The sequence below is a fragment of the Caballeronia sp. EK genome (assembly GCF_014384845.1).
Taxonomy (GTDB): Bacteria; Pseudomonadota; Gammaproteobacteria; order Burkholderiales; family Burkholderiaceae; genus Caballeronia; species Caballeronia jiangsuensis.
Genome location: NZ_JACSUE010000031.1, coordinates 1 through 41615 on the forward strand (window position 1 = coordinate 1; position 41615 = coordinate 41615).

Here is a 41615-nt window from a genome sequence, read left to right on the forward strand (position 1 = left end):
CACCAGCTTTCTTTCGGGCTGCGAGCCCATGTAACACAAACGGGCTACCGCTTCGGGTGAGGGGAAGAGATCAGTTTCCGCCCACCTGGAATCAATATACAAGTAACCAAAGAAAGCAGCTCGCTTAAGCCCGCGGTCACACGCACGTTGGTCATGCTTGCCAGCCCACGGTGGCCCTCGCCTAAGTGTCGCCCTCGAAGGCCCAATCGGGCTTGGCTCGCGCACGGTCTGCCACCTCGCTTCGCTTGCGTCACTGGTTCAGCACGAAATGGCCCCGGCCCGCTTCGCGGCCGATGGGTCAACCGGGTCCGCGTGCGCTTCTTCCTCGACGGTTTCCCTTGCATACCCAACGGCAGCGCGTAGCGCTGTGCCGGAACTCTTTCGTGCTGAACCAGCGCGCTGAATCGTCTCGGGCGGCAGACCGTGCGCGAGCCAAGCCCTTGTCTGCTTGCGAGGGCACTCTCTAGTGCCGGGCCATTCAGCCAATCGCCTGTGCCGCGGCCGGTGTGAAGTGCTTAGGCTGGGGATAGCTGCTTTCTTTGGTTACTTTCTTTGCAGCAGCAAAGAAAGTGACTGCCGCCCCGCACAGGGGCAGTGCTAATAGACCGACACGAACACAAGTTTCCCGAAAACGCCCCGTTAACCCAACAAAGCCCCCCAAGTCGAAAGACAAAAGCAATCAGATGGAATAACCCCAAATCCCCCCTCTGTTCGACCCATCGCTTTACACGGCGATAGCCAACAATTCACCCTATCGAAAGAGGCACGCATTCATGGCTACCACGACCGCAAACCAGCAACCCATCGTTCCCGCGAAGAGCGGCAAGCTCAAAAAGATCCTGATCATCGCCGTCGGCGCGATCGTGCTCCTCGGCGCGGGAGCCGGCGGCGCTTACTTTTTCCTCGGCAAGAATCACGGCCCGGCCAAGCCCGCACCGGAACCGCCGCCCGTGTTCTTCCCGCTCGAATCGCTCACGGTGAACCTCCAGTCCGACGACGGCACCATGCACTATCTGCGCGCCGGCCTCACGCTCAAGCTCAAGGACGAAAAGGTCCAGTTGCTCGTCACCGAGCACATGCCCGAAGTCCGCAGCCGCGTGCTGCTCCTGCTCTCCGGCAAACGCCCCGACGATCTCGCGACCGTCGACGGCAAGAAACAGCTCGCGGGCGAGCTGCGCGCAGCGGTCGAAACCGCGGCGAGCTCGGCCGAGAAGCCAGTGCGGGTCGAAGAGGTGCTGTTCACCGAATTCGTCGTCCAGTAACGCCGCATCAGCGAGTAAAGAGTCATGGGCCACGAAGAGTTCATGTCGCAGGAGGAGGTCGATGCCCTCCTCAAGGGCGTCACCGGCGAAATCGATCAGGAAGCTGACGAGAAAAAGCCAGTCGGTGTACGTCCGTACAACATCGCGACGCAGGAACGCATCGTCCGGGGCCGGATGCCCGGCCTCGAAATCATCAACGACCGCTTCGCGCGCCTGATGCGCGTGGGCATCTTCAACTTCATGCGGCGCTCGGCGGAAATTTCCGTCGGTCCGGTGAAGGTGCAGAAGTACAGCGAATTCACGCGCAACCTGCCGATCCCGACCAATCTCAACCTGGTCCATGTGAAGCCCCTGCGCGGTACGTCGCTGTTCGTGTTCGACCCGAACCTCGTGTTCTTCGTGGTCGACAACCTGTTCGGCGGCGACGGGCGCTTTCACACGCGCGTCGAAGGCCGCGAGTTCACGCAGACCGAGCAGCGCATCATCAGCAAGCTGCTGAATCTGGTGTTCGAGCACTACGCGACGTCGTGGCGCAGCGTGAAGCCGCTGCAGTTCGAATACATGCGCTCGGAGATGCACACGCAGTTCGCCAACGTGGCGACGCCGAACGAGATCGTCATCGTGACGCAGTTCACGATCGAATTCGGTTCGACGGGCGGCACGCTGCACATCTGCATGCCGTACTCGATGATCGAGCCGATCCGCGACGTGCTCTCCTCGCCGATTCAGGGCGAAGCGCTCGAAGTGGACCGCCGCTGGGTGCGCGTGCTGTCGCAGCAGGTGCAATCGGCCGAAGTGGAGTTGACGGTGGATCTCGCCGAGATCCGCTCGTCGTTCGAACAGATTCTCAACATGCGCGCAGGCGACGTGCTGCCGATCGATATACCGGAACAGGTCGTCGCGAAAGTGGATGGCGTGCCGGTCATGGAATGCGGCTACGGAATGTTCAATGGTCAATACGCGCTGCGCGTGCAAAAGATGATCAGCGCAAGCGACACGATGAAGGAAGGTGGATATGAGTGATCTGATGCAGAACGATGCGCCCGGCGCGCAGGAAAAAGGCGACGAGCTCCTGTTGGACGACTGGGCGAGCGCGCTCGCCGAGCAGAACGGCAACGATGCGCCGGTGGCAGCGAGCGCGGGCGTGTTTCAGCCGCTGTCGAAGGCGGCGGCTCCGTCGACACGCAACGACATCGACATGATTCTCGACATCCCCGTGCAGATGACGGTGGAGCTCGGGCGCACGAAGATCGCGATCCGCAACCTGCTGCAACTCGCGCAGGGTTCGGTCGTGGAGCTCGACGGCCTCGCCGGCGAGCCGATGGACGTGCTTGTGAACGGCTGTCTCATCGCGCAGGGCGAAGTGGTCGTGGTGAATGACAAGTTCGGCATCCGCCTGACCGATATCATCACGCCGTCCGAACGTATCCGGAAGCTGAATCGATGAAACGCCTGGCCGTCGCGCTGCTTTGCTCGGCGCCTCTCCTTTCCGTCGCCGCCGACATGAACGCGGTGAACCACGCCGCGCAGATCGCCTCGGGCGTCGGCGCGGGCACGGCGGTGCCGTCGCTCGGTTTCGGCGCGGTGCTGCAGACGCTCGTGGGGCTCGTCGTCGTGATCGGCTTCGTATTCGGCTGCGCGTGGCTCGCGCGCAAGTTCGGCGTTCACGGCGGCAAGCGCGGCGGTCTCGTGAAGGTGGTGGGCGGTGCATCGCTCGGCAACAAGGAGCGCGTCGCGGTCGTCGAAGTGGGCGATACGTGGCTCGTGCTCGGCGCGGGTCCCGGCAATGTGCGTCTCCTGCACACGATGCCCGCCGGATCGGCGGAAGTGGAAGGCGTGGGCGTTACGGCGCCGTCGTCGGCCGGCAGCTTCGGCGCGAAGTTCCGCGACGCCCTCGCAGGCGAAGCCAACAAGCGGCTCCAGAAGTTCGTCAAGTAAGTCCGTTCGGTTTGACCGATGCATCGGGCGTGGTCCGCAAGGATCGAACGCCCGATGTTCGTTTACGGCGGGCGCTTCGCAATAGAACGAGTTGGCGCGGGTTTTCCCCTCTGTTCGCGCCATCGTTCGACAACCGCCTGGCCGACAATCCAGCCTATCGAAAGAGTTCGTAGGCGGGAGCAAGTAATGCAGGTCAGTCGCAATATCGTGCGTGGCGTGAAGATCGCGCTGCCGGTTTTCCTCGGCTTGATGCCGTATCTCGCGTTCGCGCAGAGCACGGCGGGCCTGCCGGCCTTCAACACGAGCCCCGGCCCGAACGGTGGCACCACGTATTCGCTCAGCGTGCAGACGATGCTGCTGCTGACGATGCTCTCGTTCCTCCCCGCGATGGTCCTGATGATGACGAGCTTCACGCGCATCATCATCGTGCTGTCGCTGTTGCGCCAGGCGCTCGGCACGACGAGCACGCCGCCGAATCAGGTGCTCGTCGGCCTCGCGCTGTTTCTCTCGTTCTTCGTGATGTCACCCGTGCTCGATCGCGCGTACACCGACGCGTACAAGCCCTTCTCCGATGGCCAGATCGCGATGGATCAGGCGATGACGCGCGGCGTCGCGCCGTTCAAGCAATTCATGCTGAAGCAGACGCGTGAAACGGATCTCGCGCTCTTCGCACGCATTTCGAAGGCCGCGCCGATGAACGGTCCGGAGGACGTACCGCTGTCGCTGCTCGTGCCGTCGTTCATCACGAGCGAGTTGAAGACGGGCTTCCAGATCGGCTTCACGATCTTCATTCCGTTTCTCATCATCGACATGGTGGTGGCGAGCGTGCTGATGTCGATGGGCATGATGATGGTGTCGCCTACGACTATCGCGCTGCCGTTCAAACTGATGTTGTTCGTGCTCGTCGATGGCTGGCAGTTGCTGATCGGCTCGCTGGCTCAAAGCTTCGTATCCTGAGGAGACGCGCATGACACCCGAATCCGTCATGACGATGGCGCATCAGGCGATGTACGTCGCCTTGTTGCTCGCCGCGCCGTTGTTGCTGGTCGCGCTCGTAGTCGGTCTGGTCGTGAGCCTGTTCCAGGCGGCGACGCAGATCAACGAATCGACGCTGTCGTTCATTCCGAAGCTGATCGCGGTCGCCGTGACGTTGGTGATCGCGGGTCCGTGGATGCTGTCGACATTGCTCGACTACATGCGTCATGTTTTCACGATCACGCCCGCGATCACGGGCTGAGTTTCGTTCGATGTTCTCCGTCACCTATGCGCAACTGAACGGCTGGCTCACGGCGTTTCTATGGCCGTTCGTGCGCATCCTCGCGCTGATCGCCACGGCGCCCGTGCTGAGCCACATGGCGATTCCGATGCGCGTGAAGATTGCGGTCGCCGCGTTCATTTCGCTGATCGTCGCGCCGACGCTTCCTGCCATGCCGCAGGCGACGGTGTTTTCCGCGGCGGGCGTGTGGATCATCGTCAATCAGTTTCTGATCGGCGCGGCCATCGGCATGGTGATGCAGATCGCGTTCGCCGCCGTCGATGCGGCCGGCGAGTTCATCGGCCAGCAGATGGGCCTTGGTTTCGCGATGCTTTACGATCCGCGCGCGGGCGGCAATGCGGTGGTCGTTTCGCGCTATTTGAACACGCTCGCGATGCTCGCGTTTCTCGTGTTTGATGGGCATTTGCAGTTGATCAGTGCGCTTATCGCTACGTTTCACAGTGTGCCGATCGAGGCGAACGTCGTTGCGGCGGCGTCGCATGCGCAAGGGTGGCGCGTTCTTGTGGGATATGGCGGCAGTGTCTTTTCGACGGGACTGCTGCTCGCGTTGCCGATCGTGGCGGCGCTGTTGATCGCCAATCTCGCGCTCGGGATTCTCAATCGCGCTGCGCCGCAGATCGGGATTTTTCAGGTCGGATTTCCGGTGACGATGCTCGTCGGGTTGCTTTTGTTGCAGCTTATGGTGCCTAATTTGATGCCGTTTTTTCAGCGGATTTTCGATGTGGGGATTGTGGAGGTGGGGCGGGTGGTGGGGGGGTTTTAGGGGGGCTTTTGCTTTCGCCAGATCCCGTGTTCGTGATGGTTTATTAGCACTGCCCCTGTGCGGGGCGGCAGTCACTTTCTTTGCTGCTGCAAAGAAAGTAACCAAAGAAACAGCTATCCCCAGCCTAAGCACTTCATGCCGGCCGCGGCACAGGCGATTGGCCTAATGGCCCGGCAGTAGCGAGTGCCCCCACAAGCAGATAAGGGCTTGGACCGCGCACGGTCCGACACATCGCACCACGCAACAGACTGGTTCAGCACGAAATGGCTCCGGCCCGCTTCGCGGCCGACGGGTCAACCGGGTTGGCGTGCGCCTCTTCTTCGACGGTTTCCCTTGCATACCCAACGGCAGCGCGTAGCGCTGTGCCGAAGCTATCTGGTGCTGGACCAGCGCGCTGAAACCTCTCGGGCGGCAGACCGTGCGCGATCCAAGCCCGATTGGGCCTTTAGGGGCGACACTTAGGCGAGTGCCATCGACGGCTGGCAAGCATGGCCAACGTGCGTGTGACCGCGGGCGGTGAGAAGCTGCTTTCTTTGGTTACTTTCTTTGCAGCAGCAAAGAAAGTAACCCCCGCCCCGGGGAGGGGCAGTGCTAGTAGACCACCACGAATACGGGATCCGGCGAAAAAAAAGAGCACCGCGGTTCCCCGCCGATGCTCCCTCGATACCAAAGGGCAAAAAACCCCAAATCAACTTCCGATGTAATCAAACAACGACATCTTCTGAATCTGCGAAAAAGCCATCTGCGCGGCCTGCAACGAATTCTGCGTCAACTCATACTGGCTGATCGACGACACCAGATCGATGCTCGTCAGATTCGCGATGTCGCTCGCCGTCTGCGTCTGGCTCGTCTGCATCGCGGTCTGCGTCGATTGCACTTGCTGCTCGCGTCCGCCCACCACCGTCTGCGCCGACAGCACGTTGTTGAACGTGTTGTTGATCTTCGTGCCCGCCGTCGTCAACGCATTCGTCAATGCTGCCCCGGCGCTCGGCGATCCCGTCGTTTGCTTGAGCGCGTTCACGAGCGTGTCGAGCGTCGCGAAGATGTCGTTGTTTTCGCTCGCCGCCGGCTGCACGGTGAACGAGTCCTTGTCCGCGGGCGTGCCGTCGAGCGTCACCTTCTGGCCGCCGAGCGTGATGTCCGTCTTGCCCGTGTAGGCCACGTTCGTCGGCAGCGTGTTGTCCGCCGGATCCGACGTGATCGAATAGGTCGTCGATCCATCCGTCTGCGAAACCGAGAACGAGATCGTGTACTTGCTCGCGTTGCCCGGATTGCTCGTGTCGCTCACGCTCACCGCGCTGATCGTCGCCGTGCCCGTGTTCGTATCGGCCGCGCGCGACACCGGATCGCTTTCCATCGGCGATACGCTCTGGAAGATCGACTGGCCCGTGTCGCCGACAGGAATCGAACGCCCCTCGCTGATCTGCACGGTGCGCTGTCCCTGGTCGCCGGAATAGCTCGCACCGGTGCCCGACGCATTGTTCGAGAACGGCGCCGTGCCGCCCTTTAGCCCCGAGAAGATGTAGTTGCCGTCGCTGTCCGTGGTGTTCGCAAGACCGAAGAGCTGATCGCGCAAACCCTGGATCGCGGTCGCGACCGCCGAGCGGTCCGAATCGGTGAGCGAACCGTCGCCCGCATGCACGATCTGCGTCTGGATGCTCTGGATCACGTTGCTCACGTTGCTCAACGTGGAGTCTTCCTGCTGCAGCGACGACAGCGCGGTCGTCTGGTTCGTGCTGTATTGCGCGAGCGCGCCGCTCTTCAACGTAAGCTGCACCGCCTGCGCCGCGCCGAGCGGATCGTCGGACGCGGTGAGAATGCGCTTGCCCGATGAGATCTGCTGATACATCGACGCGAGCGTGCTCTGCTGGTCGCTCATCGAAGCGACGTTCATGTTGAAGTACTGGGAACTGGAAATCCGCATCGCGTTTAACCTCAGTTGAACATGCCGAGCAGCGACTGGAACAGCGTCGCGGCGGTCTGAATCACCTTGCTGTTCGCTTGATAGAGCTGCTGATACTGAATCAGGTTGGCCGCTTCTTCGTTCAGGTTCACGCCCTGCACCGATTGCTGCGCCGAAGTTGCTTGAGTCAGGAGCGCGGTCTGCGCCGTGCTCGTCGCCTTGAGCTGGTTGGTCGTGTTGCCGATCGTGTTGATGTAGCCCGCGTACGAGCTCGTCAGCGTCTCGGTGCCGCCGTTGAGCGACTTCGACGACACCAGGTTCGCCATCGCGAGCGCATTGCTGCCGTCGCTCGTGCCGCCCTTGTTCTGCGCGATCTTGAACGCGTCGCCGTCCTTCGGCGTGCCGCTGATGGTCGCGGAAACGCCGTTCGCCGAGACCGTCAGGCCCTTCGTCGCATCGTAGGGAATCGTCTGGCCGACGGCGTAACTGGTCCCGCCGACTGTCACCGCCACGTCCGACGTGAAGCCGTTCGCCGTCGCGCTGTACTTCAGGTTGATGTCCGACGACATCGCGTTGCTCGTCACCGTCGCCGACGAGATCGACGCCGTGCCCGTGTTCGTGCTTGCCGCCGACGTCACCGCGGGCGATGCCGCTGCGATCGCTGCGCCGTTGCTCGTCGTGAGCTTGAAGTTGTCGAGCGAAGCGCGTGTCGGCTGAATCGTGAACGAGTCGCCCTTCTGCACGCCGGTCAGCGAAGACACGTCGATGTTCAGGCCGTTGATCGTCTTCTGCGTCTCCGTCGCCGGATCGATCGAGCCGAGTTGCTGGCCGGTCGCCGGGTCGGTCACCGTGTACTTGCTGCCGTCGTAGGTGACGGTGAAATCGTTGGCGGGCGGCTGCGTGCCATCGACGATCGTCGCCGTCGGCGTGCCGGTACCCTGGTTGCGCGCGTTGGCGATGATGTTCGGTTCGCCGGTCGCGAACAGCTTGCCGCCGGGCTGGCCGTTCAGGTCGAGGCCGAGCGCGTTCTGGCCGTTCAACTGGCTGGCGAAGCTCGTCGCGATGGCGCCGAGTTGCGCCTGCGCCGGATCGAGCGTCTGCGTGCGAAAGTCGATGAGCCCGCCGACCACGCCGCCCGTGAGCGCCGAGTTGTCGACGTATTGCGTGTTTGCGGCGGTTTGCGTGGTGCCGTCGCGGCTCTTGAACGCGACCGCGAGTTCGCTCGGATCGGAAGCCGACGGCACCGCTTGCAGCCCGTATTGCGTATTGCCGACGACGAGCGGCTGCCCGTTGCCGATGAACACGTTGTAGTTGCCGTCCTGCTGCACGACCTGCACGCCGATCATCGAGCTCAGATTCGTGACGAGCTGATCGCGCTGATCGAGCAACTGGTTCGGCTGCTGGCCGCCCGCGCTGGCGATGTTGATCTGCTTGTTGAGATCGGCGATCTGTTGCGAGTAGCTGTTGATCTGCGAGACGGCGCTCGTCAGTTGCGTGTTGACGCTCTGACGCAACTGGTCGTATTGCTGGCCGGCCGAGTTGATCTGATCCGCGAGCGTCTGCGCGCTGCTCATCAGCGACTGGCGCGCGGCAGTGCTGCTCGCGGAGTTCGCGACCGACTGCAGGCCGGAAAAGTAATTCGTGATGCCTTGCGCGATGCCCTTGGTCGGATCGCCGACGAGGTTGTTCAGCTGCGAGATCAGCGAATAGTACGTGCTCGCCGCGCTGCTCGACGCCTGCGTGTTGTTCACTTGCGTCGTCAGGTACTGGCTGTACTGACGCGTGACGGTGATGGCCTGAACGCCGTTGCCGAGATAACCCGAGCCGGTGAACTGACCGGACGACTCCTGATACGAGACCTTCTCGAGCGTATAGCCCGGCGTCGCGGCGTTGCTGATGTTCTGTCCCGTGGTCGTCAGGCCCCACTGGGCCGCATTCAGACCGGAAAGACCAATGCTGAAGATGTTATTGGACATGCGTGAATCCTGGTGAGGCGGCGATTGAGCGTGCGCTGCCGCATGGCTGTTTTGTATATCGGCCGATTGCCGGGGAAGTTGAGCGTTTGCGCGCTTTGTGGACGGTTGTCGCGATGGGGCCATTATCGGAGGGGGGCTGCAATGGCTATTGCTGGAAGAGCGGGAGTTTTATGGCTTATTTCTTTGGTTTTGGTTTTTTTGCCGGATCCCGGTTTCGCGGTGGTCTATTAGCACTGCCCCTGTGCGGGGCGGCAGTCACTTTCTTTGCTGCTGCAAAGAAAGTAACCAAAGAAAGCAGCTCGAGACGCCCGCGGTCACACGCACGTTGGCCATGCTTGCCAGCCCGCAGTGGCACTCGCCTAAGTGTCGCCCCCAAAGGACTTACCGGGCTTGGCTCGCGCACGGTCTGCCGAGCCATAACATTAAGCGCGCTGGTTCAGCACGAGATAGCATCGGCACAGCGCTACGCGCTGCCGTTGGGTATGCAAGGGAAACCAGTGGGATGCGAATGCAGTGAGATGGAAACGTAGCAAGTACGCGTGCGCACGCAAACCCGATTGACCCGTCGGCCGCGAAGCGGGCCGGAGCCATTTGGTGCTGAACCAGTGACGCAAGCGATGCGATGCGGCAGACCGTGCGCGAGCCAAGCCCGAATGGACCTTTGGGGGCGACACTTAGGCGAGGGCCACCGCGGGCTGGCAAGCATGGCCAAACTGCGTGTGACCGCGGGCTTAAACGAGCTGCTTTCTTTGGTTACTTTCTTTGCAGCAGCAAAGAAAGTGACCCCCGCCCCGGGGAGGGGCAGTGCCAATAGACCGACACGAATCCGGGATCCAGCGACGAGCCAGCGAAAAAAACTACTTCGCCAACGACCGCCGCTTCATCTCCAGCTGAGTAATAAGCCGCTGCAGCGTATTCTCCGCCGACCCCGGCATCGAAACAAACTTGAACCCGATGGTATATCGGCAATCACCCTTCGCCGTAGTCGATTCCCGATGCGAAACAAGCTTCATATCCAGCGTAACCTTTCCATTAGCGCTGAAATGCAGCTCGGCATCCTGAATCACGATGCCCATCTCGAGATTCGCAACGCGCTCATCCGTCGTGCGCAAAGCAACGCCGCCCAGCGACAAATCATGCACCTCGAAGCGAAACCGGTCCCCTTCCGGCAGCGAGCCCGTGCAGATATAAGGATCGAGCACCGGCGCCTCGACGCGGAAATACTCGCGCCGCTGCATGTAATACAGCACCGGCGGAAACTCGACCTCAAACGCCGAGCGTCCGTCGAACACCGTCTCACGCGGCGTCGGCGTCGTGAATTCCACCCGCACGCCTTCCGGCGCCGCGTTGAAAACGAGCTTCTGCGAGGCGAGCACGCCGCGGTTCTGCTCCGCCACGCCGCCCCAGTCGAAAGTGAATCGATGCGCGGTCACATCGACGTCAAGCAAACGCGTGACGATTTGCCCGTCGCCATATTGCGCCGTCAGAAAGTCGCCGCGATTGGCGAGATTGCGCAGCGCCACGCCGATTTCCAGCGGATTGCGCCGGCCGAAATCCACGTTCGGCGCGATGTCGTCGTCGGCAACGTCATGCTTGAGATAGGTGTTCATGGTGCTAGCCGTGTTCATTGTGCTCGCGCCGCCCGATTCGTCGAACGTCGCGCGTCGATCCGAACCAGAATCGGTCCAGCACTTCGATTATTCAGGTTAGCGGCATACTTCTTCGAAAGTTTAGGGTTGGCCACCGAAAAATGTATGTGGTGCGCCGTCCCTACGAACGTAAAACGTTTGCTGCCGTAAAAGATCCGAACAATCGCGCTGTCCGCGCACTGGAATTCGCGCATGCGACGCCTTCTACAGCAAGAAGACGGCCGCAAACATCGGCTGATTGCGTCAGACGATCTGACGCATGATCGAGATGAGCTTCTTCGCGTACTGCGGGTCAGTCGCGTAGCCCGCCTTCTGCATGCCGTGCGCGAAGCCCGCGACATCGCGCGATGCCTGAATCACCGGCGCATAGCGCGGATTGTTCTTGATGACGCTCGCGTAATCGGTCAGCGCTTCCTCGTACGAGTCGTACGCGCGGAACTTCTCGACCACCTTTTGCGGCCGGCCGTTGACATATTCGGTCGTGACCGAATCGACGGTCTTGCCGGTCCAGTTGCTCGACGCCTTGATGCCAAAGATATTGTGGCTCGTCGAACCGTTCGCGTTCTTGATCTCGCGCTTGCCCCAGCCCGATTCGAGCGCCGCCTGGCCGATGATGAAGCGCGCCGGAATGCCCGTCGCCGCGCTCGCGGCCTGCGCCGGCACCGCAAGGCGGTCGACGAACGCGTTGACCTTGTCCGAACCGTTGCCGCGCGCCGGCGCTTCGAGCGAATCCGCTGCCGTATAGCCCTTGCCCGCGAGCGACCCGCTTGTCTTGTTGGCCTGCGCCGCCGCGTATGCCTTCGCCATCGCGTTCATCGCGGCGATGTTGCCCGCGTTCGCTTCGAGGTCGCCGCTGCCGCCCGACATGCCGCCGAGCGCCTGCATCGCGTTCATCGCGCCTGCGCCGCCCTTGCCGCTCGCGTCGGGCTGGCCACCCGCGTTGCGCATGAGTTGCTTGAGCATCATGTCCGCCACGCCGATGCCCTTCGACGACATCTGCTGCGAGAGCTGCTGATCGAGCATCGACGTGAACGACTTCGTATCGTTCGATTCGAACGGGCTGTCCGAAGGCGTCGCGTCGCGCATGCTCTTGAGCATCATCTGCGTGAAGACCGCGTCGAATTGCTTCGCCGCTTCCTTGAGTCCCTGTTGCGGATTCGCGCCGGCCTGCGCACGCAGCGCGTCGAAGCCCTGCGTGTCGAGCGCGAAACGGTTCGACAGGCTCGAAAAGCCGCTCGTTGTATCGGTCGATGCCAACGCGGTGCTGGCGATGCCGGTCGTGTTCGAGTTCATGCGCTTTCGTTCCTTAGATGATTTCGAGGTCTGCGCGCAGCGCGCCCGCGGCCTTCATCGACTGAAGGATCGAGATGAGATCCGCCGGCGTCGCGCCGAGCGCGTTGAGCGCCTTCACGACATCCGCGAGATTCGCGCCCGCGTTCAGCATCTTGAGCGCGCCGCTGTCCTGCTTCAGTTGAATCGACGATTCCTTCGCCGCCACCGTCTGCCCGTTCGAGAACGCGCCCGGCTGGCTCACCGCCGTCTTCGTGTTGATGACCACCGAAAGGTTGCCGTGCGCGACCGCGCAGTTCTGCAGCGTGACCATCTGGTTCATCACGATCGAGCCGGTGCGCGCGTTCAGGATCACCTTCGCGGCGGCCTGCGCCGGACGCACGTCGATGTTCTGCAACTGCGCCATGAACGACACCTGCTCGCTCGCATCCTGCGGCGCGCGCAACTGAATCGTGCGGCCGTCGAGCGCGAGCGCCGTGCCCATGCCGAACTGATTGTTCACCGCCGCGACGATGCGCTGCGTCGTGTCGAAGTCCATCTCGCGCAGTTCCATCTGCATGACGCCGCCCTGCTGCTGCAACGCCGACGGCACCGCGCGCTCGACGATCGCGCCCGCCGAGATGCGCCCGACCGCGAGCTGGTTCACCTGCACCTTGCTGCCGTTCGCGCTCGCGCCCGCGCCGCCGACGACGAGGTTGCCCTGCGCCATCGCATACACCTGGCCGTCCGCGCCCTTCAGCGGCGACATCAGCAGCGTGCCGCCGCGCAGGCTTTTCGCATTGCCGAGCGAGGACACGGTCACGTCGATCGCTTCGCCGGGGCGCGCGAACGGCGGCAGCGTCGCGGTCACCATCACGGCGGCGACGTTCTTCAACTGCATGTTCTGCGTGGTCGCCGAGTTCACCGTGATGCCGAGATTGCCGAGCATATTGGTGAGCGACTGCGTCGTGAACGGCGTCTGCATCGTCTGGTCGCCGGTGCCGTCGAGACCGACGACGAGACCGTAACCGATCAGCGGATTGTCACGCACGCCCTGGAACGAAACGAGGTCTTTCAGACGCTCGGCGTGTGCATGCGGCGCGGAGCCGATCGCGACGAGCGCGGCCGCGAGCGAGAACGAAACGAAACGGAGAAACGGATTCATGATCAGAACGGCGCGACGTTGAGGAAGAAGCGCTGGAGCCAGCCCATGTTCTGCGCTTCGTCGATGTAACCCTTCGCCGAGTATTCGATCTTCGCGTCGGCGACTTGCGTGGAGAACACGGTATTGGTGCCCGAAATGGTCGTCGGATTGACGACGCCCGAGAAGCGCACGAATTCGTTGCCCTGGTTGATGAGCATCTGCTTTTCGCCGCTCACCATCAGATTGCCGTTGGGCAGCACGTCCGTGACGGTAACCGTGAGCGTGCCGCTGAACGTGTTGGCCGCGCTCGCGCCGCCCGTCGCGGCGAACTTGTTGGCGCCGGTGGCCGACAGGTTCGTGTTGTTGAAGAGGCCGCCGAAGAGGGCCGGCGTCGTCGGCACGGCGAACGAGCCGTTGCCGGCGCGGTTGGTGTTCGCCGCCGACGACTTCGTCGCGTTGACGTTTTCCGAGATCACGATGGTCAGGATGTCGCCCACGTTGCGCGGACGCTGATCTTCGAACAGCGGCCGGCCCGCGTAGCCCGCGTTGTAGATCGCACCGGGCGAACGCGTGCCGACGGGCGGCTGCGGCGGACGCGCGGTCATCGGCTGCTGGACGATCGGCTCTTTCGGCACGAGGCCGCACGCGCCGAGCGCTGCAATGAGCGCGGCAATCGTTGCACGCGAGAGGATTTGAGTAGGCGACATCGTGGTGACTCTGGTTAAGCGTTACTTCAAACCTGCATCTGCGAGAGCGTCTGCAGCATCTGGTCGGACGTGGTCACGGCCTTGCTGTTGATCTCGTAGGCGCGCTGCGTCTGGATCATGTTGACGAGTTCCTGCACCACGTTCACGTTCGACGCTTCCACGTAACCCTGCTGGAGCGAGCCCGCGCCGTTCAGGCCCGGCTGCGACACGTTCGGCGCGCCCGAGCTGCCCGTCTCGGAGAACAGGTTTTCACCGCGCGCTTCGAGGCCGGCCGGGTTGATGAAGGTCGCGAGCTGGATCGCGCCGACCGTCGTGTTCGCCGTGCTGCTCGGCTGCGTGATGGACACGGTGCCGTCGGAACCGATGGTGATCGACGTCGCGTTCTGCGGAATCGTGATCGCCGGATTCAGCTGATAGCCGCTCGACGTGACGAGCTGGCCTTGCGCGTTGGTCTGGAACGAGCCGTCGCGGGTGTAGGCGGTCGTGCCGTCGGGCATCGTCACCTGGAAGAAGCCCTGGCCGTTGATCGCGACGTCCTTCGAGTTGCCGGTCTGCTGGAGATTGCCCTGCGTGTAGAGGCGCTCGGTCGCGACCTGTTGCACGCCGGTGCCGAGCTGCACGCCCGATGCGAGTTCGGTTTGCTGCGTCGAGTTCGCGCCCGGCTGACGCGTGGTCTGATACAGCAGATCCTCGAACACCGCGCGCGAGCCCTTGAAGCCGTTCGTGCCCACGTTGGCGAGGTTGTTCGAGATCACGTCCATTTGCGCCTGTTGCGCATTCATGCCGGTCGCGGCGATGTAGAGAGAGCGATTCATGTTCTTTCGTATCCTGTTTAGCTTGCGTTCGCCGCTTAGGAGAAGTTGAGCAGCTTGTTGGCCGACTGTTCGTTCTGGTCCGCCGATTCCATCAGCTTGGTCTGCATCTGGAACTGCCGCGCGTTGGTGATCATCGAGACCATCGCGGAGACCGGATTCACGTTGCTGCCTTCGAGCGCGCCACCGGCGACGACCACGTTCGGGTCCGCATCGGCGGGGTCGCCGGTCGCGGTCCGGAAGAGGCCATCGTCGCCGCGCGTGAGCGTCGCCGGATCGGGATTCACGAGCTTCAGTTGATCCACGACCGCGATCGCCGTCGGCGGGTCGCCCGGAATCAGCGCGGAGATCGTGCCGTCCTTGCCGATCGTGACTTCCGCGCCTGGCGGAATCGACAGCGGGCCGCCGCCGCCGAGCACCGGCTGATTGTTCGCCGTGACGAGTTGGCCGTTCTGATCGACGTGCAGATTGCCCGCGCGCGTGTACGCCTCGCTGCCGTCCGCCGCCTGCACGGACAGCCAGCCGGGGCCTTGAACCGCGACATCGAGCGGATTGCCGGTCTGCTGCACCGGCCCCGCCGAGTAGTCCGCGTTCGGCGTGGACGAGAGCACGAAGGTGCGCGTCGTGCCATCGGCGGACTGGTTCTCGAACGACATCGGCACCTGGCGGAACGCGGCGAGCTGCGCCTTGAAACCCGTGGTCGACGCGTTCGCGAGGTTGTTCGCCACGACGGCTTGTTGTTCGAGCGCCTGGCTTGCGCCAGTCATCGCGGTATAGATCAGACGGTCCATGAATCGCTTCCTTCTTCCCTGATGCGTTTATTGCGTGCGACCGATGCTTACAGATTGATCAGCGTCTGATCGACGGTCTGCTGTGTCTTGATCGTCTGCGCGTTCGCCTGATAGTTGCGCTGCGCGGTGATCAGATTCACGAGCTCGCTCGTCAGGTCCACGTTCGAGTTCTCCACCGCGCCGCCCTGCAGCGTGCCGTGGTTGGTCGAGCCCGGCACGGAAACCTGCGCCGCGCCCGAAGCCGCCGTCTGCGCGTACACGTTGCCGCCGAGGTTCTGCAAACCGTTCTGGTTGTTGAAGTTGGCGACGGCGATCTGGCCGAGCGCCTTGGTTTCGCCGTTCGAGTAGTTGCCCGTCAGCATGCCGTCGCTGCCGACCGTGAAGCCCGTCAGTTCGCCCGTGCTGTTGCCGTCCTGATGCAGGTTCGTGAGGCCGCTCTTCGCGCCGTACTGCGTCGTGCCGGAGAGATCGAGCGTCAGCGTCTGGGTCGCGCCGGCCGTCGCGCTCGCGCCGTCGGGGATCGTGAACGAGAACGTCTTGCCCGAGGTCAGGTTGCCCGACGAATCGAACGTGACGGGGCCGAGATCCGTCTTTTGCGAAACCGGATCGCCGTAGCCCGCGAATGCTTCCCACGAGTTCGTGCCGGACTTCGTGAAGTACACCGACACCTTCTGCGTGCCGCCGACCGAGTCGTAGGCATCGACAGACGTCGACGCGTTGTAGGTGTTGCCGTTGGTCGGGTCGAAGTCGGCGGCTGCCTTGACGTCGTCCTGCGAGTTCAGGTTGAACGCGGCGGTGATCTTCTTCGTCGCGGTCGGCGCGATATTCGCCGTCGGCACCGTGAGCGGCACCGTGCTCGCGCTGTTGACGACGCCGCTCGAATCCGCCGCGTAGCCCATCAGTTGCAGGCCCGACGAATTGACGATGTTGCCGTTGTTGTCGAGATGGAACACGCCGTTGCGCGAGTACACGACCGAGCCGTTGTTCGACAACTGATAGAAACCGTTGCCGTTGATCGCGACGTCGAGCGCCTGATTGGTCGTGGTGATCGTGCCTTGCGAAAACTGCTGCTGCACTTCGGACAGGCGCGTGCCGATGCCGATCTGGTTGCTGACGGCCGTGGCCATCGAGCTCGCGTACATGTCGGCGAATTGCGCCGAGCCTTGCTTGAAGCCGACCGTGTTCGCGTTCGCGATGTTGTTGCCGATCACGTCGAGATCGCTCGATGCAGCGCCCAGACCGCTCAGTGCTTGTTGGTAACTCATTTGATGTTTCTCCGTGACGAGACCACGCTCGTCCAAAATGAATGTGGAATCAGAGGATCGAAGCGACGCCCGTCAGCGCAACCGTCGAGCCGTTCGAGAGCTTGAGACCCGGCGCACCGCCCGACATCTGCACGACGCTTTGCACCTGCGAAGCCGACAGCGTCGTCGCGGTCGCCTGCTGGCCGTTGATCGTGCCTTGCGCGGTGATCGTGTAGCTGCCGTCGGCGAGCGTGGCGCCCTTCGAATCGACCGGCGTCCAGCCCGTCACCGGGACGACGCCTGCGCCCTGCGCGCCGAGATCGAGCGTGTTGACGATCTGGCCCGACGAGTTCTTCACGACGATCTGCAGGTCGCTCACGTCGCTCGCCAGTTGCACGCCGAAGCTCGACGACGCGCCCTTCGACACGGTCACGCCGTTGCCCGCCGAGAGCACGCTCGAGCCGATGAGCAGCGCGGCCTGCGTCTGCTGGCCGGCGGAAAGCTGCGTCGCGAGCGAGGACAGCGACGTGTTCAACTGGCCGATGCCCGACACCGTGTTGATTTGCGCGAGCTGCGAGGTCATCTGCGAGCTGTCGGCGGGATTGGTCGGGTCCTGGTTCTTCAACTGCGTCACGAGCAGCGTGAGGAAAGTGTTCTGCAGATCCTGCGCCGACGTGCCCGACGTGGATGACGTCGACGAACCCGACGACGACGCGCCGTTCATGGTGTCGAGCAGCGTCTGCGAGACGGTCGTGCCGTTGCTGCCGATAGTGGTGCTGGAGGAGCTCACGTGGTGTTCCTTAAGTTTCTCGATCAGGTTCCGATGGTCAAAGTCTTGAGCATCAATTGCTTGGCGGTATTGAGCGTCTCGACGTTCGCCTGATAGGAACGCGACGCGGAAATCATGTTGACCATCTCCTGCACCGGATCGACGTTGGGCAGCGTCACGTAGCCGTCCGCGTTCGCCGCCGGGTTGGTCGGGTCGTAGCTGGTTTTCATCGGGCTCGGATCGTCGATCACGCCGGTCACCTGCACGCCGCCGACCTGCTGGCCCGACGCGGTGCGCGCGCCGCCGAGCGGATCGACCGCGAACACGACCTGCTTCGCCTTGTACGGCTGGCCGTCCGGGCCGGTCGTGCTGTCCGCGTTCGCGAGGTTCGACGCGGTGACGTTCAGGCGCTGCGCCTGAGCGGACATCGCCGAGCCGGCGACGTTGAAGATGTTCATCAAAGAGGGCATCGCTGTTCCTTAACTGTTCGATGTGATCGCCGAGAGCATCGACTTGATCTGCGACGACAGCACCGTCATGCCCGCCTCGAAGTGCAGCGCGTTGTCCGCGAACTGCACGCGCTCGGCGTCGAGGTCGACCGTGTTGCCATCGAGCGACGGCTGGTTCGGCACGCGATAGGCGAGCTTGCCGTAGTCGTCGCTCGAACCGCCCGATGCCGAAAGCGTCGACGTGCCGCTCATGTGGCCTTTGGCCGTCGCGGCCAGGCCGCCGCTCACGCTCACGCTGACGGGCTGCGCCATCTTCAGCGTCGAGTTGTTCGTCGCGCCGCCGCCCTGCTTGAGCGCACCCGCGAGCGCGCTCGAGAAATCGACGTCGCGCGCCTTGTAGCCGGGCGTGTCGGCGTTGGCGATATTCGACGACAGCAATTCCTGCCGATACGCGCGTACATCGAGCGCCTCACGGCCAAAAGCGAATTCCTTGTCGAGTCTGTCTAGCATTGCGGTTTCTCCTGTCGGCAGCGCCGAGGCCTTTTTGCATGACACGAATCTTAGGAGCGGCGCGCAAGAACTAATCCGACGAATAACCGGGAAACGGGGCCTCTATTCGACGCTTGCCCGCGCCCGCCGATATCTAGAATTCGTTTCGTTGGAAGTTGCCGCATGTTTTCGCGGCTCGATCGGAACAGGTACGGAGAAAGTTGATGAGCAGGTCCGCGCAGCGTGCATCGAACCCCACGGCTCGCGTCGCAGCGACGTTCGCGCGCCGCACGCTGGGCGCATCCCTTTTCATGGGCGTCGCTCTGCTCGCGCATGCCGAGCAGAGCGACGGCCCGATCGTCATTCCGGGCAACGCCGAGACCAATCCGGCCGCGGCGGCCGATATGGCGAAGAGCCTGAATGCGCCCGTTTCGCGCGCATCGGCTCCCGTCGCGGCGATGCCCGCGTCTGAAATCGCGCGTGCGAGCGGCTATCGCGCCGCGACGAAAGCCGCCGACGCCGCGATGCGCAACGCCGCGCTCGAACTCGACGCCCGCGCCGACGCCGCCGATGAATCGATGAACGATGCGAGCGGCATGATCGTGATTCCCGGACCGAGCGAAGCGAAGCCCGCGCGTGCGTCCGTTGCTCCGGCGCCCGCGCTCGTGAAGGCGCCCGCGCTTTCCGCATCGCGCGATGTGATGCCTGTCGTCGTGACGCGCGACGATGGCGTTGCTCGCGCCACGAATGCAAAACCCGTCGCGGCGAGTCCCGCGACGCCCGTCGCCGGCGCCGCTTCGCCGATGAGACGCGTGAGCTTCAATCCATCGGCCGCAGCAACCACGCCCGTCGCCGTCGCGTTGCCGCAAGCGCCAGGCGCGCCCGCCACGACGATGCAGGATGGCGAATCGATCCGCGTCGCCGCGCTCAATTTTCTGCAGCAGCAGGCTGCCGGCTTGCCGGGCAAGGTCGAGATCACCGTCACGCCCGTTTTCCCGCGCGGCCTCGCCGCCTGCTCCGCGCTCGATCCGTTCATGCCGACCGGCGCGCGCCTCTGGGGCCGCATGACCGTCGGCGTGCGCTGCGTCGGCGAGCGCCCGTGGACGCTCTACGTGCAGGCGCGCGTGTCGATCAACGCCACTTTCTATACGGCCGCGCGCGCCATCGCGCCGGGCGAAGTGCTGAGCAACGCCGATCTGGTCGCCCGCGACGGCGACATCACCGCGATGCCGCAGGCCATCGTCACCGATCCGGCGCAGGCCGTCGGCGCGGTCGCGCTGTCGCGCGTGCCCGCGGGCCTGCCGCTGCGCACCGACATGCTGCGCGCGGCAAGCTCGGTGGCGATCGGCCAGAACGTGCACGTGGTCGCGGGCGGCTCGGGCTTTTCGATTTCGGCCGAAGGCACCGCGATGAACAACGCGGCGCCCGGCCAGCAAGTACGTGTAAAAACTGCCGGCGGCCAGATCATCACCGGCATATTGAAGGACAGTCAGACGGTGGAAATCGCCCTCTGAAGCGGGCTTATGTTCGGTTCCCCACGCTTGTTTCATTTTGTTTCAAATGCGCTGAATGCCCGCTCGACAAGGCTTTGAGGGCGATGAGCGCGCCGAACGGCAGTTGCGGTTCCATCGGCAGGGTAAAGTTTTCAAGCTCCCTCGCCGTTAAAGGACTCAACACGTTCGGGAATGGACATCGTGAAGATCGATACGACTAGCAACACCACACTGGCAGGCCTTCAAGACAACCTGCAACGCGCGTCGCAAAACGACGCGAAGGGCGCCGCGAGCACCGTGCAGCAATCGGGCACGAGCACGGCGAAGAATTCGACAGTGAGCCTGTCGTCGCTGTCGACGGACCTGCGCGCATCGAACAGCTCGGACATCGACACGGCGAAAGTCGAGTCGATCAAGGCCGCGATCCGCGACGGCAGCCTGAAGATGGACACGAGCAAGATCGCCGACGGCATTCTGAGCACCGCTCGCGATCTGCTGCAAACGAGAACCCCGCCGACCGGCGGCTGAACGCAGTGACCCGGCCGCGCCTTGCGAGAAACAGGCGCGCGGCGGCAAGCGACGTTCATGGCACCGGCGGCTTTTGTGAAACCGCTATTCGAGCGATGCAATGAGAGACGCCCTGCTTGCCACTGTCACCGAAGAAGTCGCCGCTGTTCTGGCCTTCGAATCCCTCCTCGTCGATGAGGAAAAAGCGCTGATCGCGGCGCAACCGCTGCCGGCGCTGCCTGGAATCATCGAGCACAAGACCGCGCTCACCGAGCGCATCTCCGCGCTCGAAAAGGCGCGCGACGAGCAGTTGAACGCGCTCGGTTTCCCCGGCGGCTTCGTCGGCATGGAAGCAGCCGCCGCGGACGACCCCGCGATCGCCGCGCAATGGGCGCTCTTGACCGCGGCCGCGCGTCGCGCGAAACAAGGCAACAACAACAACGGCGTCCTGATCCGCACGCGCATGGAATACAACCGCAAGGCGCTCGCCGCGTTGCAGGTTGCGCCGTCGAAGAGCGGCTTCTACGGCCCGGATGGCCGCGTGCCCGGCGCCTGATCACCGTTTTCCGCATTCCGAACGGCGCGTGCTTCTCGCGAGGCACGCGCCGCTTTCGTTTCCCGCGCTTTCATCTACCGAATAACCCCCTTTTCCCCGGCTTTATCCGCCGATGGCCGCTCGACGCCTTCCGCAATAATCGCTTTCATCCAAAAGCGGCTTCGCGCCGCTCGCATGTGCAAACGATGGAAGCAACGGAGTAAGGCCCGGTGGCAGAAGAAAGCGATCTCGAAAAAACCGAATCAGCCACTCCCAAGCGCCTGGAAAAGGCGCGGGAGGAAGGCCAGGTTGCGCGTTCGCGGGAACTCGCGTCGTTCGCGCTGCTGGCGGCGGGATTTTTCGGCGTGTGGGGTTTGTCGGGGCCGATCAGTCAGCATTTGCAGTCGATTCTGCGCGGCGCATTCACCTTCGATCACGCGACCGTGCTCGACTCGCGCCAGATGATGATCGGCGCGGCGAACGCGGGCAAGGAAGGGTTGTTCGCGGTGCTCCCGGTTCTGCTGCTGACGGGTTTCGCCGCGCTCGCCGCGCCGATGGCGCTCGGCGGCTGGCTCATCACGACGAAGCCGCTCGCGCCGAACTTCGGCCGTCTGAATCCGATCAGCGGCCTCGGCAAGATTTTCTCGGTGCAAGGGCCGGTTCAGCTCGGCATGTCGATGCTGAAGACGATCGTCGTCGGCGGCATGGCGGGCTCGGCGATCTGGAGCCGCAAGGCCGAAGTGCTCGGTCTACTCACGAAGCCGCTCGATCTCGCGCTCGCCGATGCCATGCACCTGATCTTCGTGTGCTGCGGCATGGCGATCGGCGGGCTCTTTCTCGTCGCGGCCGTCGACGTGCCGTATCAGCTCTACTCGCACGCGAAGAAGCTGCGCATGACGAAGGAAGAAGTGAAGCGCGAGCACAAGGAAAGCGAAGGCGATCCGCACATCAAGGGCAAGATTCGCGCACAACAGCGCGCGGCCGCCCGCCGCCGCATGATGCAGGCGATTCCGACCGCCGACGTGATCGTCACGAACCCGACGCACTTCGCCGTCGCGCTGAAGTACGCCGATGGCCAGATGCGCGCGCCGAAGGTCGTCGCGAAGGGCGTGAATCTGGTGGCGGGGCGCATCCGCGAATTGGGCCGCGAGCACAACGTGCCGCTGCTCGAAGCGCCTCCGCTGGCGCGCGCGCTGTATCACAACGTAGAGATCAATCGCGAGATTCCGGGCGCGCTCTACGGCGCGGTGGCGCAGGTGCTGGCGTGGGTGTACCAGCTCAAGCGGTACAAGGAAGATGGCGGCGTGAAGCCGGACGAACCGTCCGATCTCGACGTGCCGAAGGAACTCGACAAAGGCGGCGTATCCGACGCCGACGCCGATCAGGAAGCCGCAGAGGCTCTGGCTGGCGACAACACTGACAATGGAGCCGCCGCATGAACGCGCGCGCTGGATTTTTCGCCAAACGGCCCGACGCGCTGGGCACGCAGAACTTGCGAGCCCTCGCCGGCCCGATCCTGATCTGCATGATCCTGGGCATGATGATTCTGCCCTTGCCGGCGTTCCTGCTCGATTTGCTGTTCACCTTCAACATCGCGCTGGCGGTGATGGTGCTGCTCGTCAGCATGTACACGCAAAAGCCGCTCGACTTCGCGGCGTTCCCGAGCGTGCTGCTGTTCTCGACGTTGCTGCGCCTGTCGCTGAACGTCGCGTCGACGCGTATCGTGCTGCTCGAAGGCCACACCGGCCCGGATGCCGCGGGTCAGGTGATCGAATCGTTCGGGCACTTTCTCGTCGGCGGGAACTTCGCGGTCGGTATCGTCGTGTTCGTGATTCTGATGATCATCAACTTCATGGTGATCACGAAGGGCGCGGGGCGGATCGCGGAAGTGGGCGCGCGCTTCACCCTCGACGCGATGCCCGGCAAGCAGATGGCCATCGACGCGGATCTGAACGCGGGCCTCATCAACGAAGAAACCGCGAAGAAGCGCCGCCAGGGCGTGGCGCAGGAAGCCGAGTTCTACGGCTCGATGGACGGTGCGAGCAAGTTCGTGCGCGGCGATGCGATCGCCGGCCTTTTGATCATGGTGATCAACGTGGTGGGCGGGCTGATCGTCGGCATGCTCCAGCACGACATGGACTTCGCGCACGCGGCGACCAACTACACGCTGCTGACCATCGGCGATGGCCTGGTCGCGCAGATTCCGTCGCTCATCATCTCGACGGCGGCGGGCGTGATCGTCTCGCGCGTCGCGACCGAAGAGGACATCGGAACGCAGCTGACCGGCCAGTTGTTCCAGAATCCGCGCGTGCTGATGATCACGGGCGTGATCATCGGCATCATGGGTCTGATTCCGGGCATGCCGCACTTCGCGTTCATGCTGCTCGGCGGCGGTCTCATCTACGCCGCGCGCTCGATGAACAAGCGCGCCGAAGCGAAGAAGAAAGCGGGCGCCGTCACCGATGTCACGCCGCTCACTGCGAGCGCGGCGGCTGCGTCGGCGGAGAATGCGGAAGCGAGCTGGGAAGATGTATCGCTCATCGATCCGCTCGGGCTGGAAGTGGGCTATCGGCTGATTCCGCTCGTCGATCGCAACAGCGACGGTGAACTGCTCAAGCGCATCAAGGGCATTCGCAAGAAGTTCGCGCAGGAAATCGGGTTTCTGCCGCCGGTCATTCATATTCGCGACAATCTCGAACTTCGGCCGAATGGCTATCGCATTGCGCTGAAGGGCGTCGAGGTCGGTGTGGGCGAAGCTTTCCCGGGTCAATGGCTCGCGATCAATCCGGGTCAGGTGTCGGCCGCGCTGCCGGGCGCGCAGACGCAGGATCCGGCGTTCGGCCTGCCGGCGGTGTGGATCGACACGAATCTGCGCGAGCAGGCTCAGGTCTACGGCTACACGGTCGTCGATGCGAGCACGGTCGTCGCGACGCATTTGAATCATCTCGTGGTGACGCACGCGGCCGAGTTGCTCGGGCGTCAGGAAGTGCAGGCGCTGCTGGAGCGCATCGGCAAGGACACGCCGTCGCTCACGGACGATCTGGTGCCGAAGGTGCTGTCGCTCACGACGCTGCAGAAGGTGTTGCAGAACCTGCTCGACGAAAGCGTGCCGATCCGCGATATGCGCACGATCCTCGACGCATTGCAGGAGCACGCGCCGCGCATGTCCGATCCGTACGATCTCACGGCGGCGGTGCGTCTCGCGCTCGGCCGCGCGATCACGCAGCAGTGGTATCCGGGCGCCGACGATTTGCAGGTGATGGGCCTCGATCCGACGCTGGAACGTGTCTTGTCGCAGGCTTTGTCGACGGGGACGAATCCCGGGCTCGAACCGGGCCTCGCGCAGACGCTGATGAACTCGACGCAGAACGCGATCATGCGTCAGCAGAATCTGGGCTTGCCGCCGGTGTTGCTCGTGCAGCATTCGCTGCGGGCGATGCTGGCGAGGTTTCTGCGCAGAAGTCTGCCGCAGTTGAAGGTGCTGTCTTATGCGGAAGTGCCGGATACCAGGAATGTGAAGGTGGTGAATTTGATTGGGGCGTGATTACAAGAATCACTGCCCCGCGTCAGTGAAGCACTGAACCGATCAGACTCCGAAGGTTCCGCGCATCGAAGACGACGGTCTTCCACGTGTAATAGTTCGCACGCTCGAACTCGGTCTTGCCTACTGCCTGCTGATTTTCCGCAATGGCAAGCACATGTCCTGGCATGTGCATGGCGCGATACTGCATGTGTATGAGTTCACCCTGGAGCAACCGGTTCGCGCTGGTCGCGGCGATGATGATCGACGGCGTGGGTGTCTCGATCACGTGATCCGCAATCAAGCCGCCCGAAATCGGCAGTTCGACTTCGGAGCGGTGTCCGAGACCGAACTCGTCGGCTATGTCGGCGATGATACGAGTCAGCCGTTCCTTGAAATCGCTGCTCGACTGGCGTTCGGGCCGCGAGGTCGCGACGGCGTAAAGCTGCTGGGCTGCTTCGGCCACGCGAAACACGTACGGCACGAGAAACCGCTCGTCGGTGGTCGTCGCGCGAATCACCTCGTCTTCACACAGTCGCGCCGGGCTGAGTCGCGCGTGTTCTTTAGCCCAATGCTCGACGATGCCGGATTCGACGTCGCCGCCCGCCATGCTCGCGGAAAAGCAGGCTTCGCCGTTTTCGTCTATGACCCATCCGTCGTCGCGAGGGCGAATGCGGACAATGACGTGATCTCCCGTTCCGGGATACTGCAGAGGCGTGACGATGCGCTGCACGCCATTGCTGTCGTCGTGCACCTCGAACAGCGTGCAAATCGTTCGCTTGAGAATGTCCGTCAGCACAACAAGTCGCCTTGCCCGTATTGTTCGTTTGAAATCGATATGCCCGCCGTCTCGCAGAACAGGACGATCAGCGCGGCACGATCTTCAGACATACGCGGATCGAAACGTCTCGAAGTTTTCAGGTTAAGCTCGGGCGCTCCGGGCAGCAAGCGATTCCGGTAATCCAAGGCAGTCTGACAAGGCATTTTGCAATGCAAGCCCTTGTGACTCGGGTGATAGTGAAATTCGAGCAGCGGGTACAGATCGCCGCGCGGCAACACGCAAACCAGATGCCCATAGAATGAGCGATCTTCGAGCTCGTCTCCATCGCGCCACATGAAAAGCACGGAGTGATCGTCGGAGACGCGAGTGAGCTCAGTAGCATGAACGCGTGGCCGCGCCATTCTGTTGAACGGCTTAGGCCACTTCGTCTTGTTCATTGGCTTGAATTGCAATGCGCCGCTCAACGTCTTGCGCATGTTTCTGTGCGCAGCAAGTTCCTTCGGTTCCAATGCGATGCTCTCAGGTATTCCTACCGAGCGCATGGGTTCGAGATCGAGATCGCGATCGGTAGAGTCGTTCTTGTTCTACCGATGCTAACTGCTTCATTCCGCGCTTCGAGCGCCATCCAACGAATGTTTCAGTCGCCGAGATGACGCCTGCTCGAAGGCAGGATTCCTCAACACTCCACAATATTCACCGCCAACCCGCCGCGCGACGTTTCCTTATATTTGGTCTTCATATCCGCGCCAGTCTCCCTCATCGTCTTGATGACCGAATCGAGCGAAACATAGTGAGACCCGTCGCCGCGCATCGCCATACGCGCGGCGTTGACGGCTTTCACGGAACCCATCGCATTGCGCTCGATGCACGGAATCTGCACCATCCCGCCGACCGGATCGCAAGTCAGCCCGAGGTTATGCTCCATCCCGATCTCGGCCGCGTTTTCCACCTGCGCCGGCGTTCCACCGAGCACCGCAGCCAACGCACCCGCCGCCATCGAACACGCGACACCGACTTCGCCCTGACACCCGACTTCCGCGCCGGAGATGGAAGCGTTCATCTTGTACAGAATGCCGATGGCGGCCGCCGTCAGCAGAAAATCGACGACGCCCTGCGTGTTCGAGCCCGGCACGAACCGGTCGTAGTAATGCAGCACTGCCGGAATGATCCCCGCCGCGCCATTGGTCGGCGCCGTGACGACGCGCCCGCCGATCGCATTCTCTTCATTCACCGCGATCGCGTAGAGATTGATCCAGTCGATCATGGAAAGCGGATCGCGCAGCGCCTGCTCCGGCTTGCCCGTGAGCGCCCTGTACAGCTGCGGCGCGCGTCGCTTCACCTGAAACGGCCCCGGCAAGTGTCCTTCCGCCGCCGGATTGCCGATGCCGCACCCCCGCGCGACGCAATCCTGCATCACGTCCCAGATGCGCAGAAGCCCGGCGCGAATCTCGTCTTCGCTGCGCCACACGCGCTCGTTTTCCCACATCAACTGCGCGATCGATTTGCCCGATTCCGCGCACATCTTCATCAACTCGTCGCCGGTGTGAAACGGATACGGCAAGTGCTCGTGCGCCGTCAGCACCGCCGTGTTCGCCGCGCCCGCCGTCACGACGAAACCGCCGCCCACCGACAGATACGTCGCTTCGCGCAGCAACGCGCCGTTCGCGTCGAATGCGTAGAGCTTCATGCCATTCGGATGCTCCGGCAGCGCCTGCCGATAGAACGCGATGTTCTCCTTGATCGTGAACGGAATCTTGCGCTTGTCCAGCAACGCGAGCGTCTTCGACGTGCGCACGGTTTCGAGCCGGGGAACGATGCCCGATGCATCGACGGTATCGGGCGCGTCGCCCATCAGGCCGAGCATCACGCCGCGGTCCGTGCCGTGGCCCTTGCCCGTCGCGCCGAGCGAGCCGTACAGCTCGCATTTAACGGATGCGGTCGATTCCAGCAGCTCATCGCGCTCGAGCCCTTGCGCGAACATCAACGCGGCGCGCATCGGTCCCACGGTGTGCGAGCTCGAAGGTCCGATGCCGATCTTGAAGAGGTCGAATACGCTGACTGCCATGACTGCTCCTGCCTGTAAGAGTTAGCGCGCGGGCAGCGGCAGACACACCGCGAGCCACGCGGGCGGTGTCGGCGCGAGCCGCAGCGCGACCGGCGCGTAGCGGCCGTCGAGCCGCGCCGCCAGATGAAAGAGTTCCGCCGAGTTCTTCGGGTCCCATTGACCCGAAAATCCCGGCAAGCCCGCCTCGCGACGCTTGGCGTCGAACGGCACGGACGACTTCACGAATTCATCGTGCGTCTTCGTGCCGAGCGCGTAAGGCGTGAGCCAGTTGAGCGCTTCGGCGAGCGTCGCGCCCGACTGCGCGCGTTCCGGCAGCCAGTTGCGATTGTGCCGCCGCGCGGCGAGCGCCGCCGTCACGAGCGGCTGAAGATCGTATGTCACGTAGCGGAGCGCATCGCGTTCGGCGAAATCGACCGTCGATCCATCCGGCGCGATGTTGTCGCCGATATGCTCGACGAACAGCCGCTGCGCCGCGTTGATGAGCTTGCGGTCGTCGATCGTGAACGCGCCCATCGCCACCAGCTTCACGCGATGGCTCTGCCAGTTGTTCCGGTAATTGCCCGTGAGCGGCCGGGGCTGCTTGTCCATATCGGCGATGTAGCCGGTCACCATTTTCGTGATGAACGCGTTCGCCGTGTTGCGCGTCCTGACCGGCAACGCGCTTGCCGTGAGGTCGTATGCGAGGATCAGCGATTCGAAATTCGTCTCGTCGATCGGATTGAAGCTCGGCTGATAGGTCGTCGTCCATGCGAGCAGGAAGCGGTCGACGAGCCGCAGATAGCGCTCGTCACCCGTCGCGCGCCACGCGAGTGCGGCGTCGCGCATCAGACCGAGGTCTTTCTCCGCTTCGACGCTCTCGTCGTAGATGCCCTCGTGCGGCAGCGTGCCTTCGGTGTGCAGTTTCGCGCGCGCCTTCGGCTGATCGTTCACGTGCGACTGCACCATCTTCACCAGCGCCTTCACGCCGGGATCGGCATTGGTGCGCTCGCTCGTCTGCATCGCGGGCGCGGCGCAGAAATTCATCGCGGCCTGCGCGGACGACGCGACGATGAGCATCGCCGCCAACATCGCTCGCACCCCGCGCGCGCGGATCGTCCCTTTCACCACTCGCACCTTGAACGCCATGTGAACTCCCTGGTTTGGCTTTTTGGTCCGGGGTGAGATGTTAGCTGTTCTGGAACGCGCCGCAAAACCGCCCGACAATGCTTTACGCTTTCGGGCGGCGCTTTCTCTCAGGTTCTGCGCGAAACCTTACTCGTCCGCGTATTCCGATACCGGCACGCACGAGCACATCAGATTGCGATCGCCATACGCGTTGTCCGCGCGACCCACCGGCGACCAGTACTTGCGCGCCACCAGCGACTTCACCGGATACGCCGCCGCTTCGCGCGTGTACTTGTGCGTCCAGTCGTCCGCAGTGACGACCGCCGCCGTGTGCGGCGCGTTCTTCAGCACGTTGTCTTCGCGATCGGCGCGGCCTTCTTCCACCGCGCGAATCTCCTCGCGGATCGCGATCATCGCGTCGATGAAGCGGTCGAGCTCTTCCTTCGATTCCGATTCCGTCGGCTCGACCATCAGCGTGCCGGGCACGGGGAAGCTCATCGTCGGCGCGTGGAAACCGTAGTCGATCAGACGCTTCGCCACGTCTTCCACCGAGATGCCGCTCGATTCCTTGATCGGCCGTACATCGAGAATGCATTCGTGCGCGACGAGTCCGCCCGCGCCGCTGTACAGCACCGGATAGTGCGGCGCGAGGCGCTTCGCGACATAGTTCGCGGCGAGAATCGCGCTTTCGGTGGCGGCGGTGAGCCCTTGCGCGCCCATCATCGCGATGTACATCCACGAGATCGGCAGGATCGCGGCCGAGCCGTAAGGGGCCGACGACACCGCGCCGATGCCCGCGTCATCGCGCTTGTATCCGGTCGATGCCTGATTCGGCAGGAACTTCGCCAGATGCGCACCGACCGCGACCGGACCGACGCCCGGCCCGCCACCGCCGTGCGGAATGCAGAACGTCTTGTGCAGGTTCAGGTGCGACACGTCGCCGCCGAACTGGCCCGGCGCGCACAGGCCGACCATCGCGTTCATGTTCGCGCCATCGACATACACCTGGCCGCCGTGCGAATGCACGATGTCGCAAATCTCGCGAACGTTGCGCTCGAACACGCCGTGCGTCGACGGATACGTGATCATGATCGCCGCGAGGTTCGCGGAATGCTTCCCGGCCTTCGCCTTCAGATCTTCGATATCGACATTGCCGTTCGCATCGCACGCCACGACGACGACCTGCATGCCCGCCATCTGCGCCGACGCCGGATTCGTGCCGTGCGCGGACGCCGGAATCAGGCACACGTTACGATGCCCCTCGCCGCGCGATTCGTGATACGCGTGGATGATCAGCAGGCCCGCATATTCGCCTTGCGAGCCGGCGTTCGGCTGCAGCGAGACGGCCGCGTAACCCGTGCATGCGACCAGCATCTGTTCGAGCTGATCGATCATCGTGCGATAGCCGAGCGTCTGCTCCGCGGGCGCGAACGGGTGAATCTGCGCGAATTCGGGCCACGTGACGGGCAGCATTTCCGATGTCGCGTTGAGCTTCATCGTGCAGGAACCGAGCGGGATCATCGTGCGGTCGAGCGCGAGATCCTTGTCGGCGAGGCTGCGCAGATAGCGCAGCATTTCATGTTCGGAGTGATGGCGGTTGAAGACCGGATGCGTGAGGTAATCGCTCGTGCGATGCAGTTCGGCAGGCAGCGAATCGGCAGCGGCCTGATCGAGCGCGTCGATATCGAACGTTTCGGTCTTGCCCGCGACTTCGGCGAACAACGCGAAGAGCTTGAGCAGATCGTCGCGCGTGGTGGTTTCATCGACCGATACGCCGACTTGCGTCGCGCTCACGTGGCGCAGATTGACATGCGCGGCGTAAGCAGCCTGATGCAGCGCGGTCGTGCTCGCGCCGCTGTCGATCGTGATCGTGTCGAAGAACGTGTCGTTGGCGATCGTGTAGCCGAGCTTCTTCACGCCCGCCGCGAAGATGGACGCCACGCGGTTCACGCGCGACGCGATTGTCTTCAGGCCGCGCGGGCCGTGATAGACGGCATACATGCTGGCCATGATCGCGAGCAGCGCTTGCGCCGTGCAGACATTCGACGTCGCCTTCTCGCGGCGAATATGCTGTTCGCGCGTTTGCAGCGCGAGGCGCAGCGCGGAGTTGCCCTGCGCATCGACGGTCACGCCGACGAGACGCCCCGGCATCTGGCGCTTGAATTCGTCGCGCACGGCCATGTAAGCAGCGTGCGGGCCGCCGAAGCCGACCGGCACGCCGAAACGCTGCGTATTGCCGATCGCGACATCCGCGCCCCATTCGCCCGGCGGCGTGATGAGCGTTAGCGCGAGCAGATCCGCCGCCGCGACGACATGGCCGCCCGCCGCGTGGATTGCTTCCGCGAGCGCGCGATAGTCGCGCACATCGCCATTCGCGCCGGGATATTGCAGCAGCACGCCGAACGCGTTCGCACTCGCGGCATCCGCGGCCGGACCGACCTTCACCTCGATGCCCGCGGGCTTCGCGCGCGTCTGCACCACTTCGATGGTCTGCGGCAGCACGTCGTCAGCGACGTAGAACACGTTCGATTTCGGCTTGCCGACGCGTTGCAGAAGCGTCATCGCTTCGGCTGCGGCGGTGGCTTCGTCGAGCAGCGAGGCGTTCGCCATCGCGAGGCCCGTCAGGTCCATCACCATCTGCTGGAAATTGAGCAGCGCTTCGAGACGCCCTTGCGAAATCTCCGGCTGATACGGCGTGTAAGCCGTGTACCACGCCGGATTTTCGAGCACGTTGCGCAGGATCACCGCCGGCGTGTGCGTGCCGTAGTAACCCTGTCCGATCCAGGTTCGAAACACCAGATTCTCGTCCGCCAGCTTGCGCAGCGACGCGAGCGCTTCCGCCTCGCTCTTCGGCTGCGTGAACGCGCCGAGCGGCAGCGTTTCCTTGCGGCGGATCGATTCAGGAATCACCGCGTCGATGAAGGCCGCGCGCGACGCGAAACCGAGCGCATCGAGCATTGCGCGCTGGTCCGCGTCATCGGGGCCGATGTGCCGCTCGGCGAATGCGTCGTGGCATTCGAGCGCGGCGAGTGACAGGGAGGTGCGGTTCATCAGGCGATCCGGGTGTTCGAGCTTCATGTTTTGTCCTGCGATTGCGGCTCTCCGTCGAGCCGCAATCGTCATTGAGATGAGTTATTCGCCAATCGACTTGCCGTAGCCTTCGGCGTCGAGCAGCTTGTCCAGACCGGCGTCGCCCGCCGGCTTGATCTTGAAGAGCCAGCTTTCGTACGGCGCGCCGTTCACCTGATCGGGCGCCGAGGTGAGCGCGTCGTTCGATTCGACGATCTCGCCCGAAACCGGCGCGTAAATGTCGGATGCCGCCTTCACCGATTCGATGACGGCGATCGCATCGCCGGCCGTAACGGTCTTGCCCGCCGCGGGCAGTTCGACGAAGACGATGTCACCGAGCGCTTCCTGCGCGTGATCGGTGATGCCGATGGTCAGCGTGCCATCGGATTCGGTGCGGACCCATTCGTGCGATTCGGTGTATTTCAGATCGGCCGGGATGCTCATTGGATGCTCCTTGCGTGGTTCTTTCGTGAGTTTCTTGATCGGAGGGAACGGGCGCGACGGCGTTATGAAAGCTCGACCAACACTCGGCCATTGCGCACGAACGGAAGTTTTACCACGCGCGCCGGAAGTTGCTTGTCGCGGATGACGACCTGCACCGTATCCCCGACGGCAACGCCCGTCGGCACGCGCGCGAACGCGATGGATTCCTGCATCGACGGCGAAAAGGTGCCGCTCGTGATCTCGCCGTCGCCGTGTTGCGTGACGACTTTCTGATGCGCGCGCAGCACGCCGCCCGCCTTGCCGTTTTCCTTGATCAGCACGAGCCCGACGAAATTCGCCTTCGAGCCGTTCGCTTCGAGCGCGTTGCGGCCGACGAAATCGCGTTCCGTTTTCAGATCGACGGTCCATGCGAGGCCTGCGTCGAGCGGCGAGACGTTCTCGTCCATGTCCTGGCCGTACAGATTCATGCCGGCTTCGAGGCGCAGCGTGTCGCGCGCGCCGAGGCCTGCGGGCTTCACGCCCACGGCGGCGAGCGCGTTCCACAATGCCTCGACCTGCGTCGCCGGAACGACGATCTCGAAACCGTCCTCGCCGGTGTAGCCGGTGCGCGCGAGCATCAATTCGCCATATTGCGTCGACGGGAAAACGGCCGCGTTGAACGGCTTGATGTCCTGAGTTTGCGCGCGCGTGTCCGGCAGCACTTGCCAGGTCTTTTCGCGCGCGTTCGGGCCTTGCACGGCGATGATCGCGAGATCGCGGCGCGGTGTGATCGAAAGATTGAATTTGCCTTCGGCGTTCAACTGCTCGAACCAGGCGATGTCCTTCTCCGCCGTGCCAGCGTTCACCACGACGCGGAAATTCGTTTCGGAGAAGTAGTAGACGATCAGATCGTCGATCACGCCGCCGTTGCCGTTGAGCAGGCACGAGTAGAGCGCCTTGCCCGGCGTCGTGAGCTTGTCGACGTTATTGGCGATTGCGTGCTTGAAGAATTCGCGGACGGCGTCGCCCTCGAAATCGACGACGCGCATGTGCGACACGTCGAACATGCCGGCGTCGGTGCGCACCGCGCGATGCTCGTCGATCTGCGAACCGTAGTTGACGGGCATGTCCCAGCCGCCGAAATCGACCATGCGCGCGTTGAGCGCGAGGTGGGCGGCGTGCAGGGGCGTGTGTTGAAGTTCGGTCATCGGGGCCTCGGTTCGCGAAACAAAAAAGGCCACGCAGCGCACATTTCGCCTGGCTGGATGCGCCTTCGTGCTGCCTGATGCAGCGCGCAAGGCGCATGCCGCGAAGCGGTTGCGATGCGTGACCCCTCTGTCCTCGGTACCTGAGAGATTGCGCGAACCATCAGCGTGACTGATGGTTCATCGCGCGCCCCTTCGGTGGGCAACTAGCTTCATGCTGAAGCCGCTGCCGCTCTCCAGAGTGCGAGGAAACGGATTCCTCGACGCAGTCGGTCCTTTTGCCTGAGAGTTTGCGGGTGTGCCCCTTCGGCGGCGCGGTCTTCGCTGCATGAACGAGACCACGCGCTCTCCCGACGCGTGCGGCAGAATTTACGCGACCGAATTGGGGTTGTCAAACGGATTCGGGCGCGTCTGATTGCATTAAAAACTGCGTTACTGTTGCTACCTTGTTCGGTCCGAGACTGTGAATGCACCTCAACGAGGCCCGCTGCTAACTTGCCCACTTGCCCGAAAAAAGGCCCACCTCGTGACTCATCAGTATCGATCGCCGTATTCCCTATCGAAATCCTGATACTCGGGCAAGCGCCTGACTTGGCCGTGCATCGGTTCCTCCGCGTGACAACGAACACAAAGAACTTCAAGATTTTCCTCGCGATTGTCATGTTTAAGTCCATTGCGATGGTGAACATGAAGGAACCGTGAAGCTGACTGATCGAGTTCACGGTTGCATCGCTCGCACTTATATTTTCGCTTTCGCCTGATTTCTTCTGAGATCCGCTGCCAATCAAAGGGATACGTATTCAAGGGCGCTGTTGCGGCTGGTTGAGCCGAATCTTTGCTCAACAGATCACGAGGATATTGCTTGAAAAAATCAGACAATTTGAAACCGTTCACCGATTCACGTCTGTCATCGTGCCGCATGTTTATTTTGAAGCCGTTCCAGCCAATTCGGTCAAGGCAGTTCTGACACACCTTCAATGGAACCATCTCCCGACGCGTGGAACAGCCATCCCCGTTGATGATGTTCACATGAAACATCCCGGTTTCCGCATTTGATACCACGTATCTTCCGAATCGATTCGCCCTTTTCATATTCTCGAGCGTTCGACAATATGCGAGATGATAGCGGGGTAACGTCTCTTCTCCGTTAATGACGGAAATGTCTCGAATATAGATCAAAACTCGGTACCCACTGTACTCCAGCGTACCATCGCGTAGTTCGCTAAATTGATCTGCTCCTACATCTACGCCACCATTCTGGAGTTGATCGAACAAAGGAATCTTGATTCCAGCGGCTTGCCACTTCGGGCCAAACGGACCGATGAGTGGCGCCTCCATGCGTTCACGAAGGGAATTGAACGACTCCCACTTTAAAAAATCTGGTAATTCTCGATTCATCTTGGCTGAAGCTCTTTAGCAATCGAATCCATTTTTTCGCTGGCATTCGTTACGATACGAAACTCAACTCGTTGATCGTTGAGTTGGGCATTAACGAATTTTCCCGCGGATAACAACGGACGCGATGAAGACAAGCCGTTTGCCGTCACATGCTGAATCAACCATTTTTTTTCCGACGAGCTCGCCGACAGCGATAACAAAAATTCCAGCGTGCTGCGCGTGCGCGCTTGAGAAAGCTCCATATTTTTGAAGTAGGCCATTGTCTCATCAGTGGTTCCGCTCCATACTGCACTGGTATGGCCTTCGATGCGAATTTCTTTAACCGCATCGACGTACTGCCTTGAAGTAAGCAGCGCGAGATAGCGAGGGAAAAATTTGGCCAATACGACTTTGAATTGAGGTCGCAATTCTGCAGATCCCGTGGTAAAAAGAACAGCGGGATCTTTGAATCGAATGGTCATATCTCCCAAGATTTCGGCATTCCATTGCTTCAGATCTTTTGCGAATTCACTTTGAAGGGCTAACTCCATATCGCGCTTGGTCTTCTCATATTCCTTTACGACCAAAGTAGTTGTCCGCTCGACTCGAAGCATGAACGCCGCCGTCAAAAGCAAAAATACCATCATTAAGCCGGTCATTAGATCGGCCATCGGAATCCAGTAAGTTTGGTTGCCGCGCTCTTCTTTCATTCTTCACGAACCCCTGCCTAAGCGAACGAGTTCCTGCAGACGCTCGGTAAGAGGCGTGTAGTCTGCAACAAATTTTTCGGACAGTGACCCAAGCTGCCGACCTAATGATTGCAAGCTCTTCGATAATTCCTCGTGCAGGGCTTTATCGAGCGCGACAACGCTTTGTCGAATTGCTTCGGTTGATCGGCTGAGACTATCGTTGAGTTCGGTCTGAGACTTGCGTAGCGTTTCGCTGAGCAGCTGCTTCATTTCCGTCGACGCAGCTTCAAATTGGACGCCGAAATTATCCAGGATGTCGGCAACCACAGAGTGCACTTTTGCAGCACTCTGTTTCATCGCTTCGGACATTTCATCGATCTTCTGAGCGAACTGAGGCGTGACATCCTTCATTTGTATCAACACTTCAGCTAGGGATCGCTGAGACTCGTCAATCGCTTTATGCTGCGACGAAAGCCTGATCAACGTACTTTCCAATGCGTCCGCCGTAGAGGTGAATTTCGAAGCTTTGTCAACAAATACCCCGAGCGAGCGCGCCACGCCTCCCAACTCTTCGGCTGCTCTTTTTTGCTGAACTTGTAAGTCGTCGAGCTCATCCTTATATTGCTGCTGCCACACGACAAGCTTTTCCACTGCTGCGTTTAAGTGCTTGAAATCTTCTCCAAATTGATCATTGATCTGTGCGTTGAAATCTTTTATAACTTCCTTGAGCGCGGCGATAAGCGCCTTGGATCCGTCCTCGGACATTCGCTGCGAGAACGTTTCAAACGAGGTTCGCAACAGCCGAAGCTCATCGGCCTGCTCTTGCCTCATGAGTTTCAGTTGCGTTAGCAGACTGCCCTCTTCACTGCCGGACAAACTTCTCTGCAGTGTATGAATCGCGACAACCAAATCATCAATCGTGGCCAATTTCGGCGTATCGCCCGATTGGGGAATGGGCTTCTTCTGAAAAAAGTGCCGAGCGCGTAAAATCAACGAACCGAGTACACCGCAGACGGACGCCCAAAACGCGGTTTTTACTCCATCAAGCAATTGAGGCACGCTATCCGAGACATTCGTCGGATCGAATTTCAGCAGAGCCATCGCGATGCCCAAGAAGCAGCCGGAAATGCCAACCGTTGTTAATATCTCAGGGCCGTACGCAATCGCAAAATTGTCGAATTTTATACAGGCAAAAAAGAGGGTCAGAAGTATAATCGCCAACATGAAGGCGATTGTGACCTTGTCTGAAAACAAAGCCACATACCAGTTGCCGGCATGGGCATTCGAAGCTGCCGTCACGCCCAAGATGATCAGAGCTATCTTAGATCGCATCGTTGAGTTAAAACTATTTTTAAATATCGCTCATTCGAAGTGTTCGAGCAAATTCGTCAAAGAGTGCCAGACGATAGCCGCTATTTGAGAACACTGAGTGCTTGCGACCAGCATAATAGCTTTAAATCATCGGCAGGTCTAAAGAATCAGCCGTTTAGGATTTTTCTCAATCAAATGTCGACGGATTCGCGAGAGGGGCGAGATTTCAGTCATTCCCTCTGCGCACAGGTTCTTAGTCTTCTCCGCTGCCATGGTCAGCCGGTATTTAGCCGTTCCGCTGGAACGGCACACTCCGCCCTTCCCTATCACTCTGAATCGCCAGTTCAATAATCGTCATCGTATCCACCGCGTCCTGCGGCGAGACCGGAAAAGGCTTGCCGTCCTGAATCGACGCCGCCAGCGCGCGATAAAACTCGACATACGCGCCATCTTTCGTGGCGAATTCATGACGCAGGTCGTGATCGCCATCGACTTCGCGCAGCACGCCCGGCGGATTCTTCGCGAACTCCGGATTGCCCGGCCGCATGCCGGAACGCAATTGATCTTCCTGCGTATCGAGCCCGTTCTTCACGTAACTACCACGCGTGCCGTGGATCGCGAAACGCGGCGGCTCCAGCGCCGCGAGCGCGCTCGCGTGCAGGATCACTTCCTTGTCCTCGTAACCGAGCACGAGATGCACGTAATCCGGCGCGTGCGCGTGATCGCGATGCGCCTTCACGAACCCCGTCACCGTCTGCGGCGCGCCGAAGAGCGTCAGCGCCTGATCGATCAGATGCGGCCCCAGATCGAACAGCAAGCCGCCGCCGCGCTCCGCTTCCTCGCGCCAGCGCTGCGGCACTTTCGGACGAAAACGGTCGAAATGCGATTCGTAATGCGTAATGCGCCCGAGCCGCCCGCTTTCGACAAGCGTACGCACCGTCATGAAATCGCCGTCCCAGCGGCGATTGTGGAACGGCGCGAACACGAGCCCTTTCTGCTGCGCGAGATCGGCGAGCGTACGGGCGTCGCGCGCGGAAAGCGTGACCGGCTTGTCGACGACCACATGCTTGCCCGCCGACAACGCGCGATGCGCGAGATCGAAGTGCGTGTCGTTCGGCGTCGCGACGACGACGCATTCGAGGCCGTCGACGGCGAGCAGCGCATCGAAGTCCGCAACGATCTGCGCGTTCGGATAATCCGCCGACGCGCGTTCGGCCTGGCTCGTCGCGATGGCCGTGACTTCCGCCCGGCCGCAGTGCTCGATGACGGGCGCGTGAAACGTCGCGCCGGCGAGGCCGTAGCCCATTACGCCGACTTTCAGTGCTGTGCTCATGCGGGCATCGTCCTGTCGTGAATTCGATCGGATATTGTGGCACGAACAGGGGCCGGAACCGCGCCGCCGCTATCGTGTTAACATCGCGCTCTCCTCCGCGCGCAGGTTTTCAGCTAAGCGCGCCCGAACTCCAAAAGCCCAAAACGATGTCCGCTGGTCTGAACGCCGCGCAAAGCGAAGCCGTGCGCTATCTCGATGGTCCCTGTCTCGTCCTCGCCGGCGCGGGCAGCGGCAAGACGCGCGTGATCACGCAGAAGATCGCGCATCTGATCGAAGGACGCGGCTTCGAGCCGAAGCACATCGCCGCGCTCACTTTCACGAACAAGGCCGCGCTCGAAATGCGCGAGCGCACCGCGAAGCTGCTCGAAGGCAAGACGCTCACCACGCCCGGCAAGGAAGGCCGCAAGATTCCCGTCAATCAATTGACGATCTGCACCTTCCACTCGCTCGGCGTGCAGATCATGCGGCAGGAAGCGGAACATGTCGGACTGAAGCCGCAGTTCTCGATCATGGATTCGGACGACTGCTTCGGCATGGTGCAGGAACAGCTCGGCACGACCGACAAGGGCCTGATCCGCAAGATCCAGTCGATCATCTCGCTGTGGAAGAACGCGATGGTGTCGCCGGATCAGGCGTCCGTGCTCGCGAATAACGAGGACGAGCATCAGGCGGCGATCGTCTTTCGCAGCTACGCGGCGACGCTGCACGCGTATCAGGCGCTCGATTTCGACGATCTGATCCTGCGTCCCGCGCAGCTTTTTGCCGAGAACGAGCAGGTGCGCGACAAGTGGCAGAACCGCCTGCGCTATCTGCTGATCGACGAATATCAGGACACCAACGCCTGTCAGTACGAATTGCTGAAGCAGCTCGCCGGCCCGCGTGCGGCGTTCACCGCTGTCGGCGACGACGATCAGGCCATCTACGGCTGGCGCGGCGCGACGCTCGAAAACCTCGCGCAGCTCGGCAAGGATTTTCCGAAGCTGCACGTCGTCAAGCTCGAGCAGAACTATCGCTCGACGGTGCGCATTTTGACGGCGGCGAACAACGTCATCGCGAACAATCCGAAGCTGTTCGAGAAGAAGCTGTGGTCCGAGCACGGCATGGGCGACACGATCACCGTCACCGGCTGCAACGACGAGGAGCACGAAGCCGAGTCCGTGGTGTTCCGGCTATCGGCGCACAAGTTCGAGCGGCGCACGCAGTTTCGCGACTACGCCATTCTCTATCGCGGCAACTTTCAGGCGCGCATCTTCGAGCAGGTGCTGCGCCGCGAGCGCATTCCTTATGTGCTGTCGGGCGGGCAGTCGTTCTTCGACAAGGCGGAGATCAAGGATCTCATCGCGTATCTGCGTCTGATCGCCAATCCCGACGACGATCCCGCGTTCATCCGCGCGATCACGACTCCGCGGCGCGGCGTCGGCAACACGACGCTCGAAGCGCTCGGCGCGTTCGCGGGCGCGGCGAAGGTGTCGCTGTTCGAGGCGGTGTTCATGGGCGGCATCGAGGCGCGTCTGTCGGCGCGGCAGGTCGAGCCGCTGCGCACGTTCTGCGAATGGATTCGCCGGCTGTCGGACCGTGCGGCGCGCGATCCGGCGACCGAAGTGCTCGACGACATGATGGAAGCCATCCACTACGAGTCGTATCTCTACGACGCCTACGACGAGCGGCAGGCGCAATCGAAGTGGCAGAACGTGCTCGAGTTTCTCGAATGGTTGAAGCGCAAGGGCACGAAGCCGGAAGCCGCGCCGGGCGCGGAGCAGACAGGCTACGACACCGCCGACGGTTTCGCCGATGAAGGCAAGAACCTGCTCGGCCTGATCCAGACCGTCGCGCTAATGTCGATGCTCGAAGGCAAGGAAGAAGATCCGGATGCGGTGCGGCTGTCGACGGTGCATGCGTCGAAGGGACTGGAGTATCCGCACGTGTTTCTGGTGGGCGTGGAAGAAGGGATCATGCCGCATCGCGGCAGCTCGGACGATGACGCGCCCGTCGACGATTCGCGCATCGAGGAAGAACGCCGGCTGATGTATGTCGCGATCACGCGGGCGCAGCGCAGTCTGCATCTGAACTGGTGCAAGAAGAGAAAGCGCGCGCGGGAGACGGTGGTGTGCGAGCCGTCGCGCTTCATCCCCGAGATGCTGCTCGACGATGCACCGCCGCCGACGGCCGAGGAAAAACCGCTGTCGCCGAAAGACCGGATGGCGATGCTCAAGGCGATGTTGCAGAAGACCTGACGCTTTCGCTTTCTTCGCGCTTCAAAATGAAAAACCCTGCGCCGCTTGAACCGACGCAGGGTTTTTTCATTGCACGCGGGAACGTTACTTCGCCGCGTTCACCATGTAATCGACGGCGGCCTTCACGTCCGCATCCGGTGCGTTCGATCCGCCCTTCGGCGGCATCGCGCCTTTGCCGTGCAATGCGTAGTTGTAGACAGTGTCCATCGGCTCTTTCAGGCGCGGCGCCCATGCGGCCTTGTCGCCGAACTTCGGCGCGTTGAGTACGCCAGCCGCGTGACATGCCTGGCAGACTTGCTCATAGAGCGCCTTGCCGGCTTGAGCCGCATCCGCGCTTTGGCCGCCCGCTGCCGGTGCTGCAGCCTGCGGCACCGATGCCAGCGCCGCGACGGCTGCCGCCGCCTGCGCGTTCTCATTCGCGCTCGCGCCCGCCGGAGCCGCTGCGCCCGATGCCGCTGCCGCCCCCGATGCGCCCGCGCTCGCCGCCGCACCCGATGCGGGTTGAGCTGGCTCCGCCAGCTTGCCGCCGCTGCCGTTGGCCATATAGACGACCGCGCGCGCGATTTCGAAGTCGCTGTAATCGTCGGGGCTGGTGCCGCCGCGTGCGGGCATCGCGCCCTTGCCGTTGAGCGCGTTGTGCAGGAGCGTGTCGTAGCCTTCACTGATACGTGGCGCCCATGCGCCGGCATCGCCGAACTTGGGTGCGCCAGCGGTGCCCGCTGCGTGACAGGCGGAGCACACGGCCTTGAAGACTTCCTCGCCGGACTTGTAGACGCGCGGCGCGTTGGCGTCGCGGATATCGACCTGCGCGGCGGGCGCGATGCGCTCGTTCACCGACTGCTCGATGTCCGTGCCCGCGCCGGTACGCGTCGAGTTGTTCACATAAACCGCGAGCAGGATGATGATGGCGACCGGGATGCCGAATCCCGCGATGATCGCGGCGATGAGTTGGCCGGGCGTCTTGATCGGGGCTCCGTGGGGTGCTTCGCTCATGCTTGTCTCGTCTCCCGTTTTTTGGTGTGAGTCGGTTCAGTGACAGCGTGACAGCTACCGCATTGCGCTTGGGCGCGCCTGGGGAAAGGCACGGTCGATTATAGACGGAACGCTTAACTGTCGGCGCGAGGTGGCTGTGGCGGCAGTGCGGGCGTTTACCCGAATCGTGTGATGCTTCGCGCGATGCGTCCAACCCCGTGCGATGGACGAAGTCACGGAAAACAGGTATTCTCTCGGATTCGTTGGGCCTTGCAGCAGCCGTTTGTCTTTTGGCGCTTCCCTCACGCAAGGCCTCTCCCCGATGCGCCCGTAGCTCAATGGATAGAGTACTGCCCTCCGAAGGCAGGGGTTGCTGGTTCGATCCCAGCCGGGCGCGCCAATCCTTCTCCGCGACGCGCGATCATTCGGCTTTGTGTGTCGTTACCCTACCAATGTCGTAAACGACATCTGTAGGTAATACCCGCCGACCCAAAAAGTCCCGCGTTAGACTCTATTTTCCTGTTGTTGGCTTCCTGGACCACCCGAAGGTCTGCGT

General features: G+C 62.2%; 37 protein-coding genes, 1 tRNA gene and 2 riboswitches. Of the genes, 14 read left to right on the forward strand and 24 right to left on the reverse strand.

Going from position 1 to position 41615, the window contains the following annotated elements; all coding sequences use genetic code 11:
• Positions 1-773: 773 nt before the first annotated feature.
• From fliL to fliR, 7 genes are all read left to right on the forward strand, one after another.
• Positions 774-1262, forward strand: coding sequence for a flagellar basal body-associated protein FliL (fliL, locus tag IAG25_RS39170; protein ID WP_187609639.1), 489 nt, complete (start codon positions 774-776; stop codon positions 1260-1262).
• Positions 1263-1286: 24 nt separating this feature from the next.
• Entirely contained in the window at positions 1287-2285 is a 999-nt protein-coding gene (fliM, locus tag IAG25_RS39175) for a flagellar motor switch protein FliM (protein WP_035499274.1), read from the forward strand.
• Positions 2286-2289: 4 nt separating this feature from the next.
• Positions 2290-2709 carry a flagellar motor switch protein FliN gene (gene fliN / locus IAG25_RS39180; protein ID WP_371881045.1) on the forward strand — a complete coding sequence of 140 codons (420 nt, stop codon included), beginning with the start codon at positions 2290-2292 and terminating at the stop codon, positions 2707-2709.
• Entirely contained in the window at positions 2706-3200 is a 495-nt protein-coding gene (gene fliO, locus IAG25_RS39185; protein ID WP_035499277.1) for a flagellar biosynthetic protein FliO, read from the forward strand. Before fliN ends, fliO begins: the two co-directional genes overlap by 4 nt.
• Before the next feature lie 186 nt (positions 3201-3386).
• Positions 3387-4157 carry a flagellar type III secretion system pore protein FliP gene (gene fliP, locus IAG25_RS39190; RefSeq protein WP_187609641.1) on the forward strand — a complete coding sequence of 257 codons (771 nt, stop codon included), beginning with the start codon at positions 3387-3389 and terminating at the stop codon, positions 4155-4157.
• 10 nt (positions 4158-4167) lie between these two features.
• A complete protein-coding gene (fliQ, locus tag IAG25_RS39195; RefSeq protein ID WP_008352562.1) occupies positions 4168-4437 on the forward strand; it encodes a flagellar biosynthesis protein FliQ in 270 nt (89 codons plus the stop codon).
• Between the two features lie 10 nt (positions 4438-4447).
• Positions 4448-5239, forward strand: a complete 792-nt coding sequence (gene fliR, locus IAG25_RS39200) for a flagellar biosynthetic protein FliR (protein WP_187609642.1) — start codon at positions 4448-4450, stop codon at positions 5237-5239.
• Positions 5240-5927: 688 nt separating this feature from the next.
• Here the strand turns inward: fliR and flgL are convergent.
• The 12 genes from flgL to flgB form a co-directional block, all read right to left on the reverse strand.
• Positions 5928-7163: a flagellar hook-associated protein FlgL gene (gene flgL / locus IAG25_RS39205; protein WP_187609643.1), complete on the reverse strand. Its 1236-nt coding sequence runs from the start codon at positions 7161-7163 to the stop codon at positions 5928-5930.
• A gap of 11 nt (positions 7164-7174) precedes the next feature.
• Complete coding sequence (flgK, locus tag IAG25_RS39210) at positions 7175-9118, reverse strand: flagellar hook-associated protein FlgK (RefSeq protein ID WP_187609644.1); 1944 nt, start codon at positions 9116-9118, stop codon at positions 7175-7177.
• A gap of 857 nt (positions 9119-9975) precedes the next feature.
• Complete coding sequence (locus tag IAG25_RS39215; RefSeq protein ID WP_187609645.1) at positions 9976-10728, reverse strand: flagellar brake protein; 753 nt, start codon at positions 10726-10728, stop codon at positions 9976-9978.
• A gap of 282 nt (positions 10729-11010) precedes the next feature.
• Positions 11011-12060, reverse strand: a complete 1050-nt coding sequence (flgJ, locus tag IAG25_RS39220) for a flagellar assembly peptidoglycan hydrolase FlgJ (protein WP_187609646.1) — start codon at positions 12058-12060, stop codon at positions 11011-11013.
• A 13-nt stretch (positions 12061-12073) separates the two neighbouring features.
• A complete protein-coding gene (locus IAG25_RS39225) occupies positions 12074-13201 on the reverse strand; it encodes a flagellar basal body P-ring protein FlgI (protein WP_187609647.1) in 1128 nt (375 codons plus the stop codon).
• Positions 13202-13203: 2 nt separating this feature from the next.
• Positions 13204-13887, reverse strand: coding sequence for a flagellar basal body L-ring protein FlgH (locus tag IAG25_RS39230; protein ID WP_187609648.1), 684 nt, complete (start codon positions 13885-13887; stop codon positions 13204-13206).
• A gap of 26 nt (positions 13888-13913) precedes the next feature.
• Positions 13914-14702, reverse strand: a complete 789-nt coding sequence (gene flgG / locus IAG25_RS39235; protein ID WP_035499290.1) for a flagellar basal-body rod protein FlgG — start codon at positions 14700-14702, stop codon at positions 13914-13916.
• Positions 14703-14737: 35 nt separating this feature from the next.
• Positions 14738-15490, reverse strand: a complete 753-nt coding sequence (gene flgF / locus IAG25_RS39240; protein WP_035499292.1) for a flagellar basal-body rod protein FlgF — start codon at positions 15488-15490, stop codon at positions 14738-14740.
• A gap of 47 nt (positions 15491-15537) precedes the next feature.
• Positions 15538-16755: a flagellar hook protein FlgE gene (flgE, locus tag IAG25_RS39245; RefSeq protein WP_187609649.1), complete on the reverse strand. Its 1218-nt coding sequence runs from the start codon at positions 16753-16755 to the stop codon at positions 15538-15540.
• A gap of 49 nt (positions 16756-16804) precedes the next feature.
• Positions 16805-17524 (reverse strand): flagellar hook assembly protein FlgD, encoded by a 720-nt coding sequence (locus IAG25_RS39250; protein WP_187609650.1) that lies wholly within the window; start codon positions 17522-17524, stop codon positions 16805-16807.
• A 23-nt stretch (positions 17525-17547) separates the two neighbouring features.
• Positions 17548-17973, reverse strand: coding sequence for a flagellar basal body rod protein FlgC (gene flgC / locus IAG25_RS39255; RefSeq protein WP_187609651.1), 426 nt, complete (start codon positions 17971-17973; stop codon positions 17548-17550).
• A gap of 9 nt (positions 17974-17982) precedes the next feature.
• Entirely contained in the window at positions 17983-18462 is a 480-nt protein-coding gene (flgB, locus tag IAG25_RS39260) for a flagellar basal body rod protein FlgB (protein ID WP_187609652.1), read from the reverse strand.
• A 203-nt stretch (positions 18463-18665) separates the two neighbouring features.
• Here flgB and flgA point away from each other — a divergent pair, with 203 nt between their 5' ends.
• From flgA to flhA, 5 genes are all read left to right on the forward strand, one after another.
• Positions 18666-19955 carry a flagellar basal body P-ring formation chaperone FlgA gene (gene flgA, locus IAG25_RS39265; protein ID WP_187609653.1) on the forward strand — a complete coding sequence of 430 codons (1290 nt, stop codon included), beginning with the start codon at positions 18666-18668 and terminating at the stop codon, positions 19953-19955.
• Between the two features lie 180 nt (positions 19956-20135).
• Positions 20136-20462, forward strand: coding sequence for a flagellar biosynthesis anti-sigma factor FlgM (flgM, locus tag IAG25_RS39270; RefSeq protein WP_035499547.1), 327 nt, complete (start codon positions 20136-20138; stop codon positions 20460-20462).
• Positions 20463-20562: 100 nt separating this feature from the next.
• Positions 20563-20997 carry a flagella synthesis protein FlgN gene (locus IAG25_RS39275; RefSeq protein WP_187609654.1) on the forward strand — a complete coding sequence of 145 codons (435 nt, stop codon included), beginning with the start codon at positions 20563-20565 and terminating at the stop codon, positions 20995-20997.
• A gap of 209 nt (positions 20998-21206) precedes the next feature.
• The gene (flhB, locus tag IAG25_RS39280; RefSeq protein ID WP_187609655.1) at positions 21207-22415 is read left to right on the forward strand and encodes a flagellar biosynthesis protein FlhB; all 1209 of its coding nucleotides are present in this window, start codon (positions 21207-21209) and stop codon (positions 22413-22415) included.
• Positions 22412-24520, forward strand: coding sequence for a flagellar biosynthesis protein FlhA (gene flhA, locus IAG25_RS39285; RefSeq protein WP_187609656.1), 2109 nt, complete (start codon positions 22412-22414; stop codon positions 24518-24520). The genes flhB and flhA overlap by 4 nt, the downstream gene beginning before the upstream one ends.
• A 22-nt stretch (positions 24521-24542) precedes the next feature.
• On the opposite strand, the gene IAG25_RS39290 is transcribed toward flhA, so the two are convergent.
• From IAG25_RS39290 to IAG25_RS39340, 11 genes are all read right to left on the reverse strand, one after another.
• On the reverse strand, positions 24543-25295 hold the full coding sequence (locus tag IAG25_RS39290; protein WP_187609657.1) for a hypothetical protein: 753 nt from the start codon (positions 25293-25295) through the stop codon (positions 24543-24545).
• Positions 25289-25753, reverse strand: a complete 465-nt coding sequence (locus tag IAG25_RS39295; protein ID WP_255504322.1) for a hypothetical protein — start codon at positions 25751-25753, stop codon at positions 25289-25291. The genes IAG25_RS39290 and IAG25_RS39295 overlap by 7 nt, the downstream gene beginning before the upstream one ends.
• Positions 25754-25953: 200 nt before the next feature.
• The gene (locus IAG25_RS39300; protein WP_187609658.1) at positions 25954-27342 is read right to left on the reverse strand and encodes an L-serine ammonia-lyase; all 1389 of its coding nucleotides are present in this window, start codon (positions 27340-27342) and stop codon (positions 25954-25956) included.
• A gap of 21 nt (positions 27343-27363) precedes the next feature.
• Positions 27364-28467, reverse strand: a complete 1104-nt coding sequence (locus IAG25_RS39305; protein ID WP_187609659.1) for an alginate lyase family protein — start codon at positions 28465-28467, stop codon at positions 27364-27366.
• 126 nt (positions 28468-28593) lie between these two features.
• Positions 28594-31524 (reverse strand): aminomethyl-transferring glycine dehydrogenase, encoded by a 2931-nt coding sequence (gene gcvP, locus IAG25_RS39310; protein ID WP_187609660.1) that lies wholly within the window; start codon positions 31522-31524, stop codon positions 28594-28596.
• A gap of 54 nt (positions 31525-31578) precedes the next feature.
• On the reverse strand, positions 31579-31959 hold the full coding sequence (gcvH, locus tag IAG25_RS39315) for a glycine cleavage system protein GcvH (protein ID WP_035499312.1): 381 nt from the start codon (positions 31957-31959) through the stop codon (positions 31579-31581).
• A gap of 62 nt (positions 31960-32021) precedes the next feature.
• A complete protein-coding gene (gene gcvT / locus IAG25_RS39320; protein ID WP_187609661.1) occupies positions 32022-33146 on the reverse strand; it encodes a glycine cleavage system aminomethyltransferase GcvT in 1125 nt (374 codons plus the stop codon).
• Positions 33147-33263: 117 nt separating this feature from the next.
• Positions 33264-33393: riboswitch (glycine riboswitch) on the reverse strand.
• Positions 33394-33403: 10 nt separating this feature from the next.
• A riboswitch (glycine riboswitch) is annotated at positions 33404-33506 on the reverse strand.
• Positions 33507-33677: 171 nt separating this feature from the next.
• Positions 33678-34541 (reverse strand): HNH endonuclease, encoded by an 864-nt coding sequence (locus tag IAG25_RS39325; protein WP_187609662.1) that lies wholly within the window; start codon positions 34539-34541, stop codon positions 33678-33680.
• Positions 34538-35230 (reverse strand): OmpA/MotB family protein, encoded by a 693-nt coding sequence (locus IAG25_RS39330; RefSeq protein ID WP_187609663.1) that lies wholly within the window; start codon positions 35228-35230, stop codon positions 34538-34540. Before IAG25_RS39330 ends, IAG25_RS39325 begins: the two co-directional genes overlap by 4 nt.
• Positions 35231-35233: 3 nt before the next feature.
• Positions 35234-36508, reverse strand: coding sequence for a hypothetical protein (locus IAG25_RS39335; protein ID WP_309244020.1), 1275 nt, complete (start codon positions 36506-36508; stop codon positions 35234-35236).
• A gap of 298 nt (positions 36509-36806) precedes the next feature.
• Positions 36807-37853: an oxidoreductase gene (locus IAG25_RS39340; protein ID WP_187609665.1), complete on the reverse strand. Its 1047-nt coding sequence runs from the start codon at positions 37851-37853 to the stop codon at positions 36807-36809.
• A 146-nt stretch (positions 37854-37999) separates the two neighbouring features.
• On the opposite strand from IAG25_RS39340, the gene IAG25_RS39345 reads away from it, so the two are divergent.
• Positions 38000-40087, forward strand: coding sequence for a UvrD-helicase domain-containing protein (locus IAG25_RS39345; RefSeq protein ID WP_187609666.1), 2088 nt, complete (start codon positions 38000-38002; stop codon positions 40085-40087).
• Between the two features lie 84 nt (positions 40088-40171).
• Here the strand turns inward: IAG25_RS39345 and IAG25_RS39350 are convergent, their stop codons facing one another.
• Positions 40172-41080, reverse strand: a complete 909-nt coding sequence (locus tag IAG25_RS39350) for a c-type cytochrome (protein ID WP_187609667.1) — start codon at positions 41078-41080, stop codon at positions 40172-40174.
• Between the two features lie 303 nt (positions 41081-41383).
• Between IAG25_RS39350 and IAG25_RS39355 the strand changes: the two genes are divergently transcribed.
• Positions 41384-41459, forward strand: a tRNA-Arg gene (locus IAG25_RS39355).
• Positions 41460-41615: the final 156 nt, after the last annotated feature.

What these genes read in the sequence shown, in the direction of transcription:
- flgK (WP_187609644.1), bottom strand. Translation starts at nt 9,118, where the DNA reads ATGTCCAATAACATCTTCAGCATTGGTCTTTCCGGTCTGAATGCGGCC.
- fliO (WP_035499277.1), top strand. Translation starts at nt 2,706, where the DNA reads ATGAAACGCCTGGCCGTCGCGCTGCTTTGCTCGGCGCCTCTCCTTTCC.
- fliL (WP_187609639.1), top strand. Translation starts at nt 774, where the DNA reads ATGGCTACCACGACCGCAAACCAGCAACCCATCGTTCCCGCGAAGAGC.
- fliM (WP_035499274.1), top strand. Translation starts at nt 1,287, where the DNA reads ATGGGCCACGAAGAGTTCATGTCGCAGGAGGAGGTCGATGCCCTCCTC.
- fliR (WP_187609642.1), top strand. Translation starts at nt 4,448, where the DNA reads ATGTTCTCCGTCACCTATGCGCAACTGAACGGCTGGCTCACGGCGTTT.
- IAG25_RS39340 (WP_187609665.1), bottom strand. Translation starts at nt 37,853, where the DNA reads ATGAGCACAGCACTGAAAGTCGGCGTAATGGGCTACGGCCTCGCCGGC.
- flgC (WP_187609651.1), bottom strand. Translation starts at nt 17,973, where the DNA reads ATGCCCTCTTTGATGAACATCTTCAACGTCGCCGGCTCGGCGATGTCC.
- fliN (WP_371881045.1), top strand. Translation starts at nt 2,290, where the DNA reads ATGCAGAACGATGCGCCCGGCGCGCAGGAAAAAGGCGACGAGCTCCTG.
- IAG25_RS39325 (WP_187609662.1), bottom strand. Translation starts at nt 34,541, where the DNA reads ATGAATCGAGAATTACCAGATTTTTTAAAGTGGGAGTCGTTCAATTCC.
- fliP (WP_187609641.1), top strand. Translation starts at nt 3,387, where the DNA reads ATGCAGGTCAGTCGCAATATCGTGCGTGGCGTGAAGATCGCGCTGCCG.
- flgA (WP_187609653.1), top strand. Translation starts at nt 18,666, where the DNA reads ATGAGCAGGTCCGCGCAGCGTGCATCGAACCCCACGGCTCGCGTCGCA.
- IAG25_RS39230 (WP_187609648.1), bottom strand. Translation starts at nt 13,887, where the DNA reads ATGTCGCCTACTCAAATCCTCTCGCGTGCAACGATTGCCGCGCTCATT.
- IAG25_RS39295 (WP_255504322.1), bottom strand. Translation starts at nt 25,753, where the DNA reads ATGCGCAAGACGTTGAGCGGCGCATTGCAATTCAAGCCAATGAACAAG.
- IAG25_RS39345 (WP_187609666.1), top strand. Translation starts at nt 38,000, where the DNA reads ATGTCCGCTGGTCTGAACGCCGCGCAAAGCGAAGCCGTGCGCTATCTC.
- flhA (WP_187609656.1), top strand. Translation starts at nt 22,412, where the DNA reads ATGAACGCGCGCGCTGGATTTTTCGCCAAACGGCCCGACGCGCTGGGC.
- IAG25_RS39275 (WP_187609654.1), top strand. Translation starts at nt 20,563, where the DNA reads ATGAGAGACGCCCTGCTTGCCACTGTCACCGAAGAAGTCGCCGCTGTT.
- gcvP (WP_187609660.1), bottom strand. Translation starts at nt 31,524, where the DNA reads ATGAAGCTCGAACACCCGGATCGCCTGATGAACCGCACCTCCCTGTCA.
- flgJ (WP_187609646.1), bottom strand. Translation starts at nt 12,060, where the DNA reads ATGAACTCGAACACGACCGGCATCGCCAGCACCGCGTTGGCATCGACC.
- flgG (WP_035499290.1), bottom strand. Translation starts at nt 14,702, where the DNA reads ATGAATCGCTCTCTCTACATCGCCGCGACCGGCATGAATGCGCAACAG.
- IAG25_RS39350 (WP_187609667.1), bottom strand. Translation starts at nt 41,080, where the DNA reads ATGAGCGAAGCACCCCACGGAGCCCCGATCAAGACGCCCGGCCAACTC.
- IAG25_RS39330 (WP_187609663.1), bottom strand. Translation starts at nt 35,230, where the DNA reads ATGAAAGAAGAGCGCGGCAACCAAACTTACTGGATTCCGATGGCCGAT.
- flgL (WP_187609643.1), bottom strand. Translation starts at nt 7,163, where the DNA reads ATGCGGATTTCCAGTTCCCAGTACTTCAACATGAACGTCGCTTCGATG.
- fliQ (WP_008352562.1), top strand. Translation starts at nt 4,168, where the DNA reads ATGACACCCGAATCCGTCATGACGATGGCGCATCAGGCGATGTACGTC.
- gcvH (WP_035499312.1), bottom strand. Translation starts at nt 31,959, where the DNA reads ATGAGCATCCCGGCCGATCTGAAATACACCGAATCGCACGAATGGGTC.
- IAG25_RS39215 (WP_187609645.1), bottom strand. Translation starts at nt 10,728, where the DNA reads ATGAACACCTATCTCAAGCATGACGTTGCCGACGACGACATCGCGCCG.
- gcvT (WP_187609661.1), bottom strand. Translation starts at nt 33,146, where the DNA reads ATGACCGAACTTCAACACACGCCCCTGCACGCCGCCCACCTCGCGCTC.
- flgE (WP_187609649.1), bottom strand. Translation starts at nt 16,755, where the DNA reads ATGAGTTACCAACAAGCACTGAGCGGTCTGGGCGCTGCATCGAGCGAT.
- flgB (WP_187609652.1), bottom strand. Translation starts at nt 18,462, where the DNA reads ATGCTAGACAGACTCGACAAGGAATTCGCTTTTGGCCGTGAGGCGCTC.
- IAG25_RS39305 (WP_187609659.1), bottom strand. Translation starts at nt 28,467, where the DNA reads ATGGCGTTCAAGGTGCGAGTGGTGAAAGGGACGATCCGCGCGCGCGGG.
- IAG25_RS39300 (WP_187609658.1), bottom strand. Translation starts at nt 27,342, where the DNA reads ATGGCAGTCAGCGTATTCGACCTCTTCAAGATCGGCATCGGACCTTCG.
- IAG25_RS39225 (WP_187609647.1), bottom strand. Translation starts at nt 13,201, where the DNA reads ATGAATCCGTTTCTCCGTTTCGTTTCGTTCTCGCTCGCGGCCGCGCTC.
- flgF (WP_035499292.1), bottom strand. Translation starts at nt 15,490, where the DNA reads ATGGACCGTCTGATCTATACCGCGATGACTGGCGCAAGCCAGGCGCTC.